Raw genomic sequence first — 57,671 nt, 5'->3', positions numbered from 1 at the left:
CAGGGTGGTGTGGCCATAGACGCCCGGCTCGCGCGTGCCGAGCAGGTTGAGGTTGGGGCCGTGCAGTACCAGCAGTTGCGCCATGGGGACCGAACAACGGGAAAGGGCGGCAGTCTGGCGGAAGCTGCAGTTGATGTCCAGTTCGGCGAAGTTATGCGCGTTTCAAGCGTATGTTTGAAATGCCCGGCCAGGTGGGGACAGGCGGCGGCCCATCATGGCACGCCGCCGCCTGCCCCTCTGTTTCGCTCGGGTCAGAACGTCCAGCCCAGCCGGGCGTAGTAGAACCCGCCGTTGAAGCCATACGGCGAATGCACCGGGTATTCCGCGCCGGCCACGCCGGCCCACGGGTTCTTCGACGGCACGCGGTCGAACAGGTTCTGCGCGCCCACGCTGAAGTACAGCCCGGACACGAACTTCCAGCCCACTTCGGCATCCACGATCAGCGTGCTGCCGGCGTGGATCGGCAGGCCACCGTCATCGGCGGAGACCACCCCGCTGTCCAGGTGGTCTTCGTACCAGCTGCTGTAATAGTTGAAGCGCAGGTTGGCATGGAAGACCTGGCGCTGGTGGTTGACGCTGAAGTAGCCCTTGGTGCGCGGCAGCGACTCTTCCAGCTTGTAGACGCGGGCCGCATCGATGAAGTCGGTATCGAAGCGGTCCACTTCGGTGCGGTTCCAGTTGGCCGCCAGCGCATAGGTGGTGGTGCCACCGAAGTGATCGCTGCGGTAGCTGGTGACCACGTCCACGCCGGTGGTGGTGGTGTCGAAGGCGTTGCCGAAATAGGTCACCTGGGAAATCGATGCCGCCTCTGGATTGCCGCCCGCCACCAGCGCGGCGCGCTCGGCCGCGGTCACCGCGAAGCTGGTGCTGAGCGCGATGCGATCCTCCACCTTGATCTGGTAGCCATCCACGGTGAACAGCCAGTCGCCCTGCGTCCACACCGCACCCAGCGATACGTTCTTCGACTCTTCCGGGGTCAGCGGCTGGGCGCCCTTGAGCTGGGCGATCGGATCAGTGGGGGGCAGGGTGGCGATGTCTTCCAGCGCGGTCCCACCGAACACGGTGCTGATCTGGCTGATGTTGGCCTGGCCGGGAGTGGGGGCACGGAAGCCGGTGTTGTAGGCACCGCGCACGGCGAAGGTTTCAGTGAAGTCGAAGCGGCCGGTGAGCTTGCCGGTGGTGGTGCTGCCGAACGAATCGTAATCTTCGTAGCGCAGCGCGCCGGCCAGCAGGAAGCGTTCGGTGAGCTGTGCTTCCAGGTCTGCATAGGCGGCCCAGTTGCGCCGGTCGAAGGTGCCGGCGGTGCGCGCGCTGAAGCCGTTGAAGCCGTTGGAGCCCAGCGCGAAGCCCTGCTGGGTCAGCGGGCCGATCGCCGTGGACGGGCCGTCACCCGGGCTGATGGTGAAGCTTTCCTCGCGCCACTCCGCACCCATGGCCAGCCGCAGGGGCTGGCTGCTGAAGCCGGTGGCGATATCGCGGCTGACATCCACGTTGAGGTTCTTTTCAGTCTGGGTGTTGCCGCCGGGCTTGAACGACAGGCCAGGCGGCTGCACCGGGCCCATCGAGGCGTTGACGGTGTTGTAGATGGTGAAGTCGATCTCGTTGCGGCCCCAGGAACCGCTGACGTCCCAATACCAGTCCTCCCAGGTGCCCTTGGCGCCGGCGAATACCGAGGTGTCTTCCAGCGACCCGCCGAAGCGCGGGGTGAAGCCGCCCGGCAGGCTGGACAGGAAGGTGTAGCAGTTCGCGGGCAGGGCCGCGACCGCTGCACTGACGCCGGCGTACGGCAGCAGGGCGCCGCTGCCGTCGCGCAGGGCGATGGAGGGGCAGGCACCGGCGCCGGTCAGGTTGCCGACCAGCAGGGTGTCGCCGCCATCGTTGGAATACACGCCGGAGCGCGCGGTGGGATCGCGGTAGTAGAAGCCGCCGTCCACGTCGCGTTTGGCATGGTTGCCGAACAGATAGAAGTCCACGTTGTCGGTGGACAGGCCCAGGTTGTAGACCAGCTTGAAGTCGTCATCGACCTTCGGCGAGCCCCACACCTGCGCCGGCTGGCCGACCCCGGGATAGCCGGCCGCGATCGCGGCGGCGGCATCGTCACGCTGCACGCTGCGCGAGGTGTCATCGGCGTTGCGCCATTCGGCGGTCAGCGTGGCAAACCCGCGTTCGGTCAGCGGCAGGCCGATCTGCGCAGAGTACTGCGTTGTCAGACCGTCGCCTTCGTAGTACTTGCCGGTGAACACTTCGGCGGTGCCGCCTTCGCGCAGCTTCTTCAGGCCGAAATTGATGACCCCGGCGATGGCGTCCGAGCCGTACTGGGCGGCGGCGCCGTCGCGCAGCACCTCCACCTGTTCCAGCGCCAGCGATGGGAACACCGACAGGTCCGGACCCTGCGCACCGTCGGACAGGCCATGGCCGAGGAAGGTGATCACCGCCGCACGGTGGAAGCGTTTGCCGTTGACCAGCAGCAGGGTGTTGTCCGGCGGCAGGCCGCGCAGGTTGGCCGGGCGCACCAGGCTTGCGGCGTCATCGATGGGAATGGTGCTGACGTTGAAGGAGGGCACCAGCACCTTCAGCTGGTCCAGCGCATCGGTGGCGCCCTGGTTGCGGAATTCTTCGCCGCTGATGATGTCGATCGGTACCGCCGAAGAGGACACGGTACGTGGTTTGGTGCGGCTGCCCAGCACCGACACGGTGTCCAGGTTGGTGGCCGCTTCGGGCGTGGCCGGGCTGTCCTGTGCCAGCGCTCCCGTGCTGGTGACCAGCAGGGCGGTCGCCAGCGCCACGTGTACTGCAGATGCCAATGGCGAAAAGGCTTTCGGAGCGTGAACACACTTGCCAATGCGGTCGTTCATGCATGCACCTTGCAGTCTGGTTGTTGGGTTGTCGTTCGGTTAGTGGTTCATCCTGTTGGTTCTCCCTGCGCGCCAGCGGATCTGTTGCGCTGCACCAATAATTAACAGAAGATTAACCGTACTGCAACGAATGTGTGCTGACTTTGGCGGTTCGTTGGATCGGCAGCCGACTGGCTGACGCGCCGTACCCGCCGCCAACGGGCCTGTCGCGGCGTATCCTTGCCGGATGGGGACACTTTTTCCGACGCACCGACCGTCGCGCCTTCGTGCCTGCGCCTGGGCCTGCGTCGCCTTCTGCCTGCTGGTCGGGGCCGCGGTGCTGCCGGCGGCCGCCGCAACGCCGACCACTGCGCTGTTGGACCCGTCTGAAAAGGCCTGGATCGCCGCCCATCCGGTGATCCGGGTGACCTCCGATGCCACCCTTCCGCCATTGGAATACGTCCGCGATGGCCAGCTGAAAGGGCTGTCGGGGGATTACCTGCGGCTGATCGGCGCGCGCACCGGCCTGCAGTTCCAGTTCGTGCAGGCGGCCGACTGGCCTGCTGCGCAGCGGGCGGTTCAATCGCGCGCGGCGGACATGCTGCTCAACGCCATGGATGAACGCCTGTCACCGGCTACACGCGCGGTGGTGCGCCTGGGCCGGCCCTATCTGTCGGCCTACAGCGTAGTGTTCACGCGCCCGGATTCGCCGGCCGTGTGGGACCTGCAGGAGCTGGCCGGGCGTCGGGTCGCCGCACGTGCCGCCGGGGACTACGCGCGGATCCTGCAGGCCCGTTACCCGCGGTTGATCGTCGTGCCGACCGACACCCCGCAGGCCGCCATGCAGAAGGTGCTGGACGGCCAGGCCGACGCCGCGATGGGCACCAACGCGACCTTCCAGCCGTTCGTCGCGCGCCGGTATCTCGATGAGCTGCATATCTCCCGGCCGCGCATCGACCTGGTGATGCAGGCGCAGTTCGCGGTACGCAGCGACTGGCCGCAGCTGGAGGCGATCATCGGCAAGGCGATGGCGTCGATCAACACCCAGGAGGAATCGCAGATCCGCCAGCAATGGCTGCGCGAAGAGGACTACGGTGCGCCCAGCGTGGCCACCGTGCTGCGCTACAACTGGCCCTGGCTGCTGGCGATCGGCCTGCTGGTGCTGGCGCTGGGCGTGGTCGCGCGCTGGGCCTGGCGCGCACGTGCGGCGGCAATCGAAAGCGAGCGGGTCAAGGCCCGCTTCCTGGCAACCATGAGCCATGAAATACGCACCCCGATCAACGCCGTGCTGGGGGCGATCGAAGTGCTCGCCGACCACGTTCCCGCCGGCCGGCCGCGCGCGCTGGTGCGGGCCGCCGAGGAGGCCGCCGAGTCGCTGACCGGCCTGCTGGACAACGTGCTGGACCTGTCCAGGCTGGACGAAGGCCGCATGCAGCTGGAGAAGATCCCGGTGGACGTGCGCGCGCTGGGGCGCAGCGTCGCGGCGGTGTTCCGGGGCGAACTGGAAAAGCGCGGCATCGCGCTGGTCGTCGAGGTACCTGCGCAGGACAGTTGGCTGATGCTGGACCCGACCCGGCTGCGCCAGGTGCTGATGAACCTGCTCGGCAACGCGCGCAAGTTCACCGAGCGCGGCAGCATCCGGTTGACGCTGCAGGTGCAGCACGCACCGGCCGGAACCTGGTTGCACGCGGCGGTGACCGACACCGGCTGCGGCATTCCCGCGGCGCTGCAGGGCCACCTGTTCGACCCCTACACCCAGGCCGACGGCAGCATCTCGCGTCAGTACGGCGGCACCGGCCTGGGGCTGTCGATCAGCCACGACCTGGTGCAGCTGATGGGCGGGCAGATCGACCTGCACAGCGTGGAAGGCGAAGGCACCACGGTGTCGCTGCGGATCCCGGCCGCGCGTGCCGATGCCGCGTCCGCACCTGCCGTCGCCACGCCGAGCGGCGTACTGCGGGGCGTACGCGTGCTGGTGGTCGATGACCATGCGCCCAACCGCATGGTGCTGGAGGAACAGCTCGGCCGCCTGGGTGCGGTGGCGATGCTGGCCGACAGTGCCGCGCAGGCGCTGGCCACGCTCACCGCGGACTTGCCGGACATCGTGCTGCTGGACTGCTTCATGCCGGACATCGACGGCTACCAGGCAAGCCGGATGATCCGCACGGCGGGCATCCCGGGCGTGGCCGACCTGCCGATCATCGCCATTTCCGCCGCCACCGACGCGGCCCACCTGGCGCGTTGCCAGCAGGCCGGCATGAACGGCGTATTGAAGAAGCCGATCCGGCTGGCCGAACTGCAGGGCATGCTGTCGCTGTGGACCGGCCGCGCTGCCGCAGCGGGATCCGCCGACCGGGCGGCGGAGACGGCCGCGATGGAGGCCATCGAACGGGACACCGTCGACCGGCTGGCGCCCGACCTGCGCGTGCTGCTGGCCGATGACCTGCGCAAACTGCGCGACGCGGTGGATGCCAGCGATCTCGCGCGCATCATTTTCTACGCACACCGCCTGCATGGGGCCGCCGGGCTGGTCGGGCGGCCGGCGCTGGCCGCGCTGGCTGCCCGGCTGGAAGCCGATCCGGAGATGGATCCCGACCCGGTGCTGGACGAAATCGACGCGCAGTTGGAAAGCCTGTCGCAGGCGGCGCCGATCCGGGTGTGAGCGGGACGTGGTTGCGGTCAGCCACTAGACGACTGGTCTAATCGAGCGTACAGTCGCCCCCATGAACTCCGTTCCCACCGCCCCCACTGTCCGCGAAAAGATCCTGGCCACCGGCCAGCGGATCATGGGCGGCAAGGGCTTTTCGGCTGTCGGGCTGAATGAAGTGCTGGCCGCGGCCGGCGTGCCGAAGGGCTCGTTCTACCACTACTTCGGCTCGAAGGATGCCTTTGGCGAGGCGCTGCTGGAAGGGTACTTCGAGGCCTACGTGGCCGACATGGAGCGCATCTTCCGCCAGCCCGGCAAGACCAAGGCCGCGCAGATCGAAGACTATTTCGCCGCCTGGCAGGACAACCAATCCTTCGAAGACTGCCAGGGCAAGTGCCTGGCGGTGAAGCTGGGCGCCGAGGTGGCGGACCTGTCCGACAGCATGCGATCAGCGCTGGATCGCGGCACCGCGGCGATCATCGCCGGCATGGCCGCGGCGATCGAAGCCGGCCAGACGGAAGGCTCGTTGCCGGTCCAGGACGACGCCAAGGCGTTGGCGCAGAGCCTCTACCAGCTGTGGCTGGGCGCCAGCATCATGGTCAAGATCGTCCGTACTCCGCAGCCGTTCGACAACGCGCTGCGCACCACCCGTCACCTGCTGGGTCTCCACGCCAACACCGCCACTCCCTGAACGCAGGGCACGGCACGTTGTCCCGTTTCACGCGCAATTGTCTAGACGACCGGTCTAATTTCCTTTGTACTGCACCTCACTGGAGCACACCCATGAAAGTCCTCATCGTTCTCACTTCCCACGACCAACTCGGCGACACCGGCAGGAAGACCGGCTTCTGGCTGGAAGAACTGGCCGCGCCGTACTACACCTTCAAGGACGCCGGGGCCGAGATCGTGCTGGCTTCGCCGAAAGGCGGGCAGCCGCCGCTGGATCCGAAGAGCAACGAGCCTGATTTCCAGACCGCGCTGACCCGGCGCTTCGAGGCCGACGCCGAGGCCAATGCACAGCTGGCCCGCACCGTGCGCCTGGACAGCGTGTCGCAGGCCGATTTCGATACCGTGTTCTATCCGGGTGGTCACGGGCCGTTGTGGGATCTCGCCGAAGACCGTGATTCCATCGCCCTGATCGAATCGTTCATCGCAGCGGACAAGCCGGTCGCGCTGGTCTGCCACGCCCCCGGCGTGCTGCGCCACGTCAAGGCCGCCACGGGTCGCCCGCTGGTGGAAGGCCTGCAGGTCACCGGTTTCACCAACACCGAAGAAGAAGGCGTGGGCCTGACCCAAGTGGTGCCGTTCCTGGTCGAAGACGAACTGAAGGCCAACGGTGGCCACTATTCCAAGGGCCCGGACTGGGGCTCGTACGTGGTCCGCGATGGCTTGCTGATCACCGGGCAGAATCCGGCGTCCTCCACCGAAGCCGCGGACGTACTGATCAGGCAGCTCGCGATCCACTGATCACGTCGCCGCCTGTCGTGGCGCTGCGATGGCTGCAGCGCCACACCGCAATGCGCTTCAGCGGGACCCGCGGTGGGCTGCCCGCAGCGTGCACGCCGGGCCTCGCATAATGGGCCATGCCCAGCTCTCTCGACGCCCTTCCCGCCGTCTTCGCCCCTGCCACGCGCGCGTGGTTCAGCGGCGCGTTCCCGGCCGCGACGCCAGCCCAGGTACACGCCTGGGCGGCGATCAGCCAGGGTCAGCACACGCTGGTCATCGCACCCACCGGTTCGGGCAAGACGCTGGCTGCGTTCCTGCATGCCATCGACCAGCTGTTCACCGAACGCGACCAGCAGGCGCGTGCGGGCGCGCCACCGCAGCGCGGGGCCACCCGCGTGCTGTACATCTCGCCGATCAAGGCACTGGGGGCGGACGTGCAACGCAACCTGCAGGTGCCGCTGCAGGGCGTGCGTGCCGAACGCGCGCGGCGCGGCGATCCGGACGTGGACCTGTCGGTGGCGATACGCAGCGGTGACACCACCGCGTCCGAACGCGCGCGGCTGGCGCGGCGTCCACCGGACATCCTGATCACCACGCCGGAATCGCTGTTCCTGATGCTCACCTCCAACGTCCGCGACACGCTGCGTCACGTGCATACGGTGATCATCGATGAAATCCATGCGGTCGCCGGCAGCAAGCGCGGCACCCACCTGGCCCTCAGCCTGGAGCGGCTGGAGAACCTGCTGCAGGCCCCTGCACAAAGAATCGGGCTGTCGGCCACGGTGCGCCCGGTGGACGAGGTGGCGCGCTTCCTCGGTGGCGGTCGTGCGGTCAGCGTGGTGCAGCCACCGTCTTCGCGCCAGTTGGCGATGCGCATCGTGGTGCCGGTGGAAGACATGGCCGACCTGCCCACGCAGGGGTCGGGTTCCGGCGCGGGCGAGTCGTCCACGCGGGTGGGTTCAATCTGGCCCCATGTCGAGGCCAGCATCCTCGATGAAGTGCTGCGCTGGCGCTCCACCATCGTGTTCGCCAATTCGCGCGGCGTGGCGGAAAAGCTGACCGCACGGCTCAACGCACTGTATGCCGAGCGCCTGGAGTCCGATGCGGGCGGCGGGTCGCCGGGCCAGCGCGATGCCACGGCCTTCGGTTCGTTCAATGGCGGCACGGCGGGGCGCTCCACTGGTGCCGAGCCGCTGCTGGCGCGCTCGCATCACGGCTCGGTCAGCAAGGAACAGCGGCGCGAGATCGAAGAAGCGCTCAAGTCAGGCGCACTGCGCTGCGTGGTCGCCACCTCCAGCCTGGAACTGGGCATCGACATGGGGCTGGTGGACCTGGTGATCCAGGTCGCCGCACCGCCTTCAGTGGCCAGTGCGTTGCAGCGGGTCGGGCGCGCCGGCCACCAGGTGGGTGGCATCTCCACTGGCTTCGTCTACCCGCGCACCCGGCGTGACCTGATCGATGCAGCGGTGATCGTCGACAGCATGCTGGCCGGTCGCATCGAAGCGCTGGATCCACCGCGCAATCCGTTGGACGTGCTGGCCCAGCAGACCGTGGCCGCGGTGGCGATGGACGCGCTGGACGTGGAGGACTGGTACGCCTGCGTACGCCGCGCCGCACCCTATCGCGAGCTGCCACGCAGCGCCTTCGATGCGGTGCTGGACATGCTGGCCGGACGCTATCCCTCGGACGATTTCGCCGGATTCCGACCGCGCCTGGTATGGAACCGCGACAGCGGAAAGCTCACCGCGCGCCCCGGTGCGCGCCAGCTGGCGGTGACCAGTGGCGGTACCATCCCCGACCGCGGCATGTTCAGCGTGGTGCTGCCGGAAGGTCAGGAGCGCGCCGGCTCGCGCCGGGTCGGCGAGCTGGACGAAGAGATGGTCCACGAGTCGCGGGTGAACGATGTGATCACCCTCGGCGCCACCTCGTGGCGGGTGGAACAGATCACCCATGACCAGGTGATCGTCACTCCGGCACCGGGTCGATCGGCCCGGTTGCCGTTCTGGCGCGGCGAAAATGCCGGCCGTCCGGCTGAACTCGGCGCGGCGATCGGCGCGTTCCTGGCTGACCTGGATGACGCGGCGAAGGACGAGGGCGCCGTTCCAGAGGCAGTGGCCGTACGGCTGCAGGCCAGCGGCCTGGATGCACGCGCCATCACCAACATCCTCGGCCTGCTCGGTGAGCAGCGGCAGGCGACCGGCGTGCTGCCGACGGACCGGCAACTGGTGGTCGAACGCTGCCGCGATGAACTGGGCGACTGGCGGGTGATGCTGCATTCGCCGTATGGCCGCCGCGTGCATGATCCGTGGGCGCTGGCGATCGCCGAGCGGATCCGCGAACGCTGGCACGTCGATCCGTCCGTGGTATCCAGCGAAGACGGCATCATGGCGCGCATTCCGGACAGCAGCGGGCACCTGCCGGGTGCGGATCTGTTCCTGTTCGAGCCCGAGCCGCTGCGGCGCCAGGTAACCGCAGCGGTCGGCAGCTCGGCGCTGTTCGCTGCCCGCTTCCGCGAATGTGCCTCGCGCGCGTTGCTGTTGCCACGGCGCACGCCAGGACGCCGCTCGCCGCTGTGGCAGCAGCGCCTGCGCGCGGGCCAGTTGCTGGACGTGGCGAGCGCCTATCCCGAGTTCCCGATCCTGATCGAAACCGCGCGCGAGTGCCTGCAGGATGTCTACGACCTCGATGCACTTGGTGCGTTGATGCAGCGCCTGGTCGACGGCCAGGTGCGGATCGCCGAGGTCACCACCGCCGTGCCATCGCCGTTCGCGGCCAACCTGCTGTTCGGCTACGTCGCCGAGTTCATGTACGGCACCGACGTGCCGCTGGCCGAGCGTCGCGCCTCGATCCTGTCGTTGGACAGTGGCCTGCTGGCTGACCTGCTGGGCCAGGTGGACATGGGCGAACTGTTGGATGCTGGCGTTGTCGAGCGCGTGGTGGACGAGCTGCAGCGGCTGGCGCCGGATCGGCGTGCCGCGGGCAAGGAGGGCGTTGCCGACCTGCTGCGCGAACTGGGTCCGTTGTCTGCCGGCGAGCTTGCCGTGCGGCTGCATGATGCCGATGGTGAGGTGCGCGCGCACCTGTCGGCGCTGCAGGAAGAGCAGCGCATCATCGCCGTTGTGTTGGCAGGTGAAGCACGCTGGTCGGCGATCGAAGATGCCGGCCGGTTGCGCGATGCACTGGGAATCGCGGTTCCCGAACGGATTCCCGCGGTGTTCCTGCTGCCGTCGCCGGATCCGCTGGGCGATCTGGTCGCACGGTTCGCGCGCACGCGTGGTCCGTTCAGCACGGCCGATGTGGCCGCCCGGTTCGGGCTGGGCGTCGCGGTGGCCGACAACGCACTGGCACGCCTGGCCGAGCAGGGCAAGCTGCTCAGCGGCCAGTTCGGGACCACGGCGGCAGCGCACGGCACGCCCCTGGCGCGCCACGAATGGATGGCCGAGGCGGTGTTCCGCCGGCTGCGCGTGCGCTCGCTGCAGGCGGCACGCGAAGCGACCCGACCGGTGCCGGGAACCGCGTATGTGCGCTTGTTGCTGGAACGCCACGCGTTGCTGGGATCGGCGGCCGGGCATGCCGCACTGGGTTCCGCCGTGCAGGCCACCGGCACGCTGGAAGGCAGCGAAGGCGTGCTGCGGGTAGTGGAACAACTGGCTGGCGTGCCGCTGCCTGTCTCCGCCTGGGAGAACCAGGTGCTGCCGGCGCGTGTACGGGATTATGCGCCTGCGTTGCTGGACCAGCTGCTGGCCACCGGCAGCGTGCTGTGGTGTGGGCATGGCACGCTGGGCGAGGACGATGGGCTGGTGTCGCTGCATCTGCAGGACATCTCTGCGGAGACGCTGCCGGTGATCAGCGAAGGCGCGGTGTCGCCGCTGCAGGAGGTGATCCTGTCGGTGCTGGCAGACGGCGGTGGATTCTTTGCACGGCAACTGGCGACGAGCGTACATGCCCGGATACGGGCGGCGGAGCACCCTGCAGCAGGCATCGATCTGTCGCCGGAATCATTGCATGCCGCACTGTGGGGGCTCGCCTGGCAGGGCCGCGTGGCCACGGATATATGGGCGCCGCTGCGGGCGCTGTCAATGGCCCGCGCGCCATCTCGCGCACGCGCATCGCACGCGTCGCGGCGCCGCCGCGGGTTCATGGGCGTGCCGATGGGCGATGCAGTGCCTGCCGCCGGGGTGCCGTCGTCCGGCCCGGCGACCTACGACGCGCCTTCGTTGGCCGGCCGCTGGTCGTTGCTGCAGCGGGATGCTGCCAGTGACACCGTGCGTGCGGTCGCACTGGCCGACGCCTTGCTGGATCGCCACGGCGTGGTGACCCGCGGCGCGGCGGTGGCGGAAGGCATCGCCGGCGGGTTCCCTGCGTTGCAGCAGGTCTACCGGGGCATGGAGGATGCCGGCCGGGTGCTGCGTGGCCGTTTCGTCGAAGGACTGGGCGGTGCGCAGTTCGCCGAACGCTCCAGCGTCGACCGGCTGCGCGATATCGCCGATGACACCTCGCCTGCCGCATCGCGACCGGCCATCGGCCTGTCGGCGGTGGATCCTGCCAACGCCTACGGCACGGTGCTGGCGTGGCCGGCGCATGGGGCCCGGCAGCGGCCGGTGCGCCGGGCCGGCGCGTTGGTGGTGCTGGCAGGCGGTGCGCTGCGGATGTACCTGGCGCAGGGCGGACGTTCCCTGCTGCTGTACTTCGACGGCGAGGATCCCGCTCACGCCGATCTGCTGGCTGCTTCGGCCTGCGCGCTGGCCGCGGCGCTGCGACGGGGCCGGCGCCAGTCGTTCACCCTGGACCGGATCAACGATGCGGAAATCGGCCGTGGCCGGGTTACCGAGGCACTGCGTACGGCGGGCTTCCGCAATGCACCGCGCGGGCTGGGCTGGGAGGGCTGAGCTTGCCGGCAGCAGCGCGTCCGGTGACAGTGCTCAGCGCCGCGGGCGCACCGAAACATGCAGATGGTCGGCCACGTGCCAGCGCCACGGGAAGTCCATGGCCCGGCTGATGCCGATACGCGGGCCCACCACCGGATCGCGCGGCGGCGCGGTACCATCATCGGCCACCACGATGCCGCGGTCGGCACCGACCAGATCGGCACCGTCCATCGTGCCGGTGATGCCGAAGGCCTGCGAGAGTTTCCCCGGGCCGCTGGCGAGATCGCGGTCGCGCTTCGCCTTGGGCCGGGCCTGGCGCATCGCGTCCAGGCCCAGCAGGGGCTCGGCAGCGCGCAGCAAAACGCCCACGCCCTCGCCGACCTCGCCGCAGACCGCGTTGCTGCCCCAGTGCATGCCATAGGTGAAGTACACGTACAGATGCCCCGGCTCGCCGAACATGGTGGCGTTGCGCGCGGTCATGCCTCGGTAGGAGTGCGCCGCGGGGTCTTCGCTGCCTGCATAGGCTTCCACCTCGACGATGCGTGCGGCGCGGCCATCCGCGCGCAGCAGCACTTTGTTCAACAGCTCCGGGGCCACCAGCGCGGGATGGCGGCGATAGAACGCGCGGGGCAGGACCGACCACTGCGGGGGAAGAAAATCGAGCATGCCAACAGGCTGCACCGACAGCGGTGTGCACGAAGTCAAAGCGGCGCCTGCACGGCGCAGGCATGCGCACTTCGCTTGTTGCTAACGGTCGCGGGGAGACGCTGCGGGCAGGCGTTGGGAGGACAGGCAGTGGCAACCGAGGTGCGCGTGGGATGTGCGGGGTGGTCGATACCGGGGCGCTACCGGACAGCGTTCGAGGCCGATGGCAGTGCACTGGAGCGTTACGCTTCGCGTCTGTCGGTGGTCGAAATCAATTCCTCGTTCTATCGCGCGCACCAGCCGGCAACCTATGCGCGCTGGGCGGCAGCGGTGCCGGCGCACTTCCGGTTCACCGTGAAGATGCCACGCGCCATATCGCATGAGCTGCGGCTATGCGGCACGGGTGCCTTGCTGGACCGGTTCCTGGATGAAAGCGGCCACCTGGGCGACCGTCTTGGCGGCCTGTTGCTGCAGTTGCCGCCGTCACTCGCCTTCGATGCGCGCGTGTCCTCCACGTTCTTTGCGATGCTGCGCCGGCGTACTGCCGTGCCCGTGGCGTGCGAGCCCCGCCACGCAGGCTGGTTCGATGAAGCGGCGGAGGCGTTGATGGATCGCCACGGCATCGCGCGTGTCGCAGCGGACCCGCCGCGCATGGATGCAGGCGCCACGCCCGCCGGAGCGACGTGTTGGCACTACTGGCGCTGGCATGGCAATCCGCGGACCTATTACAGCGACTATGACGAGCAGGCACTGCATAGGCTGGCGGCAGAGGTGCGTGTGGCATCCACCGAGGGGCACCCCTGCTGGGTGATCTTCGACAACACCGCGCACGGATTCGCCACGGCCAACGCGTTGCGCCTGCAGGCACTGCTGGAGGCGGCCGATGCCTGAAGGTCCTTCCATCGTGATCCTGCGTGAAGCCGCGGCGCGTTTCCGCAACCACACGGTGCGCGTGGCTTCCGGCAACAGCAGCCTCGACCTTGCCCGCATGCAGGGCCGGCGCGTGGTGTCCGTGCGCAGCTGGGGCAAGCATTTCCTGCTGGAGTTCCGCGGCTTCAGCCTGCGCGCCCACCTGCTGATGTTCGGCACCTGGCGCATCGACGAAAGGAAGCCGACGACCGCGCGTGCCTCGCTGGCCTTCGATAACGGCGAGCTCAATCTCTACACCTGCTCGTTGAAGTACATCGAAGGTCCACTCGACGATGCCTACGACTGGCGCGCGGACGTGATGAATCCCGCGTGGGATCCCAGGCTGGCACGGCGCAAGCTGAAAGCACGGCCGGACACGCTGATATGCGATGCATTGCTGGACCAGGACATCTTTGCCGGGGTGGGCAACATCATCAAGAACGAGGTGCTGTTCCGCACGCGCGTGCATCCGGCTGCGACCATCGCCAGCATCCCGCCGCGAAAGCTGGGGCAGGTGATCACCCAGGCACGCGAGTACAGCTTCGACTTCCTGGCCTGGAAGAAGGCGTACGAACTCAAGAAGCATTGGCAGGTACATACCCGGCGGACGTGTCCCCGTTGTGGCGGACCGGTGTCCAAGCAGTACCTGGGGACCACCCGGCGGCGCACGTTCTTCTGCCCGGTCTGCCAGCCGCCGCCATGAACGTGCGGATCGACGGCCAATGGTTCACCTATGTGTTTCCCTGCGCGTGGGAGGACTACTGCAAGATAGGCTTCTCGCGCGATCCACTCGGACGCATCGGTGCGCTGCACCGGCGATGGTTCGAATTCTTCGACCTGGAGAATGGGTGGCTGGTGGAAACGGAAACCCAGCGTGATGCGCGTGACCTGGAACTGGAGCTGCGCCGTCCGCTGAAGCTGCATCGTTCGCCTGCACCGTTGACCGTGCAGCAGAAGGCGGGCGGCAGGACCGAATGGGTGCGCGGCGCCAGCGAGGCGTTGGATGCGGCGGTGCACGAGTTGGCAGCGCGCGGCCATCATGTGTATCCATTGCGTCCCTGGTTGCAGGCGATGCTGCTGCAGCGCGTTGACCGGCTGTATGCGTGGTCAGCCGCGCAGCTGCCTGAAGAGGAAGGGCTGCGGCACCACCGGACCGACGTCGAGGCGGCACTGCGTGACGCGCTCGATGCGCACGCCGCCTTGGACATCGACCCGCGTCCCTGGCTGCCTGGGCACGTGGCACGCTGGTACGCCGGGAATGGGCGACGTCGCTTCTGACTACGCGGCGCGCCAGTCACGCGGACACACCCTGACATTCTTCGCCCTTCCTGCAGCACAGGCTGTGACCTTCTCCGCAGACCCATATCGCGGCGCAGGGTGAACGCAGGACGGCGTGCCACGTGAGGCTCCTTGCAGCAAGGAGTCGACGTGGACAATTCTCTCATCGGGCTGCGTGTTCTGGCCGGCCTGGGTCTCGCCGCGGCAGCGCAAGGTGCGCTCGCACAGGGTGTCACCGGTGACTGGGGCGGGCGCCGCCCGGCATGGCAGGACAATGGCATCACGCTGGATCTCGGCTACACCGTGGAAGCGGCGCGCAACACATCCGGCGGCCAGCGCCGCACCAGTGCCCATGCCGGCCAGCTGTCCGCAAGCGCACGCTTCGACCTGGATCGGTTGTGGGGCTGGTCCGGCACCCGTGCCCAGCTTTCCCTGAGCCTGCGCGACGGAGACAGCGTCACCGCCCGGGCCGGCCTGGGCAGCCTGATGGCAAGCCAGGAAATCCATGGGCGTGGCCACATCCCGCGGCTGGGCAGCCTGTGGCTGGGGCGGCAGTCCGCCGATGGCCGCTTCGATGCAAAGGCGGGCCGGCTCGCGGTGGGGGAGGACTTCAACATGCTCGACTGCGTTGCCATGAACCTGGCGCTGTGCGGTGGCCAGGTGGCGCTGTTCGGGGGCGACTACTGGTTCAATTCGCCGCTCAGCCAATGGGGCGCGGTGGTCACCTACCGGCCGCTGCCCGCGGTCTACCTGCGTGCGGCTGCATACCAGGTCAACCCCCGCTATGCCGATGAACGTGGGGGCGGCCTGCGCCTGGCACCGGCCGGCACGGTCGGTACCCTCACACCGCTGGAACTGGGCTGGGAGCCGTCATTCGATGGGCGCAAGGGTCGGTATGCGGTGGGTGGCTGGTACAGCAGTACGCCGCGTGCGGACGCGGTGCAGCCGCTACCGATGCATGCGGCCGGCGGCATGGCGTTGCTGCGTACCGGTGCCTACGGCGGATGGGCCAGCGCGCAGCAGCAGCTGACCCACGGCAACGCAGGCAGCGAATCATCGGGATTGCGGACCCAACTGGCCTTCGCACAGGGCGACCGCCGCACCGGCGACATCGACCAGATGGTCAGCCTGCAGCTGATCCAGACCGGGACGGTGCGCTCGCGGCCGGATGACCGGGTCGGCCTGGGGCTTGCCAGCACCCGGGTCAATCCGCGCGTGGCGAACAGCCAGCGACAGCGCCACGGCGGCCCGCCCGCAAGGCGCGAGCAGGTCGCCGAGGTCTTCTACGGCTGGAAGCCCGCCGCCGGAGTGGACCTGCAGCCCGGCATCCAGTACGTGCGCCACCCCGGTGGGCTGGCATCGCGCAAGGATGCGGTGGTCGTAGGCATCAAGGCGGACGTGCGCTTCTGATCCGTCTCAGCGGTCGCCGGTGTCATCATCCAGGCTGATGATGCCGCGGCGCAGGGCCATGGTGACTGCATGCGTGCGGTCACCGACGCCCAGCTTCTCCATGATGCTCTTCATGTGCGCTTTGACAGTCTGCTCGGAAATCTGCATCTGCTCGCCCACGCGCCGATTGGACATGCCGGCCGCTACGTGGACCAGTACTTCGGTTTCGCGCGGGGACAACCGGTCTTCCACCACATGGGCGGCGATGCTGGCCGCGAGCTGCGCCGGAATGGCGGCACGGCGCCCCCCGGCCACGCTGCGGATGGTGTCGATCAGCTCATGCCGCAGCATGTCCTTGAGCAGGTAGGCGCTGGCGCCGGCCTGCAGCGCACGTACCGCGCGGACGTCGCCGCGGTACGTCGTCAACACGATGACGCGGGCCTTGGGATCCCGTGCACGGATACGCATGATGGCTTCAACGCCATCGATGCCGGGCAGCTGCAGGTCCATCAGCACCACGTCCGGGCGCAGCCGCAGGTAGCTTTCCACTGCCTGTTCGCCGTCGGCGGCTTCGCCCACCAGATGCATGTCCGACTGGGTGGACAGCAGCGCGCCCAGCCCATCGCGCAGCAGCGGATGGTCGTCGACGATCAGCACGCCGATGGAATCATTGGGGTTCATGCGGGAGTTTTCCTGTTGGGCCACCAGCGTCGCCATGGCGACGGTCGCTGCCGGTAGATGCGATTGGCGGGCACCGACAGCGCGATCTCGGTGCCCAGCCCGGGACGCGACCAGACGCGCAGTTCCCCACCCAGTCGGCGTGCGCGCTCGCGCATGCCCTGCATGCCCCAGTGGCCGTCGGCGGCGCCGTGGGTATCGACCATGCCGCGACCGTCATCGCGCACGTGCAGCAGCAGGCAACTGCGCCCGTAGGCCAGCTCCACTTCGATCGCACCTGCCTGGGCATGGTGCAGGGCGTTGCGGATTGCTTCGCGGCCGATCAGGAAGACTTCTTCGGCGGCGTGGGCCTGCAATGGCGGTGCCGCACCTTCGATGGTCAGCCGCAGCGGGTTGACCCCCTCGCCGGCGAATTCCTCATGTACATGCGCCAAGGCGGTCACCAGGTCCTGGCCGGCAGCCGGGCCGTCACGCAGCGCCGCAACGCGTTCGCGGCCTTCGGCGAGGTTTTGTTCGGCCAGCTGCATGGCCGCCTCCAGGCTGCTGCGCACGGCGGGCGAGGCCTGGGCGGACTGGCTGATGGCATGCAGGCGAAGGATCAGGCCTTGGCTGCCCTGCAGCAGGGTGTCGTGCAGGTCGCGCGCGATCCGCTCGCGTTCGCCATGGCGCTCCTGCAGCCGCGCCCGCACCAGCGCGGCAAGCTGCCCACTGCGGATGCGCACGGCCATCACCAGCAAGCCCAGCACCGCCAGCACGCACAGCAGCTTGAACCACAGCGTCTGTACGAACGTGGGGGCGATCTGGAAACTGCGCACGGCCGGCGTGCTGCTCCAGACCCCGTCTTCGTTGGCGGCCATCACCTCGAAGCGATAGGTGCCGGGGACGAGGTTGGTGTAGTGCGCGCGGGTCTGGCCGCCCGCCTCCTGCCAGCTGCTGTCCACGCCGGACAGCTGGTAGCGGTAGCGGGTGCGCTCGGGCCGGGCCAGTGACAGCGCCACGTAATCGATCTGCAACTGGTCGGTGCCGGCGGGAAGCCGTAGTCCGTCATGCAGCGGTGCGTGCTGCCCATCAAAGGACACCTCGCCAATGCGCACGTCCGGCGCACGTTCATTGCGATGGGGCAGGGCGGTGTCCAGCCACGCCAGGCCCTGGTTGGTCGCCAGCCACAGCAACCCATCATCGGCCAGCATCGCCGTGGCGGTGGGGCTGCTCTGCAGGGCGATGCCCGGCATGCCGTCGGCATCGTCGAACAGGCGTGGCGACAGTGGCCGTGCGCTCGTCGCCGCCATCCGCAACGCCTCGGCGTCGGTACGCAGCAGGCCGCGGCTGCCGTTCAACCAGCGCGTGCCCGTTGCTTCACCGGCGATGCCGGTAATGCCTTCCAGCACGCCGGGGATATCGGCCTGCAGCACGTGGAAGCGCGCGCCTTCCAGTGCGGCAAGGCCGGACTCCCCGGCGACCAGCAGTTCATCGCCGCGCGCGTACACGGCGGTGACTGGACCAACATCCAGGCCCTGCGCCGGACCGTAAGCGCGTACCGAGTGGCCATCGACAACGTGCAGCGTGCCATCGTCATGCCCGACCAGCACGCGCCCGCGCTCGTCCACGCTGACCAGGCTGCAACTGCGTGCGGGCAGACGCGGATCATTGCGCCATCGACCGTCCTTGAAGTGCAGCGTGTAGGGGCCAGCGCATGCCCAGGCCTCGCCCTGCGCGGCGAAGAACACCGAATTGAAGGACTGCCCCGCAGTCCAGCTCGGCGCGGCGAACGCTACCGTCCTGCCAGCGGTACGTCGGTACAGCACGTCATCGTGGAACAGCCACAGCGGCACGGTCGACTGCAGGCTGGCGCGCTGCATGGCCGCAGGGCCAGCGTCGACCAGGGCGCGCTGCAGGTCGAACGTCCGCAGGTCGTCATCGTAGCCCTGCACCTGGCCGCCCGCGGTGCGGTACAGCGTCCGGTAGGGACCCGACGGGCCGACGTCCTGCAGCGCATGCACGCTGCGCGCGCGGAACCGGTTCAGTCCCAGGTTGGTGCCGATCCAGACGTTGCCTTCGCGGTCTTCCAGCAGCGGCGAGGCCGAGGTCGACGTCAGCCCCTGCGCGACATCGAAACTTTCCAGCTGCCCGGGCTGCGCGTCGTCGAAGCTGAGCCGGACCACGCCGCCGCTGCCGATGCGGGAGGCCCACAGGCTGCCATCGCGCGCGAAGAGCATGCGATCGGCGCGCAGGTCGGGCAGGCGCTGGGACTCGCGTTGCGCAGGCGAAAGCAGCATGCCGTGGCGTGCCAGTGGCAGGATCCCGCGACGCCGATCAGCCAGCCACAGGCTGCCGTCAGCGCGTTCGGCCAGCACCGATCGTGGTGATACCTCCACGTCGGTGGTTTCGAAGCGGCTGGCACCGCGCGGCAGACGCCACAGCCCGCCGCCGGCCAGCAGCCACAGCGTTCCCTGCTGGTCGCGCTGCAGCCAGTGCGCAGGCAGGTCGGGTACCTGCATCGCGGGCGTGGGAGGCTGCCAACGCTGCCCGTCATGCCAGCGCAGGCCGCCACTGAGCGCGGCCCACAGCCGTCCGTTGCCATCGCGCGCCATGCGCGGCACCGGGCCGCTGGGCACGTCGCGACCACTGAGGAAACTGTGCAGCCCGCCGCGTTGGAGGTGGCTGATACCAGCCTGGAAGTAGCCGATCCAGAGGCTGTCGTCGGGGTCCAGCAGCAACGACACCATGTTGGTGGACGGGAAGCTGCTGCCCGGCGGCGCCACGTCGCGCTCGAAGCGGTGGCCATCGAACCGGTACAGCCCGGATCCGGTTGCCAGCAGCAGTGTGCCCTGGCGGTCCTGCGCGATGTCCCAGACATCTCCCGGCGCGCCCTGGCCGACGCGCCAGGCGCTGTGCTGGAAGCCGGGCAGCCCGGCCTGCGCCTGCGGTGGCACCGGCAGCGCCGCACGCGCCGCCATCGGCACCGCGACCCACAGCAACACCACCCGCAGCAGGCAGGTACACAGGTGGCGCAGCAGCGGGGAAGGGGCGGGCGGCATGCCGCATTCTCGCAGGCCGGTGGCACTGGCGGCCTACCCGTTCGGGGCAGGTCGGTGGGTGCGCGATCCGGTAACCATGCAGGACGGTCCACGGGAGGGTGGAATGCAGCGTCTGTTCGTGATGTTTCCTGATCGTGCGCCAGGCATCGGCCTGCTGTGGCTGCGGCTGTGCCTGGCGGCTGCACTCTGCTGGCCGTGGCCGGTGGCGGCGTGGCAACAGTGGGTCGCCGCCTCGGCGGCGCTGCTGCTGGCCCTCGGCGGGCTGACCCCGCTGGCGGTGGCGTTGGCCACGCTGGCATTGTGGAGCGGGGGCGCCAGCATGGCGCTGGTGCTGCTGCCTGGCTGCCTGTTGCTGCTCGGCCCGGGCGCCTATTCGCTGGACGCCTGCCTGTTCGGTCGCCGTGTGCTGGTGGCGGCGCGGCGTGCAGCTCCCCCGAAAGAGTGAGCTGGTTGCCCACCCCGTCGGGGGTAGGGCGCCGGGGCGCCGGCCGTCACGCTATGCACTCCCCACCACGAGCGCCGCCGATGGCCACCGACACACCGTGCCGCGGCGCGCCTTCGGCCCTGCCTGGCCTCAATGCCGCGCAGGTGGCAGCAGTCCGGCGCGCACAGGCGTTCATGGAAAGCAACCTCGGCCAGCCGATCGACGTGGTGCAGATCGCCGCCGCTGCGTGTGTCAGCCGCTTCCACCTCGCCCGCTTGTTCCGCAGCGCCACCGGGCTCAGCCCGACCGGGTGGCTGCGCCAGCGTCGCATCGACCAGGCACGCCATTGGCTGCGTGAAGGCTCGCAGCCGGTCGGCCGCATCGCCAGCGAACTGGCGTTCTTTGACCAGAGCCACTTCACCCGTACGTTCCGCGCCGCCACCGGCTGCAGTCCGCGCTGCTACGCATCGCACGCAGCAACCCCTCACTGAGTTTTTCCCTCGTACTGGAGCCAACCGCATGAACAAGGCCACCGCCGTCCCCGGCAAGGCGCTGCTGTCCCCGACCGACCACGCGCTGGTGCTGATCGACCATCAGTCGCAGATGGCGTTCGCCACCCACACCATCGACATCTCCGCGCTGCGCAACAACGTGTCGCTGATCAGCAAGGGCGCCAAGGGCTTCAAGGTACCGGTGGTGTTGACCACCGTGGCCGAGAAGTCGTTCTCCGGTCCGCTGTTCCCGGAACTGCCGGCGATCTTCCCGGGCCAGCCGGTGTTCGACCGCACTTCGATGAACGCCTGGGAAGACCAGGGCGTGATCGATGAGATCAACCGCATCGGCAAGCAGCGCCTGGTCATCGCCGGCCTGTGGACCAGCGTCTGCATCGTCGGCCCGACCCTGTCGGCGATCGAACAAGGTTTCGAGATCCATGTCATCACCGATGCCTGCGGCGACGTGAGCGATGAAGCACACGAGCGTGCCATCACCCGCATGGTGCAGGCCGGCGCGGTGCCGATCACCAGCGTGCAGTACCTGCTGGAGCTGCAGCGCGACTGGGCGCGCGGTGAAACCTACGACCTCACCACCGGCATTGCCCGCGAGCATGCAGGGGGCTACGGCGTGGGCATCCAGTACGCCAAGACCATGTTCGGCGCACAGGAAGGCGGTCACTGAGCATGGGCAGCAGCCATGCCCTGGACGTGGCGCTGCTGATGCTGCGCGTGGCGGCGGGAGGATTCCTGCTGCCACACGCGCTGGGCAAGTTGTTTGGCTGGTTCAACGGCCCGGGCCTTGCCGGCTTTGCCGGCGAACTGCGCGGGTTCGGCCTGCCTGCCGCGGTGCCGTTGCCGCTGCTGCTGGCGGTGCTGCAGGTGCTGGCCGGGTTGGCCGTGCTGCTTGGCTGGCAGACCCATGCGGCGGCGCTGGTCGGTGCCGCCTTCATCGCGTTCACCGCATGGCTGGCGCTGCCGCGCGGTTGGTTCTGGATGCACGGCGGCATGGAGTACCCGGTGATGTGGACTTTGCTGCTGCTGTCGGTCGCACTGGCCGGTGCCGGTACGTTCTCGCTTGATGCTTTGCTTGCTTCCCCTGGAGTGCCGTCATGAGTTCCGATCCTTCCCGGCCTGGCCGCCGCGAGGTGCTGCTGGGGGCTGGCGCGGCACTCGCGCTGGGCCTGGCCGGCCGCGGCCTGGCGGCGGCTACTTCCCCCTTATCGCAGGAGCGTCGCATGAGCACGCTGGTCATCCGCAATGCCCGCATCACCACCCTTGATCCCGCACAACCGCATGCACAGGCGCTGGCCGTGCAGGACGGGCGCATCGTCGCCGTCGGCAGCGACGAGGACATCATGCGCGGCTGGTCCGCTGAGGCAACGATCATTGATGCGCAGGGGCGCCGGCTGGTGCCCGGGCTCAATGACAGCCATACCCACCTGATCCGCGGTGGACTCAATTACAACCTGGAACTGCGCTGGGACGGCCTGCGCTCGCTGGCCGATGCGCTGGCCATGCTGAAAGTGCAGGTCGATCGCACGCCCGCACCGCAATGGGTGCGCGTGGTTGGTGGCTTCACCGCTGCCCAGTTCACCGAAAAGCGCCTGCCGACGCTGGAAGAGATCAACACCATCGCACCGGATACGCCGGTGTTCCTGCTGCACCTGTATGACCGCGCGCTGCTCAACCGCGCCGCGCTGCGCGCGTGCGGCTATGACAAGAACACGCCGGATCCGCCCGGTGGCCAGATCGTGCGCGACAAGCTGGGCAATCCCACCGGCCTGCTGCTGGCCAAGCCGAACGCGGTGATCCTGTACGCCACGCTGGCCAAGGGCCCCAAGCTGCCGATCGAATACCAGGCCAACTCGACACGCCATTTCATGCGTGAGTTGAACCGGCTGGGGATCACCTCGGTGATCGATGCCGGCGGTGGCTTCCAGAACTATCCCGAGGACTACCAGGTCATCGAGCAGCTGCACCGCGATGACCAGCTCAGCGTGCGCATCGCCTACAACCTGTTCACCCAGAACAAGGGCGGTGAAGTCGGTGACTTCCAGCGCTGGAGCGAGATCCTGCAACCCCGCCAGGGCGACGACCTGCTGCGCCACAATGGCGCGGGCGAGATGCTGGTGTTCTCTGCGGCGGACTTCGAACTGTTCAACGAACCACGACCGGAGCTGCCGCCGGAACTGGAGCCGGAACTGCATGACGTGGTGCGGTTGCTGGTGGAAAAGCGTTGGCCGTTCCGCATCCATGCGACCTACGACGAAAGCATCTCGCGCATCCTGGACGTCTACGAGCAGGTCAACCGCGAGGTGCCGTTCGACGGCCTGCACTGGTTCATCGACCATGCCGAGACCATCACCCCGCGCAACATCGAGCGCATCCGCGCGATGGGCGGCGGGCTGGCGATCCAGCACCGCATGGCCTACCAGGGCGAGGCCTTCGTCGAACGCTACGGCGTGCAGGCGGCACGCCACACGCCGCCGGTGAAGCGGATGCTGGCCGAAGGCGTCCCGGTGGGTGCCGGTACCGATGCCACGCGGGTAGCCAGCTACAACCCGTGGGTCGCGCTGTCGTGGTTGGTCACCGGTCGTACCGTGGGCGGGCTGGCACTGTATGGCGATGAGAACCTGCTGGAACGCGAACAGGCGCTGCGCCTGTGGACCCAGGGCAGCGCGTGGTTCTCTGGCGATGAAGACCACAAGGGCACGCTGAAGGCTGGCCAGCTGGCCGATTTCATCGTGCTGTCGGCCGACTTCTTCCGCGTGGACGACGACCAGATCGCCGACATCACCAGTGTGCTGACCGTGCTGGGCGGACGCATCGTGCACGCCGCCGAAGACTACGATGGGCTGGCACCGGTACTGCCGCCGGCGATGCCGGACTGGTCACCGGTCAACCGCTTCGGCGGCTACCACGTCGGCGGCACGGCCACGGGTCTGGCGATGGCGCACCACCATCACCATGGCGCGCCCTGTGCCACCCACGGCGCACACGGCCATGCCGCCCACCATGCGCCACCGACCGGTGACCTGCAGGCGTTCTGGGGTGCCATGGGGTGTTCGTGCTTCGCGTTCTGATCCTTGCCGTGCTGGCACTGCCTGCGCTGGCACAGGCGCGGGCGCAGGCCGGCTGCGAGGCGGGTCATTGCAGTGCGCTGGGCAACGGCGACCTGCAGTGGGACGCCTCGCTGCGGCTGCGTGGGATGTACTTCGACCCCACCCGCTTCGGCATTGGCGGCAGCGAAGATGGCTATGGCCTGCTGCGCGCGCTGGGATCGGCGACGTATCGCCGCGATGACTGGCAGGCACGCCTGCAGCTGGGCGTGCATGCCGAACAGGGACGCGCCGGTGGGCCCGGTGGCACCGATCAAGGCGCGCTGGACGTGCAGCAGGCCTACTGGCGCTGGCAGGGGCAGAATGCTTGGCTGCAGGTGGGACGGCAGGAAGCCAGCTACGGCAGTTCGCGGTTGCTGTCGGTGCGCGATGGACCGAACATCCGGCTGGCGTTCGATGGCGTGCGGCTGGGCTGGCGTGGCGCAGCCGGCCGGCTGGATCTGCTGGCGCTGCGCGCGGTGGACAACCGCCCCGGCGCGTTCGACGACCGCAGCGAGCCGGGCGCGCACCTGTGGGGCGCGTACGCGACCAGCGCCGTACAGGGCCGTGGCGGGCAATGGGATGCCTACCTGCTGGATTACCAGCGCGACGGCGCACGCTTTGCCGACGGCAACGGCCGCGAACGGCGGCAGACGTTGGGCACGCGCTGGTTCGGCCAGGCCGATGCACTCGACTGGAACCTGGAAGCGGTGGCGCAGCGCGGGCATCTGGATACCGTGGCGCAGCGACTGAACATCCGGGCCTGGACGCTGGCCAGCGATACCGGCTGGCGCTGGCACCAGGCGCCGCTGCAGCCGCGGCTGGGGGTGAAGCTGGACATCGCCAGCGGTGACCGCGATGCGGGCGACGGGCGCCTGCAGACCTTCAACGCGCTGTACCCGAAGTCGTCCTATTTCAGCGAGGCCAGCCTGCTGGCGCCGGCCAACCTGCTCGACGTGCAGCCGACCCTGGACCTGCAGCTCAGCGAACGCCTCAGCACCCAGCTGGGCGTGCAGCTGGCCTGGAAACAACAGCGCAGCGATGCGGTGTACACCACGCCCGCACCGCTGCTGCCGTTGCCCGGCAGTGCCGGTGGCGCGCGCCGCATCGGCACCCAGTACAAGGCCGAAACCCGCTGGCAGGCCAGCGAGGACTGGCTATGGCAATGGCAGCTGGCGTGGGTGGATGCCGGTCCGGCACTGCGCCAGGCCGGTGGCCGCAACACTCTTTTTGCCTCCATCGTAGGAGCGTGGCAATGGTAAACACCGCTTCCCCCGCTGCACCCGGCGCCTGGGCGCCGCTGCAGATCAGCATGTTCCGCGCGTTGTGGCTGGCCATCATGGGCAGCAACATCGGCACCTGGGTCAACGACGTGGCCGCGGCCTGGGTGATGGCCGAACGCACCGGCTCGCCGCTGATGGTCGCGCTGGTGCAATCGGCCACCACCGTGCCGATCGTGCTGCTGGCACTGGTGGCCGGCACCCTGGCCGACATCGTCGACCGTCGCCGCTACCTGCTGGCCACCCAGGGCTGGATGCTGGCGGTGGCCGCCACCATGGCGGTGCTGACCCACCTGGACATGCTCAGCCCGACCCTGCTGGTGGTGCTCACCTTCTGCATGGGCTGCGGCGCGGCGATGGCGATGCCGGCGCAGGCGGCGATCGTGTCCGAACTGGTACCGCCGCCGATGCTGGCCTCGGCCGTGGCGCTGAACTCGATCGGCATCAACATCGCGCGGTCGCTGGGCCCGGCCATCGGCGGGGTGATCGTCGCCCAGCTGGGAGCGACGTGGGCCTTTGGTTTCAATGCGATCAGCTTCGCCGCCATGCTGGTGGTGCTGCTGCGCTGGAAGCGCGATCCGAAGGTCTCCAGCCTGCCGCCGGAGGGCTTCGGCGCCGGGCTGAAATCCGGCCTGCGCTATGCCAGCCGGGCCGGCCACCTGCAGGCGGTGCTGATCAAATCCGCAGGCTTCTTCTTCTTCGCCAGCGCCATGACCGCGCTGTTGCCGGTGGTGGTGCGCGGACAGATGCAGGGCGGGGCAGGGCAGTACGGCATGTTGCTGGGCTGCGTGGGCATCGGCGCGGTCAGTGGTGCCCTGCTGCTGCCGAAACTGCGCGCGCGGCTGGACCGTGACCTGCTGGTGCTGCTGGCCACGCTGGCACTGGCGCTGAGCCTGGTCGGGCTGGCCCTGCTGCGCAGCTGGGTGCTGTTGCCGCTGGCGATGCTGGTCAATGGCTTTGCCTGGATCACCGTGCTGTCCTCGCTGCAGATCGCCGCGCAGACCGCGGTTCCGGCGTGGGTGCGGGCGCGTGCGCTGGCGCTGTACATCATGGTGTTCTCGCTGGGCATGGCCGCCGGTGGGCTGTGCTGGGGCGCACTTGCCCAGCGCAGCACGCCCACCCTGGCGCTGCTGGTGGCGGCGGTCGGTTCGGTGGTGGCGGGGTTGCTGGTATGGCGCGTGCGCATCTCCGGCACCGAAGAACTGGACCTGCGTCCGGCCGGCCACTGGCCTGCACCGGAACTGTCGGTGGCGGTGGCGCATGACCGCGGCCCGGTGCTGGTGACGGTGGAGTACCGCATCGACGCCGCCGACCGCGCGGCGTTCCATGCGTGCATGCGCCTGCTGGGACGCGTGCGCCGCCGCGATGGCGCGGTGCTGTGGGGCGTGGCCGAGGATGTCGCCAGCCCTGGCGTGCACCTGGAGTACTTCGTCACCGCGTCGTGGCTGGAGCACCTGCGCCAGCACGAACGCATCACCTCCGATGACAAGGCCGTACAGGAGCAGCTGCGTGCATTGCACCGGGGCGAGCGGCACCCGGTGGTACGTCATTTCGTCGGCGGCAGCGATGCCCTGGAAGCCGCCGTGCCGCATACCCACAGTGACATCTGACCCACTGTTCCATCCACTTCGACAGGAGCCAACCACATGAGCCACTTCGTTACCGTCAAAGACGGCGCCCGCATCTTCTACAAGGACTGGGGCACCGGCCAGCCGATCGTGTTCGCGCATGGCTGGCCGCTCAGCTCCGACGCCTGGGATCCGCAGATGCTGTTCATGGGCCAGAACGGCTTCCGCGTCATCGCCCACGACCGTCGCAGCCACGGACGTTCCAGCCAGACCTGGGACGGCAACAACATGGACACCTACGCCGACGACCTGGCCGCCGTGCTGGAGCAGGCCGAGGCCAAGGACGCGATCCTGGTCGGGCACTCCACCGGTGGTGGTGAAGTGGCGCATTACGTGGGTCGCCACGGCAGCAGCCGCGTCGCCAAGGTGGTGCTGGTCGGTGCGGTGCCACCGCTGATGCTGCAGACCGCCGGCAACCCGGAAGGCACGCCGCTGGACGTCTTCGACGGCATCCGCAAGGGCACCGGAGGTGACCGCTCGCAGTTCTTCCAGGACCTGGCCACGCCGTTCTTCGGTGCCAACCGCGATGGCAACGCGGTCACCCAGGGCATGCGCGATTCGTTCTGGCTGCAGGGCATGCTGGGCGGCGTGAAGGGCCAGTACGACTGCGTGCGTGAGTTCTCTGAAGTGGACTACAGCGAAGACCTGAAGAAGATCGACGTGCCGACGCTGGTGATCCACGGCGACGACGACCAGATCGTGCCGATCAAGGCCGCTGCCGAGAAGTCGATCAAGCTGCTCGCCAACGGTACGCTCAAGGTCTATCCGGGTGCGCCGCATGGCCTGACCTCGACCCACGCCGATCAGTTCAACGCCGACCTGCTGGCCTTCGCCAAAGCCTGATCAAGGTCCCGCACGAGCGATACAACGAACTGGCCGGAGCGTGCGAACGCTTCGGCCAGTTCGTTTCCGGCCTTGCCGGAGCGCGGTGAGGTACGCAATGACCGGGGTGCCGCGGCGAACCAGGCCACAGCATGCGCCGTGCGCTGTCATCGATGCGACTTGCGGCGCTGTTACAACGAGCAGCGTCGCGCGGGAAGCGCGGCACATGCCGGCAACAGCGGATTAAAGTCCGGCCAGGGCAGGCCGATACCGATGCGTCATTCCGCCTCGGATCCTGTCATGCCGGCTGCCCCCCACATCCTGCGTTCCGCCTCCCTCCGCCTGCGCCGCCTTGCGGCGCGCGCGTGGCCTTCCCTGCAGCACCTGGCCCGGCTCAGCGTGGCCGCCAAGATCAAGGCCAGCCTGCTGGTCTGTGGCCTGGGCCTGGTCACCATTGCCGCGATGTACGGCTGGACCAGCCACGGCAGCGAACGTGCCGCACAGAGCTTCGCGGTCTACCAGCAGGGCACCGGACTGGCCGCCACGCTGGCCGCCGACATCGCCGAAGCCAGGCGGCTGCAGACCCAGTATGCACGCAGTTTCGATGCTGCCGACCGCGATGCGCTGCAGCTTGCCCAGCAGCGCCTGCGGGCCACCTTGCAGCAGCTGCGGGCGCTGCCGATGGATGCGACGCGCCGGCAGGCATTGGCCGAACTCACCACCCAGGCCGACGCGTTCGCCGAAGGCATCGCCGCGCTCAACGCGCGCGTGGATGAAATGGGACGTGGTGACGAAGCGATGTCGGCGCAGCTGGCGCAGGCGGCCGACGCCGTGCAGGCGGCGGTGGACGCAACGCAACGCCCGCTGCTGGCCCTGCACGTGCAGCGGATGCGCCGGCAGGAAAGCCTGCTGCTGCTGAGCGGTGACTCCCGGCATGCCGACCGCGCCAGCGAGGAAAAACTGCCGTTCGATCTCGCGTTGGCGGGCCTGCCGGACGATGCGCAGCAGCAGTTGCGCGATCTGATGGATACCTACCAGAGCGCCCTGCTGACCTACACCGCCGCTCGCATGGGGCTGGACGTGGAGGCGCAGTCACTGGTGGATACAGCGGCCAGCATCACCCCGGCGCTGCAGGCCTTCCAGCAGGCGCAGGCGGCCAGCCTGGAGCAGGCGCGCTCCCGCCAGCAGGCCCAGGCCACGCGTCTGGGAGTGCTGTTTGCCGCCTCGCTGCTGACGGTGGCCGTGGTGCTGATCGGCACGCTGTTGATGGTGCTGCACGCCGTGCGCCGGCCGATCCAGGACACCCTGCGCTTCGCCCAGGATATTGCCGAGGACCGGCTGGACACCGTGTTGCGCGTGCATAACCCGCACGATGAAATCGGCCAGCTGGCACAGCGGCTGGGCCACATGCAGCAGCAACTGCGTGCACGCATCGAGCGCGAACGGGCGGTGGCGCAGGAGAACGCGCGCGCCCGGCAGGCACTGGACAGTGCCTCGACCGGCCTGATGGTGGTCAATCCGCAGGGCGAAGTAACCCATGCAAACCCGGCGTTGCTGCAGACTCTCGGTGCCGGACACGGCGAGGTGCTGGGAAAGGCTGCGGACAAGCTGCATCCCGCGCTGGCACGGATCCACGGCAGCGGTCGCCGGGAGTACGACATCCAGCACGCCGGCACGACCTGGCAGCTGGTGACCACGCCGATCTTCGAGGCCGGCCAGTCGCTCGGCGAGGTGGTGGAGTGGCGCAGCCGTGCCCTGGAAGTGCTGCTGGAAACCGAAGTCGGCGCGCTGGTGGATGCGGCGGCCCAGGGTGAGCTGGCCGGCCGCATTCCGCTGCAGGGAAAGCAGGGCTACGTGCATCGCCTGTCGGCCAGCATCAACCACCTGCTGGCGACCTTCGAACACAACCTCGGCGACCTGCAGGCACTGCTGGCGGCCCTGGCGCTGGGCGACCTGCGCGTACGCATGGAGGGTGACCTGGACGGGGTGTTCGCGCGCATGCGCGACGACGCCAATGCGACCGTCGACCAGCTGGCGGGCATCGTCGCGGGCATCCAGCAGGCGGCGCGTTCGATCGGCGATGCCGCCGGTGAGATCAGTGCCGGCAACGCCGATCTGTCCACCCGCACCGAACTGCAGGCGGCCAACCTGGAAGAGACCGCCGCGTCCATGCACGAGCTGACCGATACCGTATCGCGCAATGCCGATGCCGCCGGCCAAGCCGACACACTGGTACGCGCCAGCGCGGCCGTGGCCGCGCGCGGTGGTGAGGCGGTGGGGCAGGTGCAGCGTTCGATGCAGGACATCAGCGCGTCGTCGCGACGCATCGGCGAGATCACCGCGCTGATCGACGGCATCGCCTTCCAGACCAACATCCTGGCGTTGAATGCCGCCGTCGAGGCGGCACGTGCCGGCGAGCAGGGTCGCAGTTTCGCCGTGGTCGCCAGTGAGGTGCGGCTGCTGGCGCAGCGCAGCGCCGATGCCGCCAGGCAGATCAAGGGACTGATCGAGGACTCGGTGCAGCAGGTGGGGCAGGGCACGCGTGCGGTCAGCCAGGCCGGTGCCACCATGGAAGAACTGCAGGCCAGCGTGCAGCAGGTGGCCCCGATCATGGCGCAGATCCGCGATGCCTCGCTGGAGCAGCGCAACGGCATCGGCCAGGTCAACCAGACCATCGTGCAGATGGACGCCAGTACCCAGCAGAACGCGGCGATGGTGGAAGAGGCCACGGCCTCGGCGCGTGCACTGGAAGCGCAGGCGGAGGTGCTGGCCGAGGCGGTGGCGGTGTTCCAGCTGCGCGGTGCCGGCGATGTGCGGTCGGCGCCCCTTTCCCCGTCGGGAAAAAGGACGCCGGTCGTGGGCTGAGTCCGCCGTTGCGGATCGCCTAGATGAACATGCCGCCAGAGGCTTCCACGCGTTGGGCATTGATCCAGCGCGTGTCCGCCGACATCAGCGCGACCACGGCCGGGCCGATGTCATCGGGTTTGCCGGCGCGGCCGAGCGCGGTGGACGAGGCGACCATCGCATTGATGCCGGCATCGTCACGCACGCGGCCGCCGCCGAAATCGGTTTCGATCGCGCCGGGCGCCAGCGTGTTGGCACTGATGCCCCGCGCGCCCAGTTCCTTGGCCAGGTAGCGGGTGAACACTTCGATGCCGCCCTTCATCATCGCGTAGGCCGAGCTGCCGGGCAGCGAGAAGCGCGCCAGCCCGCTGGACACGTTGAGGATGCGGCTGCCATCGGCGAGCAGCGGCAGCAGCGCCTGGGTCAGGAAGTAGGGGCCTTTCAGGTGCACGTTGACCAGGTGGTCGAACGAGGCCGGGGTGGTGTCGGCGATCAGCGCGTAGTGGCCTTCGCCGGCATTGTTGACCAGGCCATCCAGGCGCTCACGGCCCCAGTCGGCGAGCTGGGCCTGCAGCCGTTCGACGAACGCGGTGAACGAGGTGCTGTCGGCCACGTCCAGTGGCAACGCGGCAGCGCGTCGACCCAGCGCTTGGATATGCGCGACCACCTCGTCGGCGGCAGTCGATTGGCTGCGGTAGGTCAACACGATGTCGGCGCCGTCGGCGGCCAGGGCGAGGGCGGCGTTGCGGCCGAGGCCACGGCTGCCACCGGTGATCAGCAGGGTGCGGGAAACGGACATGTCCAACTCCAACGGGCGGGTAGGGGACCAGCCTATTGGGCTTGCGAAGACGAATAAACTGCATGATCCTGATATGACTGTTCAATCACGGCCGACAATCAATGGACAGCGTGGCGCAACTGCGTACCTTCCTGCACGTGGCCGAGCGCGGGTCCTTTACCCGCGCGGCAGAAAGCCTGGGCCTGCCGAAGGCCAGCGTGTCGCTGGCGGTACAGCGGCTGGAAGCGGCGCTGGGCACCCAGCTGCTGCACCGGACCACGCGCCGCGTGCAGCTGACTGCCGACGGTGAGCAACTGTTCCAGCGCGCCCGCGACCTGCTGGATGACATGGAGGACCTGCAGGGCATGTTCCGCCGCGATACCGCGCAGCTGCGCGGCCGACTGCGGGTGGACATGTCCAGTGGGCTCGCCCGCCACCTGATCCTGCCGCAGCTGCCGGCCTTCCTGGCACAGCATCCGGGGCTGGAGATCGAACTCAGCGGCACCGATCGCCGTGTCGATCTGGTGCGCGAAGGCTTCGACTGCGTGCTGCGGGTCGGTGCGCTGGACGACAACACGCTGGTGGCGCGACCGCTGGGCAGCATGGACATGGTCAACTGTGCCAGCCCCGGTTACCTCGCCGCGCGTGGCACGCCGCTCACCCTCTACGCGCTCGGTGGGCACCGCCTGGTGCACTACGTGAGCACGCTGGGACAACGGCCCGCAGGGTTTGAATACCGCGATGGCGACCAGTACCGGAGCCTGCCGATGGCCGGTGCGGTGACCGTCAACAGCGGCGATGGCTACACCGCCGCCGCGCTGGCCGGACTGGGCATCATCCAGGTGCCCCGGCTGGGCGTGCGCCAGGCACTGCACGATGGAACGCTGGTTGAAATCCTGCCGCAGCTGCCGTCCGAACCGATGCCGGTGACCCTGCTGTACGCGCAGCGCCGGCACCTTCCCGCGCGGGCGCGAGTGTTCATGGACTGGGTGGCGGCGCTGCTGCAGCCGCACCTGCTGCCCCTGTAGTGTCGAGCTTGCTCGACTCAGGGGCGGTATCGAGCAGGCTCGACATCGTGAAGGTATCGAGCAAGCTCGACACTACTCAATACACGTCGCGCCGGTAGCGGCCCTCGGCCCTCAGCGCATCCACCGCCTCCTCGCCCAGGGTTTCGCGCAGCACGTCGTCCACGCCCTGCGCCATGCCCTGCAGCGAACCGCACACGTACACACAGGCGCCGTCGGCGATCCAGTGGCGCAGCTCCGCACTCGCGGCGCGCAGCAGGTCCTGCACGTACATCCGGGTGCTGCCATCGCGCGACCACGCTTGGTCCACCCGGGCCAGATGCCCCTGCTGCTGCCAGGCGATGATTTCCTGCGCGTACAGCGCATCGCAGGCCTGCTGGCGTTCGCCGAACAGCAGCCAATGGCCGTGCTGGCCTGCGCCGTCGGCTTCGCGCAGCAGACTGCGCAGGCCGGCAATGCCGGTGCCGTTGCCGATCAGGATCATCGGAGGCGCGTCCTCGTGCCGGTGGAAGCCCGCATTGCGCCGCACCCGTGCGGGCACGCTGCTGCCAATGCCAGCATGCAGCGCCAACCAACCCGAACCGATGCCGGGCCGGCCATCCTCGCCCTGCACCAGGCGCACCACCAGCTGCACCTCGCCATCGGCCAGGCAGCTGGCAATGGAATATTCGCGTGTGGGCAACTGCGGCAGCTGGTCGAGCCACTGCGCCGCATCCTGCACGTCCTGCACCTGGTCGATCGGCGGCAACACGCGCCGCGCCGCTGCATCGTGTACGCGCAGTTCCAGCCCATCCACATGCACCTGCGCGTCGGCATCCAGCCCAGCCGCGGCCAGTACCGCGGTGACATCTTCCACGGCCTGGCGCGGTGCCACCTGCAGGATGTCACCGGCCTGCCAGCCCGCGCCGGGCGGCGGCAGCAGGGTCACCTGCCAGATCGCGCCGCCCTGGCTGCCCGGATTGAGCAGCACGCGATCGTGCAACGTCCAGTCCTGCAGCACGCTGTGCGGCCCGGCGTCCTCCGCCACCTCCACGCCGGTCAGCGACGAAAGCTGGGCCTGCCAGCGCTGCAGCGCACGGGCGTCATCGCCATCCACGTCGACGCAGGGGAACAATGCCGCCGCACCCTGTTCGCCCAGCCACTGCTCCACCCGCCGCGCGAAGCCGCAGAAACGTTCGTACTGGCGATCGCCCAGCGCCAGCATCGCGTAGCCCAGTTCCGGCAGCGCCTGGACCTGCGCCAGCACCTTGCGCTCGAAGGCGCGTGCACTGTCCGGGGCTTCGCCATCACCGAACGTGCTGACCACGAACAACGCGCGCCGTGCTTCCTGCAGCGTGCCACCGTCCAGCCGCGCCATCGGGGTGACCTGCACGCGCATGCCAGCCGCCTGCAGCTGGCCGGCCGCGCGCCAGGCCAGTTGTTCGGCCTGGCCACTCTGGCTGGCGAAGGACACCAGCCACGCCGGCCCGTCGGCATGGCCGGCCGACAGCGGTGCGGCGAGGTCCACGCGTGAAGCGCGCACCGCGCGCTTCTTCGCGCGGCGGTCCAGGTACAGCATCCACCCGGTGACGAAGAACAGCACCATAAGCAGGCTCGACAGCATCACGATCAGTCGCCCGGGCAGGCCGAAGAAGCTGCCCGAATGCAGCGCAAACATGCTGCCCAGCACCTTTTCACCGCCATCCAGATCGGCATACGCGCGCTGGTCCAGCACGGCGCCACTGGCGGGATCGATCTGCAGGGTGTCGTAGGCGCGGTCATGATGGGAACGGTCGGCAGACATCACCCGTGCGGTGACCGGGCGGTCGCCGCGCGCCGGCAGCCGCAGGTCGATGTAGCCTTCGCGCACGCCGGGCAGCGCGTACAGGCTGGCCTGCACGCGCTGCAGGTCCAGCGTTCCGCCCGCCTGCAGCGTGGGCGTGGCAACCGATTGCCCACCCAGCAGGCGGGTCACTCCATCGCGGTACCAGTCGAAGGACCACCACAGGCCGGTCAGGGCGATCATCAGGTAGACCGGCAGCACCCAGGTGCCGATCACCGAATGCAGGCTCCACAGGAAGCTGCGGCCGCTGTGTTTCCATTCCACCGCCAGCCAGTTGCGCCAGCTCCAGCATTGCCGCGGCCAGCGCAGGTAGATGCCCGACAGCACGAACACCAGCAGGATGATCGTGCAGCTGCCGGTGACCAGCCGGCCACGGTCGCCCGCGACCAGGCGCCGGTGCAGGTCTTCGGTGAAGTCGAAAAACCCCTGGCCACGCAGTGCGCTGAAGCGCTCGCCGGTGAAGGGATCGAAGTACACCCAGTTGGCACGGCCACCTTCGAACCGGGCCACCGACGGACGCTGGCCGGTGGCATCCACGCGCAGCCGCTGCAGCGCGCTGTCGCTGCCTTCGCCCAGCGTCGCCACCAATGTGTCCAGCGGCAGTGCCTGGCGGCCGTCACCCTGCTGGGTGGCAACGGCGGCGAATTGCGGATTCAGCGCGCGCAACAGGTCGTCCTCGAACGACAGGGCGGCGCCGGTGAGGCCCATCAGGGCAAGCACGGTGCCGGCGGTGATGCCGAGGAACCAGTGCACCTGGAAGAGAACGGTCTTGAACATCGGGGGAGGGGGAAACCGGTAGCGCCGGGCCCGAGGGTCCGGGTACTGCACGAGGGGAGGCGCCGTTGGATGTCCCTACCTTCGGCAAATGAGAATCACTCGCATAGTGTTCCGGTGTAACGCCTCAGGGTCAAGCGCGCTCAGCCGCCGCTTGCCCAGCCTTCGATCTCACCCTTGGCGAACGGTCCCAGCTTCTGCTGCACGATGCGGCCCTGCGCGTCCACCAGCACCGTGTAGGGCAGCAGGCCCTGCGTGTTGCCCAGGCGTACGCTGGCGTCGGCGGGGCCGGGGGTTTCCAGCACGATGGGGTAGTCCACCGGCACCCGTCGCAGGAAATCCTGCACGCCTTCGGCGGTATCCAGTGCCAGGCCAAGCACCTGCACGCCCTGGTCGCCCTGGGCGGCGGCAAAGCGCGCCAGCTCCGGCATTTCTTCCACGCAGGGGCCGCACCAGCTGGCCCATACGTTGATCAGCAGCGGCCGGCCACGGAACCGTTGCAGGTCCACCGGCGCGCCGGAAAGATCCGGCAGCACGATGGGTGGGAGCGGGTCACCGATGCCCGCCGCGGCCGCTGTATTGGTGGGGTCAGGTTCCTTTTGCGCACCGGAAAAAGAACCGGCCCCCTCGTCCGAAGACGTGTCCAGCTGCTGCCCCGCCCACAGCCCCAACCCGCCGGCCAGCATCGCTGTCCACAGCAGGGCCGGCCTCAGCTTCATCGTGCGGTACGCAGCAGCGCTTCTTCAGCCAGCGCCTGGGTCAGCACGCTGGGCAGCACGATCGGCGGCGCGCCGGGGCCGTACACCACGTACAGCGGCACGCCAACGGCCTTGTGTTCATCCAGGAAGGCGGTGATCTGCGGGTCCACGTTGGTGTAGTCGCCGCGCATGTACACCGCGTTGGTCCGCCGCAGCAGCTCCTGGAAATCAGGACGCGACAGCACCGCCCGCTCGTTGGCCTTGCAGGTCACGCACCAGTCGGCGGTCATGTTGACGAACACCACGCGGTTGTCCGCGCGCAGCCGGTCCAGCATTTCAGGCGAATAGGCCACCACGTTTTCGCCCGCAGCCTGCGCCGCCGTTGCCGGCGGGGCCAGCCGGGCAACACCCCACACCGGCGCCAACGCGGCCAGGATCAGCACGCCGGCCAGCAGCGCACCGATCCGCTGGCTGCGCCAGCGGCTGCGCTCGAACCACCACAGGCCCAGCGCCAGCAGCACCAGCCCACCCAGCACCAGCGCCATCGCATCCACGCCGCGCTGCTTGCCCAGCACCCACAGCAGCCACAGCGCGGTGGCGTACATCGGGAACGCCAGCACGTGCTTGAGCGTTTCCATCCACGCGCCGGGACGCGGCAGGCGACGCGCCAGCGTGGGCACGAAACCGACCAGCAGGAACGGCAGCGTCAGGCCCAGGCCCAGTGCCAGGAACACCAGCATCGACTGCAGCGCAGGCGCCGCGAACGCATAGGCCAACGCCGGGCCCATGAACGGCGCCACGCACGGGCTGGCCACCACGCAGGCCAGCACACCGGTGAAGAAATCGCCGACCGGACCGCTGCGCGAGGCCAGCGACTGGCCGATGCCGCCCACGTTGCCGCCCAGGGTGAACACTCCGGACAGGCTCAGCCCGACGGCGAACATCAGGTACACCAGCGCGGCGATGAACCATGGATGCTGCAGCTGGAAACCCCAGCCTGCGGCCTGTCCAGCCGCGCGCAGCGCCAGCACCAGGCCACCGATCACCGCGAACGCCACCAGTACGCCGGCGGTGTACCAGAGCGCATGCGCGCGTGCACGCTGGCGGCTCTCACCGCTCTGCGCCAGGCCCAGCACCTTCAGCGACAGGATCGGCAGCACGCACGGCATCAGGTTCAGCACCAGGCCGCCGGCCAGCGCCAGCAGCAGCACCACCAGCAGGCCCTTGGCGCTGGTCGGTTCCGGCGGGCGCGTGCGCTGTGCGTTGTCCGCGCTGGCATCCGGGCTGGGTGCCGTGGCACCCGCAGTGGCCGCGTCGACACCCACCGCGTCACCGGGCACGGTGTCCGGAATGATCGGCACCACGCGGCGGTTGTCGGTCTTCTCGCTGCCCGTGCCATCGGTGCGCTGCGCCTCGCGCGGCAACGCGGCCGGCAGTTCATTGCCGGCCGCGGTGGTCGCCGCCGTCGCATCGACCTTGCCGGCGGGAATATCCAGCCGCACCCGGCGGGTCATCGGCGGGTAGCAGATGCCATCGGTCTGGCAGCCCTGGAAGGTCACTACCAGGGTGGCATCGAGTGCCTCGGCGCGGCTGCGGTGCAGCGGCAGGGTGGCGTCGGTCTGGTCGAAGAACACCGCCACGTCGCCGAAATGTTCATCGCGGTGCGACTGTGCCTGTGGCCAGCGCAGCGCATCCACGCGGATGCCGTTGGCCCCTTCCAGCTTCAGCGAGGTGCGGTCGCGATACAGGTAATAGCCCTTGGCCGGGGTGAAGCGCAGCAGCAGGGTGTTGCCGTCGTCGACGATGGCTTCGAAGCCGAAGGCCTTCTCCGAAGGCAGCGGCAGGCCCTGCACGGCCGCGGCGGTGCCGGGCAGGCGCAGGCCGCCGCTGTTGCCACCCAGCGGAGTGCCCAACGGCGAAGCACCGGCTGCTGCGGCAATGCCGGTGGAAGCGATGCCGGCGCCAGCACCGCCGCCGGGCAGCGCGACCTGGATCACGCGCTTCTGCGGCGGGTAGCACACGCCCGCATCGGCGCAGCCCTGGAACCGCACTTCCACGCTGACGGTGCCGGCAGCCGCAGCCGGTTGGCCCGGCAATGTCGCGCTCAGGCGCTCGCGATAGGTCTCCACTTCGCCGAAGAAATCATCGTGGTGGCGCTCGCCGGCCGGCATCTTCAACGCGCCCGCATTGAAGGCCGGGTCGGCCTTGGCGCTGGTGCGATGGCGATACAGGTAATAGCCCGGGGCGATCTTCCATTGCAGCTGGATCTGGTCGCGCTCGGTGGCCGTGGCGGTCAGCGCGAACGCGTCGTCCACCGGCAGCAGGTCCTTTTCGCTCAGTGCCCACGCGGGAAGGGAAAGCGCCAGCAGCGCGCACACCGCAACGCTACGACGCAGCGACGCCATCCATCCGGATGTCATGAAACCTGCTTTCATCAACTGTGTTCCTCCCGGGTCTGTGCCCGGATCCAATCCAGATAGGCCGGCAAGCCGGCGCGTGCTTCGACCGCGATGCACTCGGGGAGTTCATACGGATGCAGTTCCACCAGCCGCGCCATCGCGGCATCGAGCCGGCTGGCGGTGGTCTTGACCAGCAGCTGCAGTTCGCTGTCGGTGGTCACTTCGCCCTGCCAGCGATAGGTGGAGCGCGCACCCTCCTGTCGGGTGACGCAGGCCGCCAGCCGCTCGCCGACCAGCGCATGCGCGATGCGCTCGGCGCTGGCCAGGTCAGGGCAGGTGGTGAACAGCAGCAGGACGGGATCGGCGGTGGACATCGCCGCCGAGTATAGGGCCCCGGTCCGGGCAGAAGGCCGGACCGGGGCATGAGCCAAACTGGAAAATGATCAGTTGGCCAGCTGGCAACTGCTCGGCTTGGCGGACGTGAACAGGCCCGGGGTGGCCCACTCGGGGTGGTCGATGAACGGATTGCGGTTGCCCTGGAAGCTGTAGATCACTTCGTTGCGGGCCCGCTCCGCGTCGGTCGGCGGGTCGGCGAGGTGCCAGTCGATCAGGGTGGACAGCAGGCCCATGTAGGCCGGCGAACTGCTGGTCTTGACGATTTTGCTGCGGTCATCGGTCAGCTCCAGGTCCGGCTCGGACTGGCCGGTTGCGGCATCCTTGCCCCCTTCATAACGGATCGCCATGTACATCACCGCGCGCGCCATGTCGCCCTTGCGCTTGCCCCACACTTCGAACGAGCCCTGGTTGCCATCGGGGGTGCGCACCCAGTTGGAGTTGCCCGGGTAGGCGCCGCTGCCGCCGCCCTGGCCGTTGTTGGACTCGGTGGCACGCTCGCCGCAGTTGCTGTCGCACTTGGCGAAAGGCTTGTTGCCGCGGTCGGCATTCCACTGCGCATCGGTCAGGTACAGCATGTGGGTGTCGGTGTAGGGCGCGTAAGGCAGGCCCTTGTCGCCGGTGGTGCTGGCGAAGCCCAGCGAGTTCGGCCAGGTGTGTTCGCGGTTGTAGGTCAACCCACTGCCGGTGCCTGCGCGGCCGCTGCCCTTGACGTAGCTGCGGTTGCGGTAGGCATCCAGCACGTTGCCGGCGTTGTTGGGGTCTTCGTCGGCGATCTCCAGGATGGTCCAGGTGCTGGTGCCCGAGCCGCTGTACGGATACGCGGTGTGGCCCTTGATGGTTTCATGCAGCGAACAGCGCAACTGGCTCGGACTGGAGGTATTCACCCGCGAGTAGTACGTGCCGGGATTACCCGGATTGCCCGGGTCCGGGTTGCCGGTGCTGCTGGCCACGGTGAAGGCGATGCGCGAATCCGCCGCCGGGCGCGCGCCCTGGCTGTCGCTGATGCGGCTGGCCCGGATGTCGAAGCGGCAGGCCTCGCCGGCCACCAGCGCGGTGTTGGTGGAAATCTTCAGCGTGCGGCCACTGGACGGGTGGCTCAGCGGCACGCTGCCGGACTGGCCGCAGCTCAGCGCGAAGGCGCCGCTGGCCAGCGTGACATTCTCGCTGAATACCACTTCCAGGTCACCGGCGGCGGGGAAGCTGCTGCTGCCCTGGCCCGGGGTGGTGGTGGACACCGACGGCGGCGTATTCGGGCCCGGGGTGCCGGGGCTGCCGCTGAAGGTCTGGCCCGTGTTGCAGGCGCCGAAGGTCTGGGCGGCGGACTCGGCCCAGGTGAAATGGGTGTACTGGCTGCCGCTGCCGGTGAGCTGCAGGGAGGTGCCGGGCGCGCTGCCGTTGCTCTCGGCGACCGGGATGTTCTGGCTGGTCAGGCCGGCGGCCGGACCGCTGGCGGCGGTGATGGTGCCCTCGTAGCTGAGGAACTGGACCACCGCACCGCTGGCATCGACCAGTGCGATGCCATCGTTGGACCCGTTCTGCAGGCCATTGGTCGGGTAGCTGACAACCGCGATACTGGCGCTGCCACAGGCTGCCGTGGTGCCGGCCGGGACCGGGTTGTTGGCATACACGCTGGCCGCCGACGGGGTGCTGCCGTTGTACAGGTACAGGCGGTAACCGGACAGGTCCTCGCCCGCGGTGGCGACCACTTCAATCGCCTCGCCGACGTCCCCGGCCGGGGTGCTGTCGTCGTAGTGCAGTTCGTTGATGAAGACCTCGGCCCGGGCGGGCGAGATCGCCAGCGCCAGCAGGCAGCCAGCGGCAAGTGGTGACAGCATTCGCATCGACTACTCCTTGTGAGCGGATCCCCTGAGGGGAATCTAAGCCGATTGCGTGACACTTCTGTCTTATTCGGCACGGTTGAGCCCAATGACGTGACGGTGGTCACCAAAAAAATTCTTTACTGGGCCCCTTGAAAGGGCAGGTGCGGGCTCCATCTCTGCTGTGTCCCGGTCAGCCGGGCTTTTTTCTCGCGCGGTTCTGGCAGTCACCTGGGGTGAGTGCTAAAGTCGCCGGAATACTTCCGTACAATCAACAACTTGAGAGGTCTCACATGAGCAACTTGAAGCCGCTTCACGACCGCGTCGTAGTCAAGCCGATCGAAGCCGACGAAATCTCCGCCGGCGGCATCCTGATCCCGGACTCGGCCAAGGAAAAGTCGACCAAGGGTGAAGTCGTTGCCGTGGGCCCGGGCAAGGCGCTGGACAACGGCAGCGTGCGTGCCCCGTCGCTGAAGGTCGGCGACAAGGTCATCTACGGCCAGTACGCCGGCAGCAGCTACAAGGAAGCCGGCGTGGAATACAAGGTCCTGCGCGAAGACGACGTGCTCGCCATCATCGGCTGAGCTGCTGTCGCGCAATCCGTTACCCCGTAGACCCCTTTCATATCAATGCTGCCGGGCTTGGCCCGGCGCTACATAACAGGTGAATTCAATGGCTGCCAAAGATATTCGTTTCGGTGAAGACGCCCGCGCCCGCATGGTCCGTGGTGTCAACGTGCTCGCCAATGCCGTGAAGGCAACCCTGGGCCCGAAGGGCCGCAACGTCGTGCTCGAAAAGAGCTTCGGCGCCCCGACCATCACCAAGGACGGCGTGTCCGTTGCCAAGGAAATCGAACTGGCTGACAAGTTCGAGAACATGGGCGCGCAGATGGTGAAGGAAGTTGCTTCGCGCACCAATGACGACGCCGGCGACGGCACCACCACCGCCACCGTGCTGGCCCAGGCCCTGATCCGCGAAGGCGCCAAGGCCGTTGCTGCCGGCATGAACCCGATGGACCTCAAGCGCGGTATCGACAAGGCCGTGATCGCCGCCGTCGCCGAGCTGAAGAAGATCTCCCAGCCGACCGCTGACGACAAGGCGATTGCCCAGGTCGGCACGATCTCGGCCAACTCGGACGAGTCGATCGGCAACATCATCGCCGAAGCGATGAAGAAGGTTGGCAAGGAAGGCGTGATCACCGTTGAAGAAGGCTCGGGCCTGGACAACGAGCTGGACGTCGTCGAAGGCATGCAGTTCGACCGCGGCTACCTGTCCCCGTACTTCGTCAACAACCAGCAGGGCCAGACCGCTGACCTGGATGACCCGTTCATCCTGCTGCACGACAAGAAGATCTCCAACGTGCGTGACCTGCTGCCGGTGCTGGAAGGCGTCGCCAAGTCGGGCAAGCCGCTGCTGATCGTGGCTGAAGAAGTCGAAGGCGAAGCGCTGGCGACCCTGGTGGTCAACACCATCCGCGGCATCGTGAAGGTCGTGGCCGTGAAGGCTCCGGGCTTCGGCGACCGTCGCAAGGCGATGCTGGAAGACATGGCCGTGCTGACCGGCGGCACCGTGATTTCCGAAGAAGTGGGCCTGTCGCTGGAGAAGGCCACCATCACCGACCTGGGCCGCGCCAAGAAGGTGCAGGTTTCCAAGGAAAACACCATCATCATCGACGGTGCCGGCGACGCTGCAGGCATCCAGGCGCGCGTCACCCAGATCAAGACCCAGATCGAAGACACCTCGTCCGATTACGACCGCGAGAAGCTGCAGGAACGCGTGGCCAAGCTGGCCGGCGGCGTTGCAGTGATCAAGGTCGGCGCGTCGACCGAAATCGAAATGAAGGAAAAGAAGGCCCGCGTTGAAGACGCCCTGCACGCAACCCGCGCAGCCGTCGAAGAAGGCGTGGTCCCGGGCGGCGGCGTGGCCCTGGTGCGTGCGCTGGTCGCCGTCGGCGATCTGAAGGGTGCCAACGAAGACCAGACCCACGGCATCCAGATCGCCCTGCGCGCCATGGAAGCCCCGCTGCGCGAGATCGTGGCCAACGCCGGCGAAGAGCCGTCGGTCATCCTGAACAAGGTGAAGGAAGGTACCGGCAACTACGGCTACAACGCCGGCAACGGCGAGTTCGGCGACATGGTCGAGTTCGGCATCCTGGATCCGACCAAGGTGACCCGTTCGGCCCTGCAGAACGCCGCTTCCATCGCGGGCCTGATGATCACCACCGAAGCCATGGTGGCCGAAGCCCCGCGCAAGGAAGAAGCTGCCGGCGGCGCCGGTGGTGGCATGGGCGGCATGGGTGGCATGGGCGGCATGGACTTCTAAGTCCAACGCTTCCCGTAGCACCTGCATCATCAAGAACCCCGCCGGAAACGGCGGGGTTTTTTCATGGGCGCGCTGCGGTGGGTGACGAGCGAGATTTGGTGGGTGATGACCGGTGGTCGTGGTGGGTGACGACCGTTGGTCGTCACGCTGTTGACTCTCCGTTCCGGCATTGCAATGCCTGGAACACGCCGCGCTTCACGCTCGCCGAGCATGGCTCGGCGCTACCAACGCCGGCTTTCCGTTCCGACAACGCGATGCCTGGAACACGCCGCGCTCCGCGCACGCCGAGCATGGCTCGGCGCTACCACCGGCAGCGCCACGTAATCCCGGTAGCGCCGAGCCATGCTCGGCGGCTTTCCGTTCCGGCATTGCGATGCCTGACGCACGCCGCGCTCCGCGCTCGCCGAGCACGGCTCGGCGCTACCACCTTCGTCACTCAGTCGACTGCGTCCCGCAGCAACTTTTCCACTCGTGCGAGCGCTTCGCGGCTTGCTGCGTGGCTGCCGCGAGACACCCAGGAAAATCCATCATCCTGAAACCGGGGAAACAGATGAAGATGGAAGTGGCCCAACTCGTTGAACCGGCCGTTGTTTTGCAGCAGCGACACGCCATCGCACTTCAGGCGACCCTGCAGCCTGCTTGCCAGTGCTTTGGCTGCAAGCATGAGTTCGGCCAGAAGAGCGTCGGGCAGGTCGGTTATATCGGCATGGTGCTGGCGCGGACAAAGGAGGATGTGGCCTTCGTTGATCGGCCTGTGATCCAGAAAGCACACGATGTGCTCATTCTGGAAAACGACGCTGGCCTCCAGCAGGCCGGAGACGATGGCGCAGGCAACGCAATGTGGCATCAATGCAGTCCATCAAGACGGAGCATAAGGATCTTCTGCACCATGCATGTAGCCCTTGCGGAAATGAGGCTGTCGCAGGGTTTCTGCCGTGCACACCGAGGAGCCACCTGTGCCGAAGCGCAAGGTGGCGGACGGTGCGGGTTGGCATGCCGGCTGAGCACCCCCCCCAGATTGACCGGCGGATCAAAGATCCCCGCGCACCGTCCACCATGAACCGGGCGGTACGGTGCATTCTCTGTCCTGACGCCAAGCATGGGCAGAGTGCGGGGGGGGGTTACTCAAATCGGGATGCCAATCCCGGCGGGCCTTGTCGGTCCGCGGGGACATGATGCGTATTCCCCATGTGCAGGGCTATCAGGAAAGCTGCAAAGCCGTCGACGCCTCTGGTGCAGCCCCATCTGTGCGCACCGCTGAGGCATCGCTGACATCACCCTCATCCCTACAACATGCATAGCAACGTTGAGATGTGCAAGCGGCGGCGCCGACGTAAGATCGATCATGTCAGCCACTTAGGAATGCCATGAAGGCGTACAAGAGCGAGCATGCCAAGCAACTCTTCAGAGACCCGGTTCGCGCCGTGCACCTGCGATAGTTGCTCGTGGACGAGTTCCGGTCACATTCGGACGCACGTTCACTGAGTGCAGCAAGCTCCAGGGGGCAGGATTCCGCCGCGTCACGCACGCAGATAGAGAAGTTGCGCGCACGCCTGGACGCACTCAGGAAGTCCGAGATTGAGAGCGGCGCTGGCTCATCCGCAGCGGTTGATCGGATGCTGGAACGGCTGGACGAGATCCAGGAAAAGATGGAGCTCTGACAGACAGCTGGGATGGGAGGAGGGTAGTGAACATCGCGTTTCCTGCGGTCGACATCTTCTTCCTGCTCGCGCCGGGTTTCCCTGCAAGGATGCCGAACCAGAAGCTCGAAAGTGAGGTGATCGACTATTCGCCGTTTGGTGCTGTAGTCGCACAAGCTTTGCTCTGGGCCCTCGTTCTCCACGGCATCTGGATTGCCTGCATGCGCGGATGGTCCGAGCGTCGAGGATTCGGCGAGGGTCGCGACTTCGTTGCGGTCGATGACCAGGATCTCCCTCTTGCATCCGAAACTGCACGCTTCAGCCGCGTGGCTGGCGACTATCTCGTGCTCCGCTACGATCAGGTTTCCACCCTGACGCCGCGTCGGGTGCGTGATGGGCCATGTCGCGGCGCAATCGGTTGCTGAACGCTCTCTCCAGTTGCCGATGTAACAGTTGGCAGCCCTGAAACCCTGTGTTATCAATACTCCCCAATGAACGCACGCCACGCCAACTCGTACTTTTGGTATTACTTTCCGAAGCCACCGGCGGAGGAAGGACTGCGTTCACCCTGAAGAAACCCTTCAGCCGCATTCCCGAAAGCCGCCAGCGACCCTGGCGGCTTTTTTGTTGCCGCCACGCTGGGGACCCCCACACGCTCGAGAGACCCCCGCCATGCCCCCCCATACCGACGACCTCCGCATCCGCAAGATCGAACCCCTGACCCCGCCGGCGCAGCTGCTGGCGATGCTGCCCTGCGACGATGAAGCATCCGATACGGTCAGTGCCTCGCGCGCGGCGCTGCACGCCATTCTGCACGGAACCGATGACCGCCTGGCGGTGGTGGTCGGGCCGTGTTCGATCCACGACCCGGCCGCAGCCATCGAGTACGCCCAGAAGCTCAAGCCCCTGCGCGACGCGCTGGCTGGCGAACTGGAGATCGTCATGCGCGTGTACTTCGAAAAGCCGCGCACCACGGTGGGTTGGAAGGGCCTGATCAACGATCCGGACCTGGATGGCAGCTTCAACATCAACAAGGGCCTGCGCATCGCGCGTGGCCTGCTGCGCGACATCAACAAGCTCGGATTGCCGGCCGGCGTCGAGTTCCTCGATGTGATCTCGCCGCAGTACATCGCCGACCTGGTGGCCTGGGGCGCGATCGGTGCGCGTACCACCGAAAGCCAGGTGCATCGCGAACTGGCCTCGGGCCTGTCGTGTCCGGTGGGCTTCAAGAACGGCACCGACGGCAACATCAAGATCGCCGCGGACGCGGTGGGCGCGGCGACCAATCCGCATCATTTCCTGTCGGTGACCAAGCAGGGCGACACCGCCATCGTGGCCACCGCCGGCAACCCGGATTGCCATGTCATCCTGCGCGGCGGCAAGCAGCCGAACTATGATGCAGCCAACATCGCCGATGCCTGCCAGGTGCTGGCCAAGGCCAGGCTGCCGACGCGGCTGATGGTCGATGCCAGCCATGCCAACAGCCTGAAGAACCCGGACAACCAGCCGAAGGTGATCGAGGACATCGCCGTGCAGATGGTCGACGGCGAGCAGCGCATCGTCGGGGTGATGATCGAAAGCAACCTGGTTGGCGGACGCCAGGAACTGGTGGAAGGCCAGCCGCTGGTGCATGGCCAGAGCATCACCGATGGCTGCATCGACTGGGCGACCACTGAAGTGGTGCTGGAACGACTGGCGGCGGCCGTGCGTGAGCGCCGTGAAGCGATCGCGGCGATGTCCGAAGAAGTACAAACCGAAGCCGCCTGAGCGGTGCAACGCGTGTGGGTGACGGCTGCTGCCTGCGGGGGCGCGCCGTCATCAGCGGGGGCTGGCGGAGTTGGCAGCCACCGCAGCCGCACCGGCGATGCGCCTGGCGCTGGGCAATGACCCGGCGCCAGGTCCATCGCCGGGGGGGCGGGCAGGCAGGTTCGTGTTGCCATGGTAATGCAATCGCATTACCATGCCGGGACCCCGTATGGTGACTTGCCATGGCTGCTCCCTTGGATGTCGAATCCACCCTGACCGACCGCTACCAGACCACCGTGCCGGAAACCGTGCGGCGCGCGCTGCGCCTCGGCAAGCGGGACCGCATCCATTACTCGATCCGCGCGGACGGCGAAGTAGTGCTCACCCGGGCGGCCGATCACGTGACCGATGATCCCGCGCTGCTGCCCTTCCTGGCCTTGCTGGCGCAGGACATCGCCGAGCATCCGGAGCAGCTGCAGGCGCTCGATGCGGGGCTTGCGCAGCGATTGCAGCACTTGGTGGGCGATGCCGAGATCGACCTGGATGCCGCCCTTGCAGCGGACGATGAATGACGGTGTCCTCGCCGTTGACCGTGCATGGCTGGACGATCTTCGCCCATCCGTTGTTCCTGGCGCAGCTCGATGCACTGACCCTGCAGGTCGAAGCTTCGAAGGCCAGGGATCCGGCCGGCTACCTGAAGAAGAACGCGAGCAAGCGGCTGGCGGCGATCGTCCGGCTGGCTTTCGACATCATCCCGCAGGACCCGACGCGCGCGGAGTATCGCCAGGGCACTACGCTGGGCGACGATCACAAACACTGGTTCCGGGCGAAGTTCTTCCAGCAATACCGGCTGTTCTTCCGCTACCACGCAGCCAGCAGGATCATCGTGCTGGTCTGGGTCAATGATGAAGACAGCAAGCGCGCATATGACAGCCGTGACGACGCTTACCGGGTGTTCCGTCGCATGCTGGAAAGCGGGCATCCACCTGACGGATGGCCCGCCCTGCTGGCAGAGGCCCGTGCGGCAGCGGAGCGGTTTGGGCAGATAACGCGTCCGCTTACCCTGCATGAGGCCCCGCGATGAGGCCGCTGCATGCGCACGAACGCCTGTTGATCGAGGCCGTCGCCGCTGTGTTGCCTGCCGAACCTGCAGCGCAGCTGCGCGCGGATGTGGGCGTGGCGATGGCGGTGGATGAAAGCACGTTGCTGGTGGGCTTCGTGCTGGCCGGCCATGCGCGCCCAACGCCGGCCGGCGATCATCCCTATCCGGTGGAAATCGAGGTGCCCGACACCGATGGCGAGGCGCTGAGCATCATCCTGTCCGCCGATGAAGACGGCCGGTTGCTGCAGCTGGAGATCATCCGCTGGGACGACGAGGCGGTGCGGGCGCCGAAGTGGGATGAGGCGACGTACGCGGTGTAGGCCCGTTCGGGTCAGGCCGGAACCTTGCGCAGCCTGGCCAGCGCCAGGTACATCGCCGGCGTGGTGTACAGGGTCAGCAGCTGGCTGACCAGCAGCCCGCCGACGATCGCGATGCCCAGCGGGCGCCGCAGTTCCCAACCTTCGCCACCGCCCAGCATCAACGGCAGGGTGCCCAGCAACGCGGCGACGGAGGTCATCAGGATCGGCCGCAGGCGCAGGCGCGCGGCTTCCAGCACCGCATCGTGCGCACTCAGCCCGCGCCGCTCCCCGGCCAGCGCGAAATCAACCAGCAGGATGGTGTTCTTCATCACCACGCCCACCAGCAGGAACAGCCCCAGCAGCGAGATCAGGTTCAGTTCGTTGTTGAACAGCAGCAGCGCCAGCAGTGCGCCGACGCCGGCCGAAGGCAGCGTGGACAGGATCACCAGCGGCTGCACGAAGCTTTCGTACAGCACGCCCAGCACCAGGTACACCGCCAGCGTGGCGCCGAGCAGCAGCCACAGCTGGCGTGCGCGCATCTGCTCCAGCCCGGCCGCTTCGCCGGACAGTTTGGCCTGCACCGTACGCGGCAGCATCAGGGCAGTCATCGCGCCGTTGATGGCGGTCACCGCCTGCTCCAGCCCTACGCCCGGTGCCAGTGCGAACTCGATCCAGATCGAGGCGAACTGCTGGCTGTGTGACACGCGGTCCGAGGCCATGCCATAGCGCCAGCTGGCGATGCTGGACAGCGGAATGCGCCGGCCTTCGCCATCCAGCACCTGCAGCTGCTGCAGGGTGGTCGGGTCCTGGGTATGGCGCGGGTCCAGCTCCATCACCACCCGGTACTGGTTGAGGTTGTCGTACAGCGTGGCGACCTGGCGCTGGCTGAAGGAATTGTTGAGGACGGTGGCGATCGTGCGCAGGTCAACGCCATGCCGCGCGGCGGCTTCGCGGTCGATGTCCAGCACCACCTGGCGCATGCCGGCTTCGCCCTGCGCTTCCACGTCCACCAGCTCCGGCAACGCCTTCAGCGCGGCACTGACCTTGGGTGCCCACTCGCGCAGCGGGGCAAGGTCGGCCGCCATCAGCTGCAGCTCCTGGTTGCCGCTGTCGCCGGACCCTTCCAGGCGGATGTCCTGGTCGACCCATAGGTACAGGTTGCCGCCCGGCAGCGGCGGCAGGTTCGCGCGCAGCCGGTCGATGACCTGCTGGCTGGAGACCTTGCGCTCGGCCAGCGGCTTCATCTTGATCATGATGAAGGCGTTGTTGACCCCCATGCCGCCGCCGATGTACCCGATGATGTCCTCGATCGCCGGATCGTCCAGCAGCAACTGGCGGTAGGCACTGATCTTGGGCTGCATGGCCTGGAACGAGAGGCCGTCGTCACCGCGCGCGAAGCCGCGCAGCTGCGCGGTGTCCTGCTGCGGCACCATGCCCTTGGGCACTTTCTGGAACAGCCAGGCGTTGATCGCGATGACCGCGACGAAGGCCAGCAGCGGCCAGCGCAGGCGCAGCAGGCCCCGGTCCAGCGTGCGCAGGTAGCCGTCGCGCACGCGCTCGAACAGCGCATTGCTGGCGCGCTGCCAGCGTGATGGCGCGTGTTCGGCATCGGTGAACAAGCGGGCGCACAGCATCGGCACCAGGCTCAGCGCCACCACCACCGATACCGCCATCGCCGCCACCAGGGTCAGCGAGAACTCGCGGAACAGGCGTTCGACGAAGTCATCCATGAACAGGATCGAGACGAACACCACCGCCAGCGCAAGATTCATCGAGACCAATGTCGCACCGACTTCGCCCGCGCCGCGGATCGCGGCCTGCCAGCGGTCCGCGCCCAGCTCGCGATGGCGGGCGATGTTTTCCAGCACCACGATCGCATCGTCCACCACCAGCACGGCGGCGACGATCAGGGCCATCAGCGAAAGCGTGTTGAGCGAGAAGCCGAGCAGCGCGATCAACGCCAGCGTGCCGAACAGCACCACCGGAATCGCCACGCTGGGCACCAGCGCCGCACGCCAATGGCCGAGGAAGCCAAGCACCACCAGCACCACCAGCATGATCGCCAGCAGCAGGGTCAGTTCGGCTTCGTGCAGGGTGGCGCGGATCACCGGCGAGCGGTCCATCACCAGCTGCATGTCCACGTGGGCCGGCAGCAGCGCATGCAGCTGCGGCAGCTGCTGCTGGATGGCATCCACGGTGGCGATGATGTTGGCGCCGGGCTGGCGGCTGACGATCAGCAGCACGGCCGGGAGTTCGTTGTGGAAGCCGCTGGAATAGCGGTCCTCCACGCCGTCGGCGACCTGCGCGACATCGCCCAGCCGCAGCGGACGGCCATCCTTGATGGCCAGCGCGAGGTCGCGGTACTGCGCGGCCTCGCGCAGCTGCAGCGGTGCTTCCAGCTGCCATTGCCGCGCGTCGTTGCCGAGCGCACCCAGCGGACGCATCGCATTGGCGCGCGCGATGGCCTGGGCCACGTCATCCAGCGCCAGCCCGGCGTGGTTCAGTGCGTTGGGATCCAGCGATACGCGCACCGCCGGCAACGCACTGCCGCCCACGTGGACTCGGCCCACGCCCGGTACCTGCGACAGCTTCTGCGCCAGCACGGTGGAACCGATGTCATACAGCTGGCCGGGCGAGAGCACGTCCGAGGTCAGTGCCAGCGCGAGGATCGGGGCCTGCGAGGGATTGACCTTGCGGTATTCGGGCATGCCCGGCATGCCGCTGGGCAGCTGCCCGCGCGCGGCGTTGATGGCCGCCTGTACTTCGCGCGCGGCTTCGTCGATGTTGCGGCCGAGCACGAACTCCAGTTCGATCCCGGTCTGTCCCTGCGAGCTGGATGACTCCAGGCTGGTGATGCCGGGGATGCTGCCGAGCGCACGCTCCAGCGGCGTGGCTACCGTGGAGGCCATCGACTCCGGCGAGGCACCGGGCAGGCTGGCACTGACTTCGATGGCGGGGTAATCCACCTGCGGCAATGGCGCCACCGGCAGCAGGCGCAGCGCCAGCAAGCCGGCCAGCACCAGCGCCACGGCCAGCAGCAGGGTCGCCACCGGCCGCTGTACGCAGGCCTGGGCGATGCGCGCGGCCAGGTTCATGCGTCGGCCTCGTCGCCTGCGGTGGTGGCGTCCACGCGGGCGGCCGGACGGCGTCGCTGCAGGCGATCGAACGCCAGGTAGATCACCGGCGTGGTGAACAGCGTGAGCACCTGGCTGACCAGCAGCCCGCCGACCATCACCCAGCCCAGCGGCTGGCGCAGTTCCGCACCGGAGCCGGTGGCCAGCATCAGCGGCACCGCGCCGAACAGGGCGGCCAGGGTGGTCATCAGGATCGGCCGGAAACGCAGCAGCGCGGCTTGGTGGATGGCTTCGCGCGGGGCCATGCCGCGTGTCCGCTGCGCGTCCAGCGCGAAGTCGATCATCATGATCGCGTTCTTCTTGACCAGGCCGATCAGCAGGATGATGCCGATCACCGCGATCAGGTCCAGGTTGCGTCCGCTGAGCCACAGCGCGGCCAGCGCGCCCACCGTCGCCGAGGGCAGGGTGGACAGGATGGTGATCGGGTGGATGAAGCTCTCATAGAGCACGCCCAACACGATGTACATCACCACCACCGCAGCCAGGATCAGCCACAGCGTGCTGGACAGCGAGCCGTTGAATGCCGCCGCCGCACCCTGCAGGCGCAGCTCGATGCTGGCGGGCAGCTGGATCGTGGTGCGCGCCGCTTCCACCGCGGCCACTGCCTCGCCCAGCGAGGCGCCGGGGGCCAGGTTGAACGACAGCGTGGCGGCCGGGAACTGCCCGACATGGTTGCGCAGCAGCGGGGCAGGGCCTTGTTCGATGCGTGCCACCGCACCCAGTGGCACGGTCTGCTCCTGCGCGTTGCGCACGCGCAGTCCGGCGATCGCCTCCGGCCCGGGTTGCTGGGCCGGGTCGGCTTCCAGCACCACGCGATACTGGCTGGCCTGGGTGAAGATGGTGGAGATCTGGCGCTGTCCGTAGGCGTCGTACAGCGCATCGGCCACTGCTTCCACCGACACGCCCAGGCGAGCTGCCGCATCGCGGTCGATCACCACGCGCGCCTGCCGGCCCTGCATCTGCAGGTCGCTGGCCACGTCGCGCAGGGCCGGCGAAGCACGCAGTTCCTGCAGCAGCGTCGGCGTCCACTGCTGCAGCGTGTCCAGCTCCGGGCTGGTCAGGGTGAACTGGTACTGGCTGCGGCTGATGCGGTCTTCGATGCCCAGCTCCTGCACCGGTTGCAGGTACAGGGTGATGCCGGGAATGTCGGCTACGCGCTGTTGCAGGCGCGCCATCACGCTGGCGATGTCACCGGCGCCGCCGCCACGTTCGCCATGCGGCTTGAGTTCGATCAGCAGCCGGCCGGTGTTGAGCGCGGCGTTGTTGCCGTCCACGCCGATGTACGAGGACAGGCTGGCCACCGCCGGGTCCTGTTCGATCGCCGTTGCCAGGGCCAGCTGGCGCTGGCGCATGGTCTGGAAGGAAATGGCCTGCGGCGCTTCGCTGATGCCCTGCACCAGGCCGGCATCCTGCACCGGGAAGAACCCCTTCGGCACGGCCAGGTACAGCGCCACGGTGAGCAGCAGGGTGGCCACGGTGGCGACCAGCATCAACGGCTGGCGCTGCAGCACCCACTGCAGCTGGCGGTCGTAGAGGGCGATGATGCGGTCGAAGATGTCGCCCTTCTTCCCGCCGGCACCCTCGTGCTTGTGCGCGCCGGGCCGCAGGAAGCGCGCGCAAAGCATCGGGGTCAGCGTCAGCGAGACCAGCAGCGAGATGCCGATCGCCACCGCCAGCGTGATTGCGAATTCGTGGAACAGCGCGCCGACCAGGTCGGCCATGAACAACAGTGGGATCAGCACCGCGATCAGCGAAACGGTCAGCGAGATCAGCGTGAATCCGATTTCCTGCGCGCCCTTCAGCGCGGCGTTCATCGGGGTCTCGCCTTCCTCCAGGTGCCGCGCGATGTTCTCCAGCATCACGATGGCATCGTCCACCACGAAGCCGGTGGCAATGGTCAGCGCCATCAGCGTGAGGTTGTTGAGCGAGAAGCCGGCCAGCAGCATCACCGCGAAGGTGCCCACCAGTGACAGCGGCACCGCGATGCTGGGGATCAACGTGGCCGATACGCTGCGCAGGAACACGAAGGTCACCAGCACCACCAGCCCGATCGCCAGCACCAGTTCCTTCTGCACGCCACGCACCGAGGCACGGATGGATTCGGTGCGGTCGCTCAGCACCTCCAGCTTCACTCCGGCCGGCATCGATGCCTGCAGCTGCGGCAGCAGCAGGCGTACCCGTTCCACCAGCGCGATGACGTTGGCGCCAGGCTGGCGCTGGATGTTCACCAGCACTGCCGGGGTGGTGCCGGACCAGGCCGCCAGCTGCCGGTTTTCGGCGCCGTCGGTGATGTTGGCCACGTCGCCCAGCCGCAGCGGCGCGCCTTCGCGCCAGCTCAGCACCAGCGCGCGGTACTCGTCCACGCTGCGCATCTGGTCGTTGGCATCCAGCATCACCGCGCGGATCGGGCCATCGAAGCTGCCCTTGGGCAGGTTGACGTTGGCCGCGGCGATGGCGGTGCGGATGTGGTCCATGCCCAGCCCGTTGGCGGCCAGCGCGGCCGGGTTGACCTGGATGCGCACGGCGGGGCGCTGGCCACCGGCCAGGCTGACCAGGCCGACGCCGGGCAGCTGCGCCAGCCGCTGCGCCACGCGGGTGTCCACCAGGTCGTGCACCTGCGGCAGGGCCATGCCCTGCGAGGTCACCGCCAGGGTCAGGATCGGGGTGTCAGCCGGATTGACCTTGCGGTACACCGGCGGCACCGGCAGGTCATCGGGCAGGAACCCGCCGGCCGCGTTGATCGCCGCCTGCACGTCCTGTTCGGCGACGCCGAGCGATACCGCCAGGTCGAACTGCAAGGTCACCACCGACGCGCCGCCGGAGCTGGTGGAGGACATCTGCTTCAGCCCGGGGATCTGTCCCAGCTGCTTTTCCAGCGGTGCGGTGACCATGCGCGTGGTCAGCTCCGGGCTGGCACCGGGATACAGCGTGGTGACCTGGATGATCGGGTAGTCGACCTGCGGCAGGGCCGCTACCGGCAGCAGCCGGTAAGCCAGCACGCCGGCCAGCAACAGCGCCACCATCAGCAGCGTGGTCGCTACCGGACGCAGGATGAAGGCGCGCGACAGGTTCATGCGCCGGCCTGCGCAGCGTCCTCGCTGATGATGCGCACGGCGCTGCCGTCTTCCAGTCCGTCGATGCCTTCCACTACCACCTTCTCGCCGGCCTTCAGGCCGCTGCGCACGGACACGCGCGTGCCGTCGGCCGGGCCCAGCACCACGTCGCGGCGCTGCGCCTTGTCGTCCTTGTCGATGACGTGCACGTAGTTGCCCTTGCTGCCGAACTGCACCGCGGCATCGGGGATCACCACCGCATCCTGCGCACCCAGCTGCAGGCGGATGTTGACGAACTGGTTGGGAAACAGCGCGTCGTCGGCATTGGCGAACCGTGCCCGCAGCTTCAACGTGCCGGTGGCGGTGTCGATCACGTTGTCCACGCTGGAGAGTTCCCCACGGCCCAGTTCGGCGCGTTCTTCGCGGTCCCAGGCCTGCACCGCCAAGGCGGGCTGGCCGCGCACGGCGTCCAGCAGGGCCGGCAGTTCCGGTTCGGGCACGGTGAACAGCACGCTGATCGGCGCGGTCTGCGCCAGCGTCACCAGGCCCTCGGCATCGCTGCTGCGGATCAGGTTGCCGACATCCACGCGGCGCAGGCCGACGCGGCCACTGACCGGCGCGGTGATGCGGGTGTACTGCAGCTGCAGCTTCGCCTCATCCACGGTGGCCTGGTCGCTCATGCGACGGCCCTGCAGCTGGCGCACCTTGCTCTGCTGGTCGCTCAGCTCCTGCCCGGAAACATAGTTCTGTGCCTGCAGTTCGCCGAAGCGCCGCAGCTGGCGTTCGGCGTTTTCCAGTTCGGCCAGGTTCTGCTGCTGGGTGCCTTGGGCCTGGGCCAGTCGGACCTCGTACGGCCGCGGATCGATCTGCGCCAGCAGGTCGCCGGCATTCACGTGCTGGCCTTCGTTGAAATGCAGTTTCAGCAGTTCGCCATCCACGCGGCTGCGCACCACCACGCTGTGCAGCGGGGTCACCGTGCCGATCGCCTTCAGCCGCAGCTGCAGCGGTTCTGCGCTGGCGCGGGCGATGCGTACCGGGGTCGGCTTGCGGCCGCCCGCATCGTCTGCCACTACGTCGGCGCGCGGCCATGCCCACCATGCCAGCAGCACCGCAAGCACGACGACGGAAGCTGCCAGCAGCAGCGTGCGGTTACGGCGGGGGCGCGACGGTAGGTCAAGCGGCATGGGTCATCCTGCACCCTGCGATGGCGCAGGGACGTGCTGCGCCAGGATCATCACTGCAGGCCTGGCAACGTGGGGAGGGTTGTCTGGCGGGGCCGCAGAAGCAGCGTGGCTGGATGCCGCCGCTCGCGCGACGGGCCGCCATGGTAGCCAATTGCGCGGCAGGTTTCCGCATGACCTTGGTCATGGTAGTGACGGCCGCTGGCCGTCACTACCTGTCTTAGTGAACTTCGTCGTGGTACACAAACTTCGGCATTTCCCAGCGATAGTGGATCGCCAGCAGGCGCAGTGCGAAGCCGCCGGCCAGGCAGCACAGGATGGCGGTGTTGTCGGCCACGTTCCAGTGCAGAAGCGACAGGTAGGACGCGCCGGTCAGCAGCGAAATGATCGCGTACAGCTCCTTCTGGAAAATCAGCGGCACTTCGTTGCACAGGATGTCGCGCAGCACCCCACCGAAGGCGCCGGTCAGCATGCCCGCGATCAGCACGATCGGCGTGGCATGGCCGCCATCGCGGGCGATCGCGCAGCCGATCAGGGTAAAAGCGATCAGGCCCAGCCCGTCCAGCACCAGGAAAGTACGACGGAAGTGGTGCATCCAGCGCGCCACCCAGGTGGCGATCAGCGCGGCGCACACGGTGAAGCCGAGGTATTCGGGATGCTTCACCCAGGCCAGCGGATAGTGGCCCAGGATGATGTCGCGCAGCGATCCACCGCCGAGGGCGGTGACGCAGGCGATCATCACCACGCCGAACAGGTCCATGCGGCGGCGGCCGGCGGACAGCGCACCGGTCATGGCTTCGGCGGAAATGGCGATCAGGTAGATGATGGACAGCAACATGGGCAGGCTCCGGATGCGGTGGGGCCGGCCACGCGATACGCACCACCGATGCAGGCGCATCAACGAACGAAGGTGACCGGTGCCGCTCCCGCTGTCCTTTTGCCTGAGAGTTCAGCGGACGAGCCCGCGTGCCCCTTCGGCGGATCCTTGCGGATCTCTCTCCAGCTCGGCGATTGGGATACATGGTTGGTGGAATGCCATTCCACCGGCCTGAGCGATCATGGGAGCCTGCGCCTTCGGCGGGTGCCAGCGTGGCACCACTCTCCTGCATCCGGCACGTAGTGTAGCCGCTGGCGGTGGTTGGGAGATAATCGCGGCATGGCCCGCCCCGACACGCCCTGGTTCCTGTACCTGCTCGAATGCCGGGACGGCAGCTATTACGCGGGCATCAGCACCGATGTGCAGGCGCGCTTTGCCGCCCACCAGGCAGGCAAGGGCGCGCGCTATACCCGTTCGCGCCCGCCCGTGCAGGTCCTTGCGGTGCGCCAGTACCCGGACCGCGCGCAGGCCTCGCGTGCGGAGTGGCAGCTGAAAAAGCAGCCGCGTGCGCGCAAGCTGGCGTGGTTGAGCCAAGCGCTGTAACACCGCCTTCCGTCCGCCGAGCATGGCTCGGCGCTACCACGGCAACCCCGGTAGCGCCGACCCACGGTCGGCGAGCGCAGCGGTCACCCCGATAGCGCCGACCCATGGTCGGCGAGCGCAGCGGGTGTGCCGGTCACTCGCGCGGTGGTTCCTTCGGCGGTTTCACGTCGCCGAAGATGATCCGCGCGCTGCGCTGGTAGCTCCAGTACGCCACCGCCCAGTTCAGCAGCACCACCACGCGGTTGCGGAAGCCGATCAGGAAGAACACGTGGGCGGCCAGCCAGAACCACCAGGCGAGCACGCCGGACAGCTGCAGCTTGCCCAGGTGCACGATGGCGGCCATGCGCCCGATGGTGGCAAGGTTGCCGTAGTCGGCGTAGGTGAACGGCCCTGGCGCGGGTTTGCCGTGCAGGCGTGCGCGGATGGTGTCGGCCACGTGCTTGCCCATCTGCTTGGCGGCTGGCGCCACGCCGGGCACCGGCCGGCCATCGGCTTGGGTCAGGGCGGCAAGATCGCCGGCCACGAACAGCTCCGGGTGGCCGGGCAGGGTCAGGTCGGGCTGTACCAGCACGCGTCCGGCGCGGTCGAGCGGGACGTCCAGCGTGGCGCCAAGCGGCGAAGCAGCCACGCCGGCGGCCCAGACCACGGTGCGCGCCGCAACGAACTGCTCGCCCAGCTGGAAGCCCAGGCTGTCGATGGAGGTCACCGGCGCGCCGGTCAGTACTTCCACGCCCAGCTTTTCCAGCTGCCGGCGCGCCTTCAGCGAAAGCACGTCGGGGAAGGTGGACAGCACCCGCGGCCCGGCTTCCACCAGCCGCACCTTGGCCGATGCCGGGTCGATGTGGCGGAACTCGTTGCGGAGCGTGTGGCGGGCGATCTCGGCCAGGGTGCCGGCCAGTTCCACGCCGGTGGGTCCCCCGCCGACGACCGCGAAACTCAGCCACGCGGCCTTCTTTTCCGGGTCCGGCTCGGCCTCGGCGCGCTCGAACGCCAGCAGCAGCTTGCGGCGCAAGGCAATGGCGTCATCCAGCGTTTTCAGGCCGGGCGCATCCCTGGCCCATTCGTCGTGGCCGAAATAGGCGTGGGTGGCGCCGCTGGCCAGCAGCAGGGTGTCGTACTCCAGCGAGGTGCCATCCACCAGCCGCACGCTGCGTGCCTGCTTGTCGATGCGGCTGACTTCGCCCAGGCGCACTTCCACATTGCGTTGCTGGCCGAGGATATGCCGCAGCGGCGCGGCGATGTCCGGGGCGGACAGGCCGGCGGTGGCCACCTGGTAAAGCAGCGGCTGGAACAGATGGTGGTTGCGGCGATCGACCAGGGTGATACGGATGCGCTCGCTGGCCAGGGCGCGGGTCGCCCAGAGGCCGGCGAAACCACCGCCGACGATGACCAGGTGGGGGGTGCGCTCGCGCGTCATTCGCGTGGCTCCAGTAGGGGGGCATCCGGATGATCGCATGTCACACGTATCGCTGCCGGTGTGGAACATACTGTCCGCACACCCTCGTCAGCCTGGAGCAGGTATGTCCGAGCCGGAAAAGCGCATTGCCCTGTTGATCGACGCCGACAACGCGCCCGCATCGAAGATCGAAGAGGTGCTGGCCGAGGTGGCCCGGCACGGCGTGGCCAACGTCCGTCGCGCCTACGGCAACTGGAAAAGTCCCAGCCTCAAGGGCTGGGAAGCGGTACTGCACGAGTACGCGATCCGTCCGATCCAGCAGTTCGCCTACAGCCGCGGCAAGAACG

44 protein-coding genes and 2 riboswitches (2 of these 46 cut by a window edge) are annotated in these 57,671 nt (G+C 68.1%); of the genes, 27 read left to right on the top strand and 17 right to left on the bottom strand.

The genetic code is table 11. The features are described 5' to 3' along the window. Nucleotides 1-84 carry the 5' portion of a type II 3-dehydroquinate dehydratase gene (gene aroQ, locus ABE522_RS01265; protein ID WP_346590016.1) on the bottom strand. It extends 360 nt beyond the left edge of the window, so 84 of the gene's 444 nt are visible here — the first part of the coding sequence; the start codon lies at nt 82-84; its stop codon lies beyond the left edge, outside the window. A gap of 167 nt (nt 85-251) precedes the next feature. Further along, nucleotides 252-2,855, bottom strand: coding sequence for a TonB-dependent receptor plug domain-containing protein (locus ABE522_RS01260; protein ID WP_346590014.1), 2,604 nt, complete (start codon nt 2,853-2,855; stop codon nt 252-254). Between the two features lie 226 nt (nt 2,856-3,081). Between ABE522_RS01260 and ABE522_RS01255 the strand changes: the two genes are divergently transcribed. From ABE522_RS01255 to ABE522_RS01240, 4 genes are all read left to right on the top strand, one after another. Continuing rightward, complete coding sequence (locus ABE522_RS01255; protein WP_346590012.1) at nt 3,082-5,496, top strand: hybrid sensor histidine kinase/response regulator; 2,415 nt, start codon at nt 3,082-3,084, stop codon at nt 5,494-5,496. 61 nt (nt 5,497-5,557) lie between these two features. Next, nucleotides 5,558-6,172, top strand: a complete 615-nt coding sequence (locus ABE522_RS01250) for a TetR/AcrR family transcriptional regulator (RefSeq protein WP_346590010.1) — start codon at nt 5,558-5,560, stop codon at nt 6,170-6,172. 92 nt (nt 6,173-6,264) lie between these two features. Further along, a complete protein-coding gene (locus ABE522_RS01245) occupies nt 6,265-6,948 on the top strand; it encodes a type 1 glutamine amidotransferase domain-containing protein (RefSeq protein ID WP_346590008.1) in 684 nt (227 codons plus the stop codon). A gap of 116 nt (nt 6,949-7,064) precedes the next feature. After that, on the top strand, nt 7,065-11,816 hold the full coding sequence (locus ABE522_RS01240) for an ATP-dependent helicase (RefSeq protein WP_346590007.1): 4,752 nt from the start codon (nt 7,065-7,067) through the stop codon (nt 11,814-11,816). Between the two features lie 33 nt (nt 11,817-11,849). Here ABE522_RS01240 and ABE522_RS01235 read toward each other — a convergent pair whose 3' ends face one another. Further along, a complete protein-coding gene (locus ABE522_RS01235) occupies nt 11,850-12,461 on the bottom strand; it encodes a DNA-3-methyladenine glycosylase (RefSeq protein WP_346590005.1) in 612 nt (203 codons plus the stop codon). A gap of 114 nt (nt 12,462-12,575) precedes the next feature. Here ABE522_RS01235 and ABE522_RS01230 point away from each other — a divergent pair, with 114 nt between their 5' ends. The 4 genes from ABE522_RS01230 to ABE522_RS01215 all read left to right on the top strand — a co-directional run bounded on the left by ABE522_RS01230 (nt 12,576) and on the right by ABE522_RS01215 (nt 16,037). Further along, a complete protein-coding gene (locus tag ABE522_RS01230) occupies nt 12,576-13,331 on the top strand; it encodes a DUF72 domain-containing protein (RefSeq protein ID WP_406846277.1) in 756 nt (251 codons plus the stop codon). After that, the gene (locus ABE522_RS01225) at nt 13,324-14,052 is read left to right on the top strand and encodes a DNA-formamidopyrimidine glycosylase family protein (RefSeq protein ID WP_346590002.1); all 729 of its coding nucleotides are present in this window, start codon (nt 13,324-13,326) and stop codon (nt 14,050-14,052) included. Before ABE522_RS01230 ends, ABE522_RS01225 begins: the two co-directional genes overlap by 8 nt. Next, nucleotides 14,049-14,627 (top strand): GIY-YIG nuclease family protein, encoded by a 579-nt coding sequence (locus ABE522_RS01220; protein ID WP_346590000.1) that lies wholly within the window; start codon nt 14,049-14,051, stop codon nt 14,625-14,627. The genes ABE522_RS01225 and ABE522_RS01220 overlap by 4 nt, the downstream gene beginning before the upstream one ends. A gap of 150 nt (nt 14,628-14,777) precedes the next feature. Continuing rightward, complete coding sequence (locus ABE522_RS01215) at nt 14,778-16,037, top strand: carbohydrate porin (RefSeq protein ID WP_346589998.1); 1,260 nt, start codon at nt 14,778-14,780, stop codon at nt 16,035-16,037. A gap of 6 nt (nt 16,038-16,043) precedes the next feature. Here the strand turns inward: ABE522_RS01215 and ABE522_RS01210 are convergent, their stop codons facing one another. Further along, nucleotides 16,044-16,697 (bottom strand): response regulator transcription factor, encoded by a 654-nt coding sequence (locus ABE522_RS01210; RefSeq protein WP_346589997.1) that lies wholly within the window; start codon nt 16,695-16,697, stop codon nt 16,044-16,046. Then, nucleotides 16,694-19,732 carry a sensor histidine kinase gene (locus ABE522_RS01205; protein ID WP_346589996.1) on the bottom strand — a complete coding sequence of 1,013 codons (3,039 nt, stop codon included), beginning with the start codon at nt 19,730-19,732 and terminating at the stop codon, nt 16,694-16,696. Before ABE522_RS01205 ends, ABE522_RS01210 begins: the two co-directional genes overlap by 4 nt. A gap of 103 nt (nt 19,733-19,835) precedes the next feature. On the opposite strand from ABE522_RS01205, the gene ABE522_RS01200 reads away from it, so the two are divergent. The 9 genes from ABE522_RS01200 to ABE522_RS01160 all read left to right on the top strand — a co-directional run bounded on the left by ABE522_RS01200 (nt 19,836) and on the right by ABE522_RS01160 (nt 30,343). Continuing rightward, nucleotides 19,836-20,177: a hypothetical protein gene (locus ABE522_RS01200; protein WP_346589994.1), complete on the top strand. Its 342-nt coding sequence runs from the start codon at nt 19,836-19,838 to the stop codon at nt 20,175-20,177. An 80-nt stretch (nt 20,178-20,257) separates the two neighbouring features. Continuing rightward, entirely contained in the window at nt 20,258-20,647 is a 390-nt protein-coding gene (locus ABE522_RS01195) for a helix-turn-helix transcriptional regulator (protein ID WP_346589993.1), read from the top strand. A gap of 28 nt (nt 20,648-20,675) precedes the next feature. Continuing rightward, entirely contained in the window at nt 20,676-21,332 is a 657-nt protein-coding gene (locus ABE522_RS01190) for a hydrolase (protein ID WP_346589992.1), read from the top strand. 2 nt (nt 21,333-21,334) lie between these two features. Next, the gene (locus tag ABE522_RS01185) at nt 21,335-21,763 is read left to right on the top strand and encodes a DoxX family protein (protein WP_346589991.1); all 429 of its coding nucleotides are present in this window, start codon (nt 21,335-21,337) and stop codon (nt 21,761-21,763) included. Between the two features lie 122 nt (nt 21,764-21,885). Then, on the top strand, nt 21,886-23,733 hold the full coding sequence (locus ABE522_RS01180) for an amidohydrolase (RefSeq protein WP_346590106.1): 1,848 nt from the start codon (nt 21,886-21,888) through the stop codon (nt 23,731-23,733). Next, complete coding sequence (locus tag ABE522_RS01175) at nt 23,712-25,010, top strand: alginate export family protein (protein ID WP_346589990.1); 1,299 nt, start codon at nt 23,712-23,714, stop codon at nt 25,008-25,010. Before ABE522_RS01180 ends, ABE522_RS01175 begins: the two co-directional genes overlap by 22 nt. Further along, nucleotides 25,004-26,638: an MFS transporter gene (locus tag ABE522_RS01170; protein ID WP_346589989.1), complete on the top strand. Its 1,635-nt coding sequence runs from the start codon at nt 25,004-25,006 to the stop codon at nt 26,636-26,638. Before ABE522_RS01175 ends, ABE522_RS01170 begins: the two co-directional genes overlap by 7 nt. A gap of 36 nt (nt 26,639-26,674) precedes the next feature. Next, complete coding sequence (locus tag ABE522_RS01165; protein ID WP_346589987.1) at nt 26,675-27,499, top strand: alpha/beta fold hydrolase; 825 nt, start codon at nt 26,675-26,677, stop codon at nt 27,497-27,499. Between the two features lie 279 nt (nt 27,500-27,778). Next, nucleotides 27,779-30,343, top strand: coding sequence for a methyl-accepting chemotaxis protein (locus tag ABE522_RS01160; protein WP_346589986.1), 2,565 nt, complete (start codon nt 27,779-27,781; stop codon nt 30,341-30,343). A 19-nt stretch (nt 30,344-30,362) separates the two neighbouring features. Here ABE522_RS01160 and ABE522_RS01155 read toward each other — a convergent pair whose 3' ends face one another. Next, a complete protein-coding gene (locus tag ABE522_RS01155; RefSeq protein ID WP_346589985.1) occupies nt 30,363-31,121 on the bottom strand; it encodes an SDR family NAD(P)-dependent oxidoreductase in 759 nt (252 codons plus the stop codon). A 101-nt stretch (nt 31,122-31,222) separates the two neighbouring features. Between ABE522_RS01155 and ABE522_RS01150 the strand changes: the two genes are divergently transcribed. Continuing rightward, nucleotides 31,223-32,128: a LysR family transcriptional regulator gene (locus ABE522_RS01150; RefSeq protein ID WP_346589984.1), complete on the top strand. Its 906-nt coding sequence runs from the start codon at nt 31,223-31,225 to the stop codon at nt 32,126-32,128. 76 nt (nt 32,129-32,204) lie between these two features. On the opposite strand, the gene ABE522_RS01145 is transcribed toward ABE522_RS01150, so the two are convergent. From ABE522_RS01145 to ABE522_RS01125, 5 genes are all read right to left on the bottom strand, one after another. Further along, complete coding sequence (locus tag ABE522_RS01145; RefSeq protein WP_346589983.1) at nt 32,205-34,724, bottom strand: PepSY domain-containing protein; 2,520 nt, start codon at nt 34,722-34,724, stop codon at nt 32,205-32,207. Nucleotides 34,725-34,864: 140 nt separating this feature from the next. Continuing rightward, nucleotides 34,865-35,440: a TlpA family protein disulfide reductase gene (locus ABE522_RS01140; RefSeq protein ID WP_346589981.1), complete on the bottom strand. Its 576-nt coding sequence runs from the start codon at nt 35,438-35,440 to the stop codon at nt 34,865-34,867. Beyond that, nucleotides 35,437-37,824: a protein-disulfide reductase DsbD family protein gene (locus ABE522_RS01135; protein ID WP_346590105.1), complete on the bottom strand. Its 2,388-nt coding sequence runs from the start codon at nt 37,822-37,824 to the stop codon at nt 35,437-35,439. The genes ABE522_RS01140 and ABE522_RS01135 overlap by 4 nt, the downstream gene beginning before the upstream one ends. Nucleotides 37,825-37,853: 29 nt before the next feature. Beyond that, nucleotides 37,854-38,192 carry a divalent-cation tolerance protein CutA gene (cutA, locus tag ABE522_RS01130; RefSeq protein WP_042614506.1) on the bottom strand — a complete coding sequence of 113 codons (339 nt, stop codon included), beginning with the start codon at nt 38,190-38,192 and terminating at the stop codon, nt 37,854-37,856. 69 nt (nt 38,193-38,261) lie between these two features. After that, on the bottom strand, nt 38,262-40,055 hold the full coding sequence (locus tag ABE522_RS01125; protein ID WP_346589979.1) for an endonuclease: 1,794 nt from the start codon (nt 40,053-40,055) through the stop codon (nt 38,262-38,264). A gap of 269 nt (nt 40,056-40,324) precedes the next feature. Here ABE522_RS01125 and ABE522_RS01120 point away from each other — a divergent pair, with 269 nt between their 5' ends. Both ABE522_RS01120 and groL read left to right on the top strand, forming a co-directional pair. Next, on the top strand, nt 40,325-40,615 hold the full coding sequence (locus ABE522_RS01120) for a co-chaperone GroES (RefSeq protein WP_042614504.1): 291 nt from the start codon (nt 40,325-40,327) through the stop codon (nt 40,613-40,615). A gap of 88 nt (nt 40,616-40,703) precedes the next feature. After that, entirely contained in the window at nt 40,704-42,353 is a 1,650-nt protein-coding gene (groL, locus tag ABE522_RS01115) for a chaperonin GroEL (protein ID WP_042614503.1), read from the top strand. Between the two features lie 436 nt (nt 42,354-42,789). Here the strand turns inward: groL and ABE522_RS01110 are convergent, their stop codons facing one another. Then, nucleotides 42,790-43,200 (bottom strand): HIT family protein, encoded by a 411-nt coding sequence (locus tag ABE522_RS01110; protein WP_346589977.1) that lies wholly within the window; start codon nt 43,198-43,200, stop codon nt 42,790-42,792. 840 nt (nt 43,201-44,040) lie between these two features. Here ABE522_RS01110 and ABE522_RS01105 point away from each other — a divergent pair. The 5 genes from ABE522_RS01105 to ABE522_RS01085 all read left to right on the top strand — a co-directional run bounded on the left by ABE522_RS01105 (nt 44,041) and on the right by ABE522_RS01085 (nt 47,161). Beyond that, complete coding sequence (locus tag ABE522_RS01105) at nt 44,041-44,418, top strand: hypothetical protein (protein WP_346589975.1); 378 nt, start codon at nt 44,041-44,043, stop codon at nt 44,416-44,418. A gap of 247 nt (nt 44,419-44,665) precedes the next feature. Continuing rightward, entirely contained in the window at nt 44,666-45,760 is a 1,095-nt protein-coding gene (locus tag ABE522_RS01100; RefSeq protein WP_346589974.1) for a 3-deoxy-7-phosphoheptulonate synthase, read from the top strand. A gap of 221 nt (nt 45,761-45,981) precedes the next feature. Continuing rightward, complete coding sequence (locus ABE522_RS01095; RefSeq protein WP_346589973.1) at nt 45,982-46,311, top strand: type II toxin-antitoxin system PrlF family antitoxin; 330 nt, start codon at nt 45,982-45,984, stop codon at nt 46,309-46,311. Beyond that, nucleotides 46,308-46,823 (top strand): type II toxin-antitoxin system YhaV family toxin, encoded by a 516-nt coding sequence (locus ABE522_RS01090; RefSeq protein ID WP_346589971.1) that lies wholly within the window; start codon nt 46,308-46,310, stop codon nt 46,821-46,823. Before ABE522_RS01095 ends, ABE522_RS01090 begins: the two co-directional genes overlap by 4 nt. Continuing rightward, nucleotides 46,820-47,161: a DUF6984 family protein gene (locus ABE522_RS01085; RefSeq protein ID WP_346589970.1), complete on the top strand. Its 342-nt coding sequence runs from the start codon at nt 46,820-46,822 to the stop codon at nt 47,159-47,161. The genes ABE522_RS01090 and ABE522_RS01085 overlap by 4 nt, the downstream gene beginning before the upstream one ends. 11 nt (nt 47,162-47,172) lie before the next feature. Here the strand turns inward: ABE522_RS01085 and ABE522_RS01080 are convergent, their stop codons facing one another. The 4 genes from ABE522_RS01080 to ABE522_RS01065 all read right to left on the bottom strand — a co-directional run bounded on the left by ABE522_RS01080 (nt 47,173) and on the right by ABE522_RS01065 (nt 55,346). Beyond that, nucleotides 47,173-50,235: an efflux RND transporter permease subunit gene (locus tag ABE522_RS01080; protein ID WP_346589968.1), complete on the bottom strand. Its 3,063-nt coding sequence runs from the start codon at nt 50,233-50,235 to the stop codon at nt 47,173-47,175. Further along, nucleotides 50,232-53,348 (bottom strand): multidrug efflux RND transporter permease subunit, encoded by a 3,117-nt coding sequence (locus tag ABE522_RS01075; RefSeq protein ID WP_346589966.1) that lies wholly within the window; start codon nt 53,346-53,348, stop codon nt 50,232-50,234. Before ABE522_RS01075 ends, ABE522_RS01080 begins: the two co-directional genes overlap by 4 nt. Continuing rightward, nucleotides 53,345-54,511: an MdtA/MuxA family multidrug efflux RND transporter periplasmic adaptor subunit gene (locus ABE522_RS01070; protein WP_346589965.1), complete on the bottom strand. Its 1,167-nt coding sequence runs from the start codon at nt 54,509-54,511 to the stop codon at nt 53,345-53,347. Before ABE522_RS01070 ends, ABE522_RS01075 begins: the two co-directional genes overlap by 4 nt. Nucleotides 54,512-54,728: 217 nt before the next feature. Continuing rightward, nucleotides 54,729-55,346 (bottom strand): trimeric intracellular cation channel family protein, encoded by a 618-nt coding sequence (locus ABE522_RS01065; protein ID WP_042614497.1) that lies wholly within the window; start codon nt 55,344-55,346, stop codon nt 54,729-54,731. A gap of 81 nt (nt 55,347-55,427) precedes the next feature. Next, nucleotides 55,428-55,521: riboswitch (glycine riboswitch) on the bottom strand. A gap of 12 nt (nt 55,522-55,533) precedes the next feature. Next, nucleotides 55,534-55,624: riboswitch (glycine riboswitch) on the bottom strand. Between the two features lie 40 nt (nt 55,625-55,664). Here ABE522_RS01065 and ABE522_RS01060 point away from each other — a divergent pair. Further along, on the top strand, nt 55,665-55,928 hold the full coding sequence (locus ABE522_RS01060) for a GIY-YIG nuclease family protein (RefSeq protein WP_346589963.1): 264 nt from the start codon (nt 55,665-55,667) through the stop codon (nt 55,926-55,928). Nucleotides 55,929-56,061: 133 nt separating this feature from the next. Here the strand turns inward: ABE522_RS01060 and ABE522_RS01055 are convergent, their stop codons facing one another. Next, complete coding sequence (locus ABE522_RS01055; protein WP_346589961.1) at nt 56,062-57,345, bottom strand: NAD(P)/FAD-dependent oxidoreductase; 1,284 nt, start codon at nt 57,343-57,345, stop codon at nt 56,062-56,064. 103 nt (nt 57,346-57,448) lie between these two features. Here ABE522_RS01055 and ABE522_RS01050 point away from each other — a divergent pair, with 103 nt between their 5' ends. Beyond that, nucleotides 57,449-57,671, top strand: the 5' portion of a protein-coding gene (locus tag ABE522_RS01050) for an NYN domain-containing protein (protein WP_346589959.1). 605 nt of this gene lie beyond the right edge of the window; the window shows 223 of its 828 coding nt (coding positions 1-223); it begins with the start codon at nt 57,449-57,451; its stop codon lies beyond the right edge, outside the window.

This window comes from Stenotrophomonas lacuserhaii (assembly GCF_039674585.1).
Taxonomy (GTDB): domain Bacteria; phylum Pseudomonadota; class Gammaproteobacteria; order Xanthomonadales; family Xanthomonadaceae; genus Stenotrophomonas; species Stenotrophomonas pennii_A.
The sequence above is the reverse complement of the archived record's forward strand: the minus strand, read 5'-3'. Positions and strand labels throughout refer to the sequence as shown.

Coding starts and splice junctions, on each gene's coding strand:
- ABE522_RS01225 (WP_346590002.1), top strand. CDS start 13,324: ATGCCTGAAGGTCCTTCCATCGTGATCCTGCGTGAAGCCGCGGCGCGT.
- ABE522_RS01135 (WP_346590105.1), bottom strand. CDS start 37,824: ATGGCGTCGCTGCGTCGTAGCGTTGCGGTGTGCGCGCTGCTGGCGCTT.
- ABE522_RS01240 (WP_346590007.1), top strand. CDS start 7,065: ATGCCCAGCTCTCTCGACGCCCTTCCCGCCGTCTTCGCCCCTGCCACG.
- ABE522_RS01090 (WP_346589971.1), top strand. CDS start 46,308: ATGACGGTGTCCTCGCCGTTGACCGTGCATGGCTGGACGATCTTCGCC.
- ABE522_RS01060 (WP_346589963.1), top strand. CDS start 55,665: ATGGCCCGCCCCGACACGCCCTGGTTCCTGTACCTGCTCGAATGCCGG.
- ABE522_RS01145 (WP_346589983.1), bottom strand. CDS start 34,724: ATGTTCAAGACCGTTCTCTTCCAGGTGCACTGGTTCCTCGGCATCACC.
- ABE522_RS01210 (WP_346589997.1), bottom strand. CDS start 16,697: ATGAACCCCAATGATTCCATCGGCGTGCTGATCGTCGACGACCATCCG.
- ABE522_RS01095 (WP_346589973.1), top strand. CDS start 45,982: ATGGCTGCTCCCTTGGATGTCGAATCCACCCTGACCGACCGCTACCAG.
- ABE522_RS01065 (WP_042614497.1), bottom strand. CDS start 55,346: ATGTTGCTGTCCATCATCTACCTGATCGCCATTTCCGCCGAAGCCATG.
- ABE522_RS01260 (WP_346590014.1), bottom strand. CDS start 2,855: ATGAACGACCGCATTGGCAAGTGTGTTCACGCTCCGAAAGCCTTTTCG.
- ABE522_RS01070 (WP_346589965.1), bottom strand. CDS start 54,511: ATGCCGCTTGACCTACCGTCGCGCCCCCGCCGTAACCGCACGCTGCTG.
- ABE522_RS01200 (WP_346589994.1), top strand. CDS start 19,836: ATGCAGCGTCTGTTCGTGATGTTTCCTGATCGTGCGCCAGGCATCGGC.
- groL (WP_042614503.1), top strand. CDS start 40,704: ATGGCTGCCAAAGATATTCGTTTCGGTGAAGACGCCCGCGCCCGCATG.
- ABE522_RS01140 (WP_346589981.1), bottom strand. CDS start 35,440: ATGAAGCTGAGGCCGGCCCTGCTGTGGACAGCGATGCTGGCCGGCGGG.
- ABE522_RS01080 (WP_346589968.1), bottom strand. CDS start 50,235: ATGAACCTGGCCGCGCGCATCGCCCAGGCCTGCGTACAGCGGCCGGTG.
- ABE522_RS01190 (WP_346589992.1), top strand. CDS start 20,676: ATGAACAAGGCCACCGCCGTCCCCGGCAAGGCGCTGCTGTCCCCGACC.
- ABE522_RS01195 (WP_346589993.1), top strand. CDS start 20,258: ATGGCCACCGACACACCGTGCCGCGGCGCGCCTTCGGCCCTGCCTGGC.
- ABE522_RS01075 (WP_346589966.1), bottom strand. CDS start 53,348: ATGAACCTGTCGCGCGCCTTCATCCTGCGTCCGGTAGCGACCACGCTG.
- ABE522_RS01180 (WP_346590106.1), top strand. CDS start 21,886: ATGAGCACGCTGGTCATCCGCAATGCCCGCATCACCACCCTTGATCCC.
- ABE522_RS01155 (WP_346589985.1), bottom strand. CDS start 31,121: ATGTCCGTTTCCCGCACCCTGCTGATCACCGGTGGCAGCCGTGGCCTC.
- ABE522_RS01110 (WP_346589977.1), bottom strand. CDS start 43,200: ATGCCACATTGCGTTGCCTGCGCCATCGTCTCCGGCCTGCTGGAGGCC.
- ABE522_RS01185 (WP_346589991.1), top strand. CDS start 21,335: ATGGGCAGCAGCCATGCCCTGGACGTGGCGCTGCTGATGCTGCGCGTG.
- cutA (WP_042614506.1), bottom strand. CDS start 38,192: ATGTCCACCGCCGATCCCGTCCTGCTGCTGTTCACCACCTGCCCTGAC.
- ABE522_RS01125 (WP_346589979.1), bottom strand. CDS start 40,055: ATGCGAATGCTGTCACCACTTGCCGCTGGCTGCCTGCTGGCGCTGGCG.
- ABE522_RS01205 (WP_346589996.1), bottom strand. CDS start 19,732: ATGCCGCCCGCCCCTTCCCCGCTGCTGCGCCACCTGTGTACCTGCCTG.
- ABE522_RS01235 (WP_346590005.1), bottom strand. CDS start 12,461: ATGCTCGATTTTCTTCCCCCGCAGTGGTCGGTCCTGCCCCGCGCGTTC.
- ABE522_RS01170 (WP_346589989.1), top strand. CDS start 25,004: ATGGTAAACACCGCTTCCCCCGCTGCACCCGGCGCCTGGGCGCCGCTG.
- ABE522_RS01085 (WP_346589970.1), top strand. CDS start 46,820: ATGAGGCCGCTGCATGCGCACGAACGCCTGTTGATCGAGGCCGTCGCC.
- ABE522_RS01255 (WP_346590012.1), top strand. CDS start 3,082: ATGGGGACACTTTTTCCGACGCACCGACCGTCGCGCCTTCGTGCCTGC.
- ABE522_RS01120 (WP_042614504.1), top strand. CDS start 40,325: ATGAGCAACTTGAAGCCGCTTCACGACCGCGTCGTAGTCAAGCCGATC.
- ABE522_RS01250 (WP_346590010.1), top strand. CDS start 5,558: ATGAACTCCGTTCCCACCGCCCCCACTGTCCGCGAAAAGATCCTGGCC.
- ABE522_RS01245 (WP_346590008.1), top strand. CDS start 6,265: ATGAAAGTCCTCATCGTTCTCACTTCCCACGACCAACTCGGCGACACC.
- ABE522_RS01055 (WP_346589961.1), bottom strand. CDS start 57,345: ATGACGCGCGAGCGCACCCCCCACCTGGTCATCGTCGGCGGTGGTTTC.
- ABE522_RS01100 (WP_346589974.1), top strand. CDS start 44,666: ATGCCCCCCCATACCGACGACCTCCGCATCCGCAAGATCGAACCCCTG.
- ABE522_RS01160 (WP_346589986.1), top strand. CDS start 27,779: ATGCCGGCTGCCCCCCACATCCTGCGTTCCGCCTCCCTCCGCCTGCGC.
- ABE522_RS01150 (WP_346589984.1), top strand. CDS start 31,223: ATGGACAGCGTGGCGCAACTGCGTACCTTCCTGCACGTGGCCGAGCGC.
- ABE522_RS01165 (WP_346589987.1), top strand. CDS start 26,675: ATGAGCCACTTCGTTACCGTCAAAGACGGCGCCCGCATCTTCTACAAG.
- ABE522_RS01220 (WP_346590000.1), top strand. CDS start 14,049: ATGAACGTGCGGATCGACGGCCAATGGTTCACCTATGTGTTTCCCTGC.